The sequence below is a fragment of the Lacticaseibacillus chiayiensis genome (assembly GCF_004123795.1).
Classification (GTDB): Bacteria; Bacillota; Bacilli; order Lactobacillales; family Lactobacillaceae; genus Lacticaseibacillus; species Lacticaseibacillus chiayiensis.
The window spans coordinates 115,344-173,014 of the sequence record NZ_MSSM01000005.1 but is presented as its reverse complement, the minus strand read 5'-3'; the positions used below and the strand labels follow the sequence as shown (position 1 = coordinate 173,014).

At 46.8% G+C, this 57,671-nt stretch carries 52 protein-coding genes, 1 tRNA gene and 1 pseudogene (2 of these 54 cut by a window edge); 42 read left to right on the top strand and 12 right to left on the bottom strand.

Annotated elements, in window-relative coordinates; translation table 11 throughout:
• From purK to nrdG, 13 genes are all read left to right on the top strand, one after another.
• Nucleotides 1-180, top strand: partial view of a 5-(carboxyamino)imidazole ribonucleotide synthase gene (gene purK, locus BVJ53_RS03025; RefSeq protein WP_129301085.1) — the 3' portion only. Its footprint begins 936 nt before the window's first position; the window shows 180 of its 1,116 coding nt (coding positions 937-1,116); its start codon lies off the left edge, out of view; the stop codon is at nt 178-180.
• Nucleotides 174-902, top strand: coding sequence for a phosphoribosylaminoimidazolesuccinocarboxamide synthase (gene purC / locus BVJ53_RS03020; RefSeq protein ID WP_167470156.1), 729 nt, complete (start codon nt 174-176; stop codon nt 900-902). Before purK ends, purC begins: the two co-directional genes overlap by 7 nt.
• Nucleotides 895-1,155: a phosphoribosylformylglycinamidine synthase subunit PurS gene (purS, locus tag BVJ53_RS03015; RefSeq protein ID WP_025012690.1), complete on the top strand. Its 261-nt coding sequence runs from the start codon at nt 895-897 to the stop codon at nt 1,153-1,155. The genes purC and purS overlap by 8 nt, the downstream gene beginning before the upstream one ends.
• Nucleotides 1,152-1,838, top strand: coding sequence for a phosphoribosylformylglycinamidine synthase subunit PurQ (gene purQ / locus BVJ53_RS03010; RefSeq protein WP_129301084.1), 687 nt, complete (start codon nt 1,152-1,154; stop codon nt 1,836-1,838). The genes purS and purQ overlap by 4 nt, the downstream gene beginning before the upstream one ends.
• Entirely contained in the window at nt 1,825-4,041 is a 2,217-nt protein-coding gene (gene purL, locus BVJ53_RS03005; RefSeq protein ID WP_129301083.1) for a phosphoribosylformylglycinamidine synthase subunit PurL, read from the top strand. Before purQ ends, purL begins: the two co-directional genes overlap by 14 nt.
• Nucleotides 4,017-5,471, top strand: coding sequence for an amidophosphoribosyltransferase (gene purF, locus BVJ53_RS03000; RefSeq protein WP_129301082.1), 1,455 nt, complete (start codon nt 4,017-4,019; stop codon nt 5,469-5,471). The genes purL and purF overlap by 25 nt, the downstream gene beginning before the upstream one ends.
• Nucleotides 5,468-6,478 carry a phosphoribosylformylglycinamidine cyclo-ligase gene (gene purM, locus BVJ53_RS02995; protein ID WP_129301081.1) on the top strand — a complete coding sequence of 337 codons (1,011 nt, stop codon included), beginning with the start codon at nt 5,468-5,470 and terminating at the stop codon, nt 6,476-6,478. Before purF ends, purM begins: the two co-directional genes overlap by 4 nt.
• A complete protein-coding gene (purN, locus tag BVJ53_RS02990; protein WP_129301080.1) occupies nt 6,475-7,044 on the top strand; it encodes a phosphoribosylglycinamide formyltransferase in 570 nt (189 codons plus the stop codon). Before purM ends, purN begins: the two co-directional genes overlap by 4 nt.
• On the top strand, nt 7,045-8,568 hold the full coding sequence (purH, locus tag BVJ53_RS02985; RefSeq protein ID WP_129301079.1) for a bifunctional phosphoribosylaminoimidazolecarboxamide formyltransferase/IMP cyclohydrolase: 1,524 nt from the start codon (nt 7,045-7,047) through the stop codon (nt 8,566-8,568).
• A gap of 264 nt (nt 8,569-8,832) precedes the next feature.
• On the top strand, nt 8,833-10,077 hold the full coding sequence (purD, locus tag BVJ53_RS02980) for a phosphoribosylamine--glycine ligase (RefSeq protein ID WP_129301078.1): 1,245 nt from the start codon (nt 8,833-8,835) through the stop codon (nt 10,075-10,077).
• Nucleotides 10,078-10,287: 210 nt separating this feature from the next.
• On the top strand, nt 10,288-10,731 hold the full coding sequence (locus BVJ53_RS02975) for a CopY/TcrY family copper transport repressor (RefSeq protein WP_129301077.1): 444 nt from the start codon (nt 10,288-10,290) through the stop codon (nt 10,729-10,731).
• On the top strand, nt 10,721-12,922 hold the full coding sequence (locus tag BVJ53_RS02970; RefSeq protein WP_129301076.1) for a heavy metal translocating P-type ATPase: 2,202 nt from the start codon (nt 10,721-10,723) through the stop codon (nt 12,920-12,922). The genes BVJ53_RS02975 and BVJ53_RS02970 overlap by 11 nt, the downstream gene beginning before the upstream one ends.
• A gap of 212 nt (nt 12,923-13,134) precedes the next feature.
• Complete coding sequence (gene nrdG / locus BVJ53_RS02965) at nt 13,135-13,713, top strand: anaerobic ribonucleoside-triphosphate reductase activating protein (RefSeq protein ID WP_129301075.1); 579 nt, start codon at nt 13,135-13,137, stop codon at nt 13,711-13,713.
• Nucleotides 13,714-13,842: 129 nt separating this feature from the next.
• On the opposite strand, the gene BVJ53_RS02960 is transcribed toward nrdG, so the two are convergent.
• Both BVJ53_RS02960 and BVJ53_RS02955 read right to left on the bottom strand, forming a co-directional pair.
• The gene (locus BVJ53_RS02960; RefSeq protein ID WP_129301074.1) at nt 13,843-14,922 is read right to left on the bottom strand and encodes a sensor histidine kinase; all 1,080 of its coding nucleotides are present in this window, start codon (nt 14,920-14,922) and stop codon (nt 13,843-13,845) included.
• A gap of 9 nt (nt 14,923-14,931) precedes the next feature.
• On the bottom strand, nt 14,932-15,606 hold the full coding sequence (locus BVJ53_RS02955; RefSeq protein ID WP_129301073.1) for a response regulator transcription factor: 675 nt from the start codon (nt 15,604-15,606) through the stop codon (nt 14,932-14,934).
• Between the two features lie 166 nt (nt 15,607-15,772).
• On the opposite strand from BVJ53_RS02955, the gene BVJ53_RS02950 reads away from it, so the two are divergent.
• Both BVJ53_RS02950 and BVJ53_RS02945 read left to right on the top strand, forming a co-directional pair.
• Nucleotides 15,773-16,543: an ABC transporter ATP-binding protein gene (locus tag BVJ53_RS02950; RefSeq protein WP_129301072.1), complete on the top strand. Its 771-nt coding sequence runs from the start codon at nt 15,773-15,775 to the stop codon at nt 16,541-16,543.
• Nucleotides 16,527-18,602, top strand: coding sequence for an ABC transporter permease (locus BVJ53_RS02945; protein ID WP_129301071.1), 2,076 nt, complete (start codon nt 16,527-16,529; stop codon nt 18,600-18,602). The genes BVJ53_RS02950 and BVJ53_RS02945 overlap by 17 nt, the downstream gene beginning before the upstream one ends.
• A gap of 166 nt (nt 18,603-18,768) precedes the next feature.
• Here the strand turns inward: BVJ53_RS02945 and BVJ53_RS02940 are convergent, their stop codons facing one another.
• Nucleotides 18,769-19,275 carry a monooxygenase gene (locus BVJ53_RS02940; protein WP_129301070.1) on the bottom strand — a complete coding sequence of 169 codons (507 nt, stop codon included), beginning with the start codon at nt 19,273-19,275 and terminating at the stop codon, nt 18,769-18,771.
• A gap of 68 nt (nt 19,276-19,343) precedes the next feature.
• Between BVJ53_RS02940 and BVJ53_RS02935 the strand changes: the two genes are divergently transcribed.
• From BVJ53_RS02935 to BVJ53_RS02920, 3 genes are all read left to right on the top strand, one after another.
• A complete protein-coding gene (locus BVJ53_RS02935) occupies nt 19,344-20,081 on the top strand; it encodes an MBL fold metallo-hydrolase (protein WP_129301069.1) in 738 nt (245 codons plus the stop codon).
• Nucleotides 20,082-20,332: 251 nt separating this feature from the next.
• A complete protein-coding gene (gene spxA / locus BVJ53_RS02930) occupies nt 20,333-20,731 on the top strand; it encodes a transcriptional regulator SpxA (protein WP_129301068.1) in 399 nt (132 codons plus the stop codon).
• A gap of 692 nt (nt 20,732-21,423) precedes the next feature.
• Nucleotides 21,424-22,107, top strand: coding sequence for an adaptor protein MecA (locus BVJ53_RS02920; protein ID WP_129301067.1), 684 nt, complete (start codon nt 21,424-21,426; stop codon nt 22,105-22,107).
• 126 nt (nt 22,108-22,233) lie between these two features.
• Here the strand turns inward: BVJ53_RS02920 and BVJ53_RS02915 are convergent, their stop codons facing one another.
• From BVJ53_RS02915 to BVJ53_RS02900, 4 genes are all read right to left on the bottom strand, one after another.
• On the bottom strand, nt 22,234-24,054 hold the full coding sequence (locus BVJ53_RS02915; protein WP_191983424.1) for a glycerophosphoryl diester phosphodiesterase membrane domain-containing protein: 1,821 nt from the start codon (nt 24,052-24,054) through the stop codon (nt 22,234-22,236).
• Nucleotides 24,048-24,989, bottom strand: coding sequence for a dihydroorotate oxidase (locus BVJ53_RS02910; protein WP_129301065.1), 942 nt, complete (start codon nt 24,987-24,989; stop codon nt 24,048-24,050). Before BVJ53_RS02910 ends, BVJ53_RS02915 begins: the two co-directional genes overlap by 7 nt.
• A gap of 129 nt (nt 24,990-25,118) precedes the next feature.
• Nucleotides 25,119-25,301 carry a hypothetical protein gene (locus tag BVJ53_RS02905; RefSeq protein WP_129301064.1) on the bottom strand — a complete coding sequence of 61 codons (183 nt, stop codon included), beginning with the start codon at nt 25,299-25,301 and terminating at the stop codon, nt 25,119-25,121.
• Between the two features lie 12 nt (nt 25,302-25,313).
• Nucleotides 25,314-25,700, bottom strand: a complete 387-nt coding sequence (locus BVJ53_RS02900) for a hypothetical protein (RefSeq protein ID WP_129301063.1) — start codon at nt 25,698-25,700, stop codon at nt 25,314-25,316.
• A gap of 167 nt (nt 25,701-25,867) precedes the next feature.
• Between BVJ53_RS02900 and BVJ53_RS02895 the strand changes: the two genes are divergently transcribed.
• The 3 genes from BVJ53_RS02895 (at nt 25,868) to argR (ending at nt 28,346) form a co-directional block, all read left to right on the top strand.
• A tRNA-Gly gene (locus BVJ53_RS02895) sits at nt 25,868-25,938 on the top strand.
• 220 nt (nt 25,939-26,158) lie between these two features.
• Nucleotides 26,159-27,841: an arginine--tRNA ligase gene (gene argS, locus BVJ53_RS02890; RefSeq protein ID WP_129301062.1), complete on the top strand. Its 1,683-nt coding sequence runs from the start codon at nt 26,159-26,161 to the stop codon at nt 27,839-27,841.
• A 49-nt stretch (nt 27,842-27,890) separates the two neighbouring features.
• The gene (argR, locus tag BVJ53_RS02885; RefSeq protein ID WP_129301061.1) at nt 27,891-28,346 is read left to right on the top strand and encodes an arginine repressor; all 456 of its coding nucleotides are present in this window, start codon (nt 27,891-27,893) and stop codon (nt 28,344-28,346) included.
• A 101-nt stretch (nt 28,347-28,447) separates the two neighbouring features.
• Here the strand turns inward: argR and BVJ53_RS02880 are convergent, their stop codons facing one another.
• A complete protein-coding gene (locus tag BVJ53_RS02880) occupies nt 28,448-29,278 on the bottom strand; it encodes an RluA family pseudouridine synthase (RefSeq protein ID WP_129301060.1) in 831 nt (276 codons plus the stop codon).
• 111 nt (nt 29,279-29,389) lie between these two features.
• Between BVJ53_RS02880 and BVJ53_RS02875 the strand changes: the two genes are divergently transcribed.
• The 3 genes from BVJ53_RS02875 to BVJ53_RS02865 all read left to right on the top strand — a co-directional run bounded on the left by BVJ53_RS02875 (nt 29,390) and on the right by BVJ53_RS02865 (nt 32,962).
• Nucleotides 29,390-31,432, top strand: coding sequence for a PBP1A family penicillin-binding protein (locus BVJ53_RS02875; protein WP_129301059.1), 2,043 nt, complete (start codon nt 29,390-29,392; stop codon nt 31,430-31,432).
• A gap of 22 nt (nt 31,433-31,454) precedes the next feature.
• On the top strand, nt 31,455-31,802 hold the full coding sequence (locus tag BVJ53_RS02870) for a YlbF family regulator (RefSeq protein WP_129301058.1): 348 nt from the start codon (nt 31,455-31,457) through the stop codon (nt 31,800-31,802).
• 191 nt (nt 31,803-31,993) lie between these two features.
• Nucleotides 31,994-32,962, top strand: coding sequence for a 3'-5' exoribonuclease YhaM family protein (locus BVJ53_RS02865; protein ID WP_129301057.1), 969 nt, complete (start codon nt 31,994-31,996; stop codon nt 32,960-32,962).
• 98 nt (nt 32,963-33,060) lie between these two features.
• Here BVJ53_RS02865 and BVJ53_RS02860 read toward each other — a convergent pair whose 3' ends face one another.
• The 3 genes from BVJ53_RS02860 to BVJ53_RS02850 form a co-directional block, all read right to left on the bottom strand.
• A complete protein-coding gene (locus tag BVJ53_RS02860) occupies nt 33,061-33,966 on the bottom strand; it encodes a peptidylprolyl isomerase (RefSeq protein ID WP_129301056.1) in 906 nt (301 codons plus the stop codon).
• Between the two features lie 146 nt (nt 33,967-34,112).
• On the bottom strand, nt 34,113-34,472 hold the full coding sequence (locus BVJ53_RS02855; RefSeq protein ID WP_129301055.1) for a YtxH domain-containing protein: 360 nt from the start codon (nt 34,470-34,472) through the stop codon (nt 34,113-34,115).
• A complete protein-coding gene (locus BVJ53_RS02850) occupies nt 34,469-34,903 on the bottom strand; it encodes an HIT family protein (protein WP_129301054.1) in 435 nt (144 codons plus the stop codon). The genes BVJ53_RS02855 and BVJ53_RS02850 overlap by 4 nt, the downstream gene beginning before the upstream one ends.
• 97 nt (nt 34,904-35,000) lie before the next feature.
• Between BVJ53_RS02850 and BVJ53_RS02845 the strand changes: the two genes are divergently transcribed.
• The 4 genes from BVJ53_RS02845 (at nt 35,001) to trmB (ending at nt 38,685) form a co-directional block, all read left to right on the top strand.
• The gene (locus BVJ53_RS02845) at nt 35,001-35,732 is read left to right on the top strand and encodes an ABC transporter ATP-binding protein (protein WP_129301053.1); all 732 of its coding nucleotides are present in this window, start codon (nt 35,001-35,003) and stop codon (nt 35,730-35,732) included.
• Nucleotides 35,729-36,943 carry an ABC transporter permease gene (locus tag BVJ53_RS02840; RefSeq protein WP_129301052.1) on the top strand — a complete coding sequence of 405 codons (1,215 nt, stop codon included), beginning with the start codon at nt 35,729-35,731 and terminating at the stop codon, nt 36,941-36,943. Before BVJ53_RS02845 ends, BVJ53_RS02840 begins: the two co-directional genes overlap by 4 nt.
• A gap of 207 nt (nt 36,944-37,150) precedes the next feature.
• Nucleotides 37,151-37,924: a phosphotransferase family protein gene (locus tag BVJ53_RS02835; RefSeq protein WP_129301051.1), complete on the top strand. Its 774-nt coding sequence runs from the start codon at nt 37,151-37,153 to the stop codon at nt 37,922-37,924.
• Between the two features lie 122 nt (nt 37,925-38,046).
• Nucleotides 38,047-38,685 (top strand): tRNA (guanosine(46)-N7)-methyltransferase TrmB, encoded by a 639-nt coding sequence (gene trmB / locus BVJ53_RS02830; RefSeq protein WP_129301050.1) that lies wholly within the window; start codon nt 38,047-38,049, stop codon nt 38,683-38,685.
• On the opposite strand, the gene BVJ53_RS02825 is transcribed toward trmB, so the two are convergent.
• On the bottom strand, nt 38,639-39,019 hold the full coding sequence (locus tag BVJ53_RS02825; protein ID WP_238150129.1) for a hypothetical protein: 381 nt from the start codon (nt 39,017-39,019) through the stop codon (nt 38,639-38,641). The genes trmB and BVJ53_RS02825 overlap by 47 nt on opposite strands.
• Before the next feature lie 158 nt (nt 39,020-39,177).
• Between BVJ53_RS02825 and BVJ53_RS02820 the strand changes: the two genes are divergently transcribed.
• The 14 genes and pseudogenes from BVJ53_RS02820 to nrdR all read left to right on the top strand — a co-directional run.
• Nucleotides 39,178-39,495 carry a thioredoxin family protein gene (locus tag BVJ53_RS02820; RefSeq protein WP_129301049.1) on the top strand — a complete coding sequence of 106 codons (318 nt, stop codon included), beginning with the start codon at nt 39,178-39,180 and terminating at the stop codon, nt 39,493-39,495.
• A 14-nt stretch (nt 39,496-39,509) separates the two neighbouring features.
• A complete protein-coding gene (gene ytpR / locus BVJ53_RS02815) occupies nt 39,510-40,151 on the top strand; it encodes a YtpR family tRNA-binding protein (protein WP_129301048.1) in 642 nt (213 codons plus the stop codon).
• An 827-nt stretch (nt 40,152-40,978) separates the two neighbouring features.
• Nucleotides 40,979-42,673 (top strand): annotated as a pseudogene (locus BVJ53_RS02810) (DNA translocase FtsK); the annotation flags it as partial.
• Nucleotides 42,670-43,995, top strand: a complete 1,326-nt coding sequence (gene murC, locus BVJ53_RS02805; RefSeq protein ID WP_129301046.1) for a UDP-N-acetylmuramate--L-alanine ligase — start codon at nt 42,670-42,672, stop codon at nt 43,993-43,995. The pseudogene BVJ53_RS02810 and the gene murC, both read left to right, overlap by 4 nt.
• 270 nt (nt 43,996-44,265) lie before the next feature.
• Nucleotides 44,266-45,783, top strand: coding sequence for a helix-turn-helix domain-containing protein (locus BVJ53_RS02800; RefSeq protein WP_129301045.1), 1,518 nt, complete (start codon nt 44,266-44,268; stop codon nt 45,781-45,783).
• A gap of 348 nt (nt 45,784-46,131) precedes the next feature.
• Nucleotides 46,132-49,698, top strand: coding sequence for a cell surface protein (locus BVJ53_RS02795; protein WP_238150128.1), 3,567 nt, complete (start codon nt 46,132-46,134; stop codon nt 49,696-49,698).
• A 34-nt stretch (nt 49,699-49,732) separates the two neighbouring features.
• On the top strand, nt 49,733-50,524 hold the full coding sequence (locus BVJ53_RS02790) for a WxL domain-containing protein (protein ID WP_129301044.1): 792 nt from the start codon (nt 49,733-49,735) through the stop codon (nt 50,522-50,524).
• A gap of 5 nt (nt 50,525-50,529) precedes the next feature.
• Nucleotides 50,530-50,919 (top strand): hypothetical protein, encoded by a 390-nt coding sequence (locus BVJ53_RS02785; protein ID WP_129301043.1) that lies wholly within the window; start codon nt 50,530-50,532, stop codon nt 50,917-50,919.
• A gap of 120 nt (nt 50,920-51,039) precedes the next feature.
• Nucleotides 51,040-52,032 carry a DUF916 and DUF3324 domain-containing protein gene (locus BVJ53_RS02780; RefSeq protein ID WP_238150127.1) on the top strand — a complete coding sequence of 331 codons (993 nt, stop codon included), beginning with the start codon at nt 51,040-51,042 and terminating at the stop codon, nt 52,030-52,032.
• 403 nt (nt 52,033-52,435) lie between these two features.
• Complete coding sequence (locus tag BVJ53_RS02775) at nt 52,436-53,146, top strand: Bax inhibitor-1/YccA family protein (protein WP_129301041.1); 711 nt, start codon at nt 52,436-52,438, stop codon at nt 53,144-53,146.
• 173 nt (nt 53,147-53,319) lie between these two features.
• Nucleotides 53,320-55,965: a DNA polymerase I gene (gene polA / locus BVJ53_RS02770; protein WP_129301040.1), complete on the top strand. Its 2,646-nt coding sequence runs from the start codon at nt 53,320-53,322 to the stop codon at nt 55,963-55,965.
• Between the two features lie 11 nt (nt 55,966-55,976).
• Entirely contained in the window at nt 55,977-56,825 is an 849-nt protein-coding gene (gene mutM / locus BVJ53_RS02765; protein WP_129301039.1) for a bifunctional DNA-formamidopyrimidine glycosylase/DNA-(apurinic or apyrimidinic site) lyase, read from the top strand.
• The gene (coaE, locus tag BVJ53_RS02760; RefSeq protein ID WP_129301038.1) at nt 56,822-57,424 is read left to right on the top strand and encodes a dephospho-CoA kinase; all 603 of its coding nucleotides are present in this window, start codon (nt 56,822-56,824) and stop codon (nt 57,422-57,424) included. The genes mutM and coaE overlap by 4 nt, the downstream gene beginning before the upstream one ends.
• Before the next feature lie 54 nt (nt 57,425-57,478).
• On the top strand, nt 57,479-57,671 hold the start of the coding sequence (nrdR, locus tag BVJ53_RS02755) for a transcriptional regulator NrdR (protein ID WP_129301037.1). 275 nt of this gene lie beyond the right edge of the window; only the first 193 of its 468 coding nucleotides appear in the window; the start codon lies at nt 57,479-57,481; its stop codon lies beyond the right edge, outside the window.

Sequence of the window (57,671 nt, the reverse complement as noted above, 5' to 3'; positions counted from 1 at the left end):
CGCAATTTGCTTGGTGACGATTTAACCCAGGCCAAAGCCAAGTGGCCACAGCATCCGGAATGGCACATGCATGATTATGGCAAAGCCGAAATTCGCCCGGGCCGCAAGATGGGACATTTGACCGTGACCGATGATCGCAATGTTTTGGACATACTCAAACAAATGGAGGCAGCATGGTGAAGAAGACAACGTTACTGTATACCGGCAAAGCCAAGCAGGTTTTTGCAACCGAAGATCCGGATGTTTTATGGATGGCATACACCAATCAGGCCACGGCGTTGAACGGTGAAAAGAAGGCGCAGATTGACCATAAAGGCGAACTGAATCGCGCCATTTCGACCTTGCTGTTTAAGGAATTGTCCGCCGCCGGTATTCCAACCCATTACATTGATTCGCCAGATGCTACTACCATGATTGTCAAAAAGGCGACGATGCTGCCGCTGGAAGTCGTGGTGCGCAATTATGCATCCGGGCATTTTGTGACAAAGTTCAACGTTAAGCCGATGATGAAGCTCGATCCACCGATTCATGAATACTATTACAAGTCCGATGAACTCGGCGATCCATTCATGAACGAGGCACAGATTTTTGCCTTGCACGAAGCAACGCCTGAACAATTACGCGAAGTTCGCGCCTTAACTGACCGGATTAACGCTTATTTAACGAAACGCTTCAATGAAGTCGGCATCACCTTGGTTGATTTCAAGCTTGAGTACGGGACATTAAAAGACGGCACATTAGTCTTAGCAGATGAACTGTCACCGGATAATTTCCGCTTGGTTGACCAGCAAACAGGCGCATCGCTTGATAAAGACGTCTTTCGTCAAAATCGAGGCCCGTTAACGCCGGTTTACCAAGAAGTACTTAATCGACTACAAGGAAAAGGAGCTGCCCATGTTTAAAGCCAAAGTTTACGTGACCTACAAGCCATCTGTACTGGATCCCAAAGCCGAAGTCATCAAGACCGCCTTGAGCCGGATGGATTACCACAATGTTGATGATGTCTTATATGGCAAATATTTCGAATTGAAGCTTAGTGGCACCGAAGCAGCAGTAAGAAAGCAAGTCGATACGATTTGTGATCAGTTGCTCGCCAACGTCAATATGGAAACTTATCGCTTTGACTTAGAGCCAATCACGGAGGATGAGGCATGAAAGCGGCCGTTATTTCTTTTCCCGGATCCAATTGTGATTTGGATTTGCAGTGGGCAGTGCAACAAATTGCCGGTGCCGACTGTGAACTGATCAAGCAGGAGCAAACCGATTTAAGCAGTTACGATGTCGTGATGGTTCCCGGCGGTTTTTCTTACGGTGATTACTTGCGCAGCGGTGCCATCGCTCGCTTTTCACCTGTCATGACGGCGCTAAAAGATTTTGCGGACGCTGGCGGTTATGTATTGGGTATCTGCAACGGCTTTCAGATTTTAACCGAAGCCGGTTTGTTGCCTGGTGCTTTGCAGTGGAATCGCGATCTGAACTTTATCTGCGAGCCGGTGACGTTAACCGTTGATCGTGCAGATACCGCATTTTCCAACCAATACCGGGTTGGTGAACAGTTGACGTTGCCAATCGCCCATGGTGAAGGCAACTATTATGCCGATCCCGAAACGTTGGCTGAACTCGAAGCCAATGACCAAGTGGTGTTCCGGTATACTGATAATCCAAATGGCAGTGTCCATGACATCGCCGGCGTAACCAATGCGGCTGGCAACGTTCTGGGCATGATGCCGCATCCGGAGCGCGCGGTTGAGGCCTTACTTGGTGGCACTGATGGATTAGGCCTCTTTCAGTCGCTCATCCAACAAACGAAAGGAGCCGACATTCGTGGTACACGTTGAAATGAGTCCAACGGCCATTGCCAAAAAAAAGTCCTATCTTGACTTGGGATTGACCGAAGCCGAGTATGATCGTTTTGCCGCGTTAATCGGCCACCAGCCTAATGACACTGAAATCGGGCTGGCGAGCGGGATGTGGAGTGAACACTGTGCTTATAAATACAGTAAGCCGATCCTGCGCCAGTTTTGGACCAAGAATGAACGCGTTTTGATGGGCCCAGGTGAAGGTGCCGGCGTCATCGATATCGGTGAAGGCAAAGCAGTCGTGTTTAAAGCCGAAAGCCACAATCACCCGTCGGCAGTCGAACCTTATGAAGGGGCTGCAACCGGTGTCGGCGGGATCATCCGCGACATTTTTTCCATTGGTGCTAAGCCAGTAGCTATGTTGGACTCATTAGCGTTCGGCGATCTCAGCCAACCGCACACCCAGCATCTGGTTGACCGAATTGTTGCAGGGATTGGCGGTTATGGTAACGCAATCGGTATTCCGACGGTGGGCGGCGAAACCAATTTTGATGGCAGCTACACACGCAATCCACTGGTGAATGCGATGTGTGTAGGCATCATGGACAAGGATCAAATTCAAAAAGGTAAAGCAGCCGGCGTCGGCAACGCATTGATTTATGTCGGTGCCAAAACCGGGCGGGATGGCATTAATGGTGCCAGCTTTGCTTCCAGTGAGTTTTCGGATGAGGAGGCGGCGGATCGCTCAGCTGTTCAGGTCGGCGATCCGTTTATGGAAAAACTATTGATGGACGCCTGCCTCGAGATTACCCAACAACATCAGCAGGCACTTGTCGGCATTCAGGACATGGGAGCGGCCGGTTTGGTTTCATCCAGCGTTGAAATGGCCGGTAAAGCCAATAGCGGGATGGCTTTGGATCTTGATTTGATTCCGCAGCGTGAAGCCAACATGACCCCCTTTGAGATCATGTTATCCGAGTCTCAGGAACGCATGCTGCTTTGCGTTCGCGCTGGCTTTGAACAGGAAGTTTTGGATGTTTTCGCTGCTTATGATCTTGACGCAGCCATTGTTGGCCATGTGATTGAAGGGCATCAGTACAAGCTTTATCATCACGGAAAATTGGTTTGCGATGTGCCGGTCAGCTCTTTAACCGATGATGCACCGGTTTATAAACAGGAAGCTAAAATGCCAGAACGACTGGCCAATCCCGCATCTGATTTTGATCCGATTGTGACGGATCCGGTGACCACTTGGAAAGCAATGATGGCAATGCCGACCATCGCCGATAAATCATCCTTGTATCGGCGCTATGACGCGCAGGTGCAAACCAATACGGTCGTTCTGCCAGGCAGCGATGCAGCGGTGATTCGTGTGCGTGGAACGCATCGGGCATTGGCGATGACGACCGACAGCAAGGGCCGGTATCTCTATCTCGATCCAAAAGTCGGTGCCGCAATCAGTGTGGCTGAGGCAGCACGGAATCTGGTTGCCAGCGGTGCAGAGCCACTGGGAATTACCGATTGCCTCAACTTTGGCGATCCTACCAAGCCTGAAGCGTTTTACGAGCTTGCCGAAGCAGCTAAAGGCATTATTCAGGCAACCAAGGCGTTTAATGCACCGGTGATTTCCGGAAATGTGTCGCTTTATAACGAAACGAATGGGCACGCGATTTATCCGACACCAATGATCGGAATGGTGGGGCTGATTGAAGATCTCAGCACTATCACGACGGCTGCGTTTAAGCACGCCAATGATCTGATTTATCTGGTCGGTGAAACGCATGGCGACTTTAACGGCAGTGAGTTGCAAAAGTTACAGACTGGTCATGTTGCCGGCCGATTATTCGATTTTGATTTAGAAGCAGAGCAGGTCAATCAGGCGTTTGTTTTAAAAGCAATTCGTCAGCACCTGGTCACTGCCGCTCACGATTTAAGTGATGGTGGACTGCTGGTTGCACTCGCAGAAATGGGTTTTACCAATGGTCTGGGTGCCAAGATTAAGGTGACGTTGCCAACCAGCTGGGGCTTTTCCGAAACCCAAGGCCGCTTCCTGATGACAGTGGCACCAGAAAACCGAGCAGCATTTGAAGCCTTGAACGGACCGGCCAAACTGATTGGCCATGTCCAGGCAAAACCACAATTTGACGTTACCACTGTCAGCCATCAATTTTCGGTGGTCTTGAGCCAGCTGCAAACTGCATTTGAGGAGGCACTCCCATGGTACATGAACCAAAAGGCTTAAATGAAGAATGCGGTGTCTTTGGTATTTGGGGCAATCCCAACGCTGCCAGTATTACCCATCTGGGCCTGCATACGTTGCAACACCGAGGGCAGGAAGGCGCCGGCATCGTTGGTCTCACCAAAGAAGGCATGCGGCGTCATTATGGTTTGGGGTTGCTGAGTGAAGTGTTTACCAACACAGACCAGTTACGGCCATTGATGGGTCGTGCTGCTCTAGGGCATGTTCGGTATTCAACGGCGGGTGGTCGCGTCCTTGAAAATATCCAACCTTTGCTTTTTCGGTTTTCTGATGAAGCGATTGCTTTGGCACATAACGGCAATTTGACGAACGCCATTAGTTTACGGCGTGAACTGGAAGATCAAGGTGCAATTTTTCAATCGACTTCAGATACCGAAGTGCTTATGCATCTGATTCGCCGGCAGGTTGGTCAACCGTGGCTGGTGCAGCTGAAAACGGCATTGAATGAAGTTCACGGTGGTTTTGCGTTTGTTTTGTTGACCGAGCATGGCTTGTATGCCGCGGTTGATCCTCATGGCTTTCGGCCGATGGTGGTTGGCGTGATGCCGGATGGCGGTTACATTGTCTGCAGCGAAACAGCTGCTTTGGATGCAGTCGGCGCTGATTTTGTTCGGGATGTGCAACCTGGAGAACTGATTATCATTGATGATGATGGGTTGCATTTGGATCACTTCACAACCAAGACAACGTTGGCAGTTTGCTCAATGGAATATATCTACTTTGCCCGGCCGGATTCCGATATTCACGGAATTAACGTTCATCAGGCGCGAGTTCGCATGGGTGAGCGTTTGGCGAAGGAACAACCAGCAGACGCCGATATTGTTGTCGGGGTGCCTAATTCATCACTGTCAGCGGCGATCGGTTATGCCAAGGCCAGTGGAATTCCTTATGAAATGGGGCTGGTCAAGAGCCAGTATGTGGCGCGGACGTTCATTCAGCCGACACAGGCCTTACGTGAAAAAAGCGTCAAAATGAAGTTGAGCGTCATTAAACCGGTCGTTGCCGGCAAACGGATCGTTTTGGTGGATGACTCGATTGTGCGGGGGACTACTTCCAAGCAAATCGTTAAATTACTAAAAGAAGCCGGGGCTGCGGAGGTTCATCTGCGCATCGCCAGTCCACCACTGCGGTTTCCGTGCTTTTACGGCATTGATTTTCAAACGACCAGTGAATTGTTTGCGGCGAATCATCCGGTTCCGGAAATGCGTGATTTGTTAAATGTTGAATCACTTGGATTTCTTTCGACTCAGGGGCTGGAAGATAGTATTGGGTTGCCGACGACGGCTCCAAATGGCGGGTTATGTGTCGCCTATTTCACCGGAAAATATCCGACGCCGCTTGACGATTATGAGTCAGCCCTGAATAAAGAAGTTGCGTCACTTAAAGTCAATGTTGCGGAGGTTAGCGCATGACAGATTATAAAGATGCCGGCGTTGATATTAAGGCCGGTGACGAAGCGGTGCAGCGAATTGCCGCGTTAGCTAAGGAAACAATGAATGAAAATGTGGTAGCTAGTGTTGGCGGCTTCGCGGCAGCATATCGGTTACCTTCTGTTCCACAGCCAACCTTGATTAGTGCTACAGATGGGGTCGGAACCAAGTTGCTGTTGGCCTTGCAGTGCGATGCGCATGAAACGGTTGGTATTGATCTGGTGGCGATGGTGGCCAATGATTTGCTAGCGACAGGAGCACAGCCGCTATTTTTCCTTGATTATATGGCGGTGGATCATTTGGATGTCGCTCGGGCGGAATCCGTAGTTCGCGGGATTACATTTGGTTGCCAACAGGCAGAGATGGCGCTCATCGGTGGTGAGACTGCTGAGATGCCGGACATGTATCCGCAACATCATTACGATTTGGCTGGTTTTGCAGTTGGAGTAGTTTCGGCACCAAAAAGATTACCGCAGGATGTCGCTGCAGGCGATGTGTTGATTGGCTTGCCAAGTTCCGGTGTCCATAGCAATGGCTATTCACTGGTCCGAAAATTGTTGGCTGAAACCGATTTGGGCAGTCAGACACTTGAAGACGGTTCTGAAATGATGCAAGCACTCATGCGTCCGACCCGAATCTACGTTAAACAGGTGTTGCCTTTGATGCAGCAAGGCTTGATCCATGCGGCAGCACACATTACCGGCGGTGGGATTACCGAGAACCTGCCACGGGTGATCCCGGATGGCTTAAGTGCCCACGTCGATCCACAAGCATGGCGACGGCCGGAACTTTTTGATCGTTTGCAACAAGCCGGTCATTTGAGCGAAACCACGATGCGGATGACGTTTAATCTTGGCATCGGTATGATTTTGGCGGTTGCTGAGGAATCGGTTTCCGATGTACAGACGGCATTGCCAAGCAGTAAAGTTATCGGCAAAGTTGTCACCGATCCGTCGGAAAAGATTCACTGGCAGGTGGCAGGCGAATGAAAGCATTAGCTGTTTTTGCATCAGGGAACGGAACTAACTTTGAAGCGTTGTTTGAGGCTTCACAGGCCCAGGATAGCGATTTTCGCATTGTGGTGGTGGTTTGTGATCGGGCACATGCCCCGGTGATTCGTAAGGCAGCCCATTATCAGATTCCAACTATTGTCGTGAACTTCAAGGACTATGCCGATAAGGCGGCGGCCGAAGCCCACATTTTGGAGGCACTTCCCCCAGTGGATGCGTTGATTCTGGCTGGCTACATGCGCATTATCGGCCCGACCTTGTTAGACGCATTTCCGCGGCGCATTATCAATTTGCATCCGGCACTGCTGCCAAGTTTTCCCGGGCGGCAAGGCATTAAGGATGCATTTGATTACGGCGTTAAAGTAACCGGCGTGACCGTCCATTATGTCGATGCGGGGATTGACACCGGCGAAATCATTGCCCAGGATCCTGTCCGTGTCCTGCCCGGAATGACGTTAGCGGAACTGGAAGCTGCCATTCATCGTCAGGAGCATCACACTTTTCCGGAAACTGTCAAGAAACTCATTCAAGAAGGAGCGATTTAAGTGAAACGAGCATTGTTAAGCGTCTCTGATAAAACCGGTTTGGTACCTTTTGCTAAGGGTTTGATTGAACGCGGATTTGAACTGATTTCAACTGGCGGCACCCATCGCGAACTGGCCGAAGCAGGCGTAGCCGTGACCAGTGTTGAAGATGTGACCGGTTTTCCGGAGATGCTTGATGGCCGGGTTAAGACGCTGCATCCCAAAATTCATGCCGGTATCTTGGCACGCCGCGATGATCCTAAGCATATGCAGGCGCTGGCAGATCATCATATCCAACCGATTGATGTTGTTTGTGTGAATCTGTATCCGTTTGCCGAAACGATTAAACGCCCCAATGTGACGCGTGCCGAAGCGATTGAACAGATTGACATTGGTGGACCTTCTGCTTTACGGGCTGCGGCTAAAAACGGCGACAGTGTCTGGGCGGTGGTTGATCCAGCTGATTATTCAGCGGTTCTGACCGGTCTTGATCAAGATGATGCGGCGTTGCGTCGAAAACTGGCTGCCAAGGTTTTTGCGGTAACGGCGGCTTATGACGCTCAAATTGTTCATTACTTAGATCCCGAACCATTTCCAGAGCAATTCACCCCGACTTACCACAAGCGCCAAGACTTGCGCTACGGGGAAAATAGCCATCAGCAAGCGGCATTTTACGTCGAACCCAATCCTGATCCAACCAGTTTGGCGGCTGCTAAGCAACTGCATGGCAAAGAGCTTTCTTACAATAATATTAAAGATGCTGACGCGGCGTTGGCGATGTTGCGTGAATTTAAACAGCCGGCTGTCGTGGCAGTTAAACATATGAATCCTTGTGGCATTGGCTTAGGCGAAACGATCGAAGCTGCTTGGGATAAGGCGTATGCAGCAGATTCGATGTCAATCTTTGGTGGCATTATCGCGCTGAATCGCCGAGTAGACTTAGCAACGGCCGAAAAAATGCACAAGCTCTTTCTTGAAATTATTATGGCTCCGGCATTTGATGATGATGCTTACGAAATTTTGGCCAAAAAGAAAAATGTGCGACTGTTGACGATTAATACGGCCGATATGCCAGAAGAACTAGGCACCGAAACGGTTTCGATTTTTGGCGGCTTACTGGTACAGACGCGCGACAATAAGACCGAAACACCTGCGGACATGACCGTCGTGACCAAGGTGCAACCGACTGCTGACCAGTTAAAAGCTTTAGCCTTTGCTCAAACCGTGGTTAAACACGTGAAGAGTAATGCGATTGTGGTCGCCCAAGCAGACCAGACGTTAGGCATTGGCGCCGGTCAAATGAACCGAATCGGGTCAGTCGAACTAGCATTGACCCAGGCACAACAAAACGATAACTTTGCCGGCGCTGTCATGGCCAGCGACGCTTTCTTCCCAATGGACGACTGCGTTGATTACGCCGCAAAACATGACATTAAAGCCATCATCCAACCAGGCGGCAGCATCCGCGACAAAGACTCCATCGCCAAAGCCAACGAATACGGCATCGCCATGGTCACAACGGGTGTGCGGCACTTTAGGCATTAGAGCGTGAACTGGCGCGGTTAGAAGTCTGCGTATAAGTGGCCTTAGGCGTGATGGCCCGAACTTGGCCATTACGCCTAAGGTCCTTATACGCAGACTTCTGCGCCAGTGAACGCGTTTTGGCGCCAGAAAGCTACAGTGTTACTAGTCTTTTGGCCTTTAACCATTGAGACTAAGGCCTTTAAACGCAGACTTCTTACCAGTCAACATGCATTTACGCCACCCTCACCACTCACACATATGCGCCCATACGCGCAAGGAGGTTTTATGAAAAAGGTTCTTGTCATCGGCGGCGGTGCCAGAGAAAGTGCCCTTGCTCTAAAATTTAACCAGTCGCCACAAGTTGATCATGTCTATGTGGCACCCGGTAATCCGGCCATGACGCTTTTAGGCGTTGAGCCAATCGGCATTAGCGAAGCCGAAGTGCCAGCATTAATTCTATTTGCCCGGGATCATCAGATCGACTTGACGTTTGTCGGTCCTGAAGTACCACTGGCAGAAGGAATTGTTGATGCTTTTCAAGAAGCTAATCAGCCGATCTTTGGCGTGACAAAAAAACTTGCGCAACTCGAATCGAGTAAGACGTTTGCCAAAGATTTTATGCACCGCCACCATCTCCCGACTGCTGCCAGCAAAACCGTGCATAGCGCACTAGAAGCTCATGCCGAGGCAACATTGATGGGATTACCGATCGTTCTTAAAAAAGACGGGCTTGCCGGTGGAAAAGGGGTCATCATTGCTCAAGACGCTACTGCCTTGGACGATGCGATTGACCAACTATACGAACGTCATCCGAGTGCCACCGTCCTACTTGAACAATACCTTGATGGCGAAGAAGCATCGGTGATGGCGCTTTTCAACGGTCAAAACCGCGTGATTTTACCATTATCACAGGATCATAAACGCCGATTTGCGGCCGATCGTGGTCCTAACACAGGTGGTATGGGCGCCATTAGCCCGCTGCCGCAATTTACTGCCAACCAAGTGCAGTCAGCTCAGTCCTTAGTGGATAAGACGTTGGCAGGGATGCAAGAGGACGGCCTTAGTGGGCAAGGTGTGATGTATATCGGTCTGATTTTTACTTCTGATGGTCCTAAAATTCTGGAATACAATATGCGTTTTGGGGATCCGGAAACGCAGGTGCTTTTGCCTCAGATCGAAAACGATTTTTATCAGATGGTAACGGATTTATCGAACGGTCAACAACCGGATTTAACGGTAAACGGTCGAGCTTACGCGTGCTTTGTTGCGGTGAATCCGGACTATCCCGAATCAGCGCATAAATCGGTGCCGGTGATTGTGCCAAATGATTGGTCTATCGGTACATGGTTGCCAGCAAGCGTCAACCAGATAGAAAATGGCTGGATTAGCAATTCAGGCAGAATTTTTTCCGTTGTAAGTGGAGCCCCGACACTGTCCGAAGCGGTTTCTAAAGCAAAAGCGGCGCTGGAAAGCATCCAAGGGGTTCTGGATTACCGCACTGACATAGGTTTCCATGCGCTCAAAGCCTGAAGAAAAGAGCTAGCAACAAAACCTGATTTTGGTGACTAGCATTGACAAAATAGGCACTGTGACAGCTTCTTGTCGCGGTGCCTATTTGCATATCCTTTTCAGTGTGCGAAGGCGATTTTAAATGAAATTAAAAAAATGATATTGACAACCATCGTTTACAGTTGTAAATTATAACTGTTGAGAGATTACAAGTGTAAACGGAGGCCAATTATGGAAACACCAACAGTCGATATTTCCCAGTCAGAATGGGAGGTCATGCGTATTATCTGGACACTCGGGCCTTTAAAAAGCAGTACACTTGCTGCTATTTTGACAGATAAAATGGGCTGGAAGGTCGCAACTACCAAAACCTTTTTAGGTCGCTTGGTAAAAAAAGGCGCACTTGTACCGGAAAAACAAGGTCGTGAATTTTTGTACCATGCTACAGTCGGCGAACAGGCATCTATGGATGCAGCAGTGACCGAGTTATTTAGCCATTTATGTCAGATGAAAATAGGCAAGACCTTGGATCACTTGATAACTCACGTGACTTTATCAAAACACGATATCAATGACCTGCAGCAAACATTGACAGCCAAGTTGCCAGATGCACCGGCAAAGGTTAGCTGCAATTGCTTGCCAGAAAGATGTAAGGAGGAAGTCCATGAAGGATAGTAAGATGGAACATGCAAACGAAACGACTGGTCAACCCAGTGAGATGCATCATGAGCGCATGCAGCATGATGACATGGCAAATATGTCAATGCAGCATGATCAGATGGGGCACCAAGCTGGTATGGAAACCATGGCCATGGATCAGGGAGCGATGAATCATGGCAACATGCATATGGACCATGGTGACATGAGCCATATGGATATGGATCACGGTGGTGGCCACATGATGCATATGGGGAATCTTAAACAAAAATTCTGGGTTAGCCTGATTGTGATGATTCCGGTGCTGCTGCTTTCCCAGTTTATGGGGATGAATATTCACTTAGGGGCTTTGCAACTGCCGATTGTATTTCCAGGATCCGACTGGCTGGTTTTGATTTTGTCGTCATTTTTGTTCTTCTATGGTGGTTGGCCATTTTTGACCGGAGCCAAATCCGAATTGCAACAGCGGCAGCCAGCGATGATGACGCTGATTGCAATGGGTATCACCGTTGCGTACGGTTATTCACTTTACGCGTTTGTGATGAATCATTTTATCGCGCCAAATGGCATGGTCATGGATTTCTTCTGGGAACTGGCAACACTGATCGTGATCATGCTGTTAGGACACTGGATTGAAATGAATGCGGTTATGGCAGCGGGCAATGCCGTTGAGAAACTCGCGGCATTGTTGCCAAGCCAAGCGCATGTTGTGCATGGCGATCACGTGATGGATATGCCGTTAGCAGAAGTTCAGGTCGGAACGCGTTTGCGGGTGCTGGCAGGTGAACAGATGCCAGCTGATGGTCAGATTGTTAGTGGCACTAGTAGCGTGAACGAGTCGCTGGTTACCGGTGAAGCTAAAGCTATTCATAAAGCTGAAGGCGATCGAGTCATTGGCGGATCGGTCAATGGCGATGGCGTCATTGAAATCAAGGTTACTGGTACAGGTGAAAGTGGCTACCTGTCGCAAGTGATGAAGCTGGTTCAAAGTGCGCAAGCCAATAAGAGCAAAGCGGAAAGTATGGCCGATAAGGTTGCTGGCTGGCTTTTCTACGCGGCGTTGGCAGTCGGTATCCTGGCATTCTTCATTTGGCTACCAGACGGCGCGGCGACTGCCTTTGAGCGCATGGTCACCGTTTTCATCATTGCCTGCCCGCATGCACTGGGACTGGCAATTCCATTGGTTATCGCGCGCAGTACCAGTATCGGTGCAACCAATGGCTTGTTGATTCGTAATCGCCAGTCACTTGAAACTGCTAAACATGCTAAGTTTATCTTAATGGACAAAACCGGTACCTTGACGGAAGGCAAATTCACCGTTGCCAAAACCGTCGCATTTGCCAATCAGGATGAAGCACAGGTCTTAGCATTGATGGCTGCACTTGAGAGTCATTCAGAGCATCCACTGGCAACCGGAATTAAAGCCGCAGCCAAGGATCAGCAATTGAAGGTCCCTGTCGCGGAAAATGTTCAGGTACTAAAGGGTATCGGCTTGCAAGGTGAAATTGATGGACAGGCTTATACCATTGTCAATGCGCGTTACCTGAAAGATCATCAGTTAAGTTATGATCAGGCCCAGGCTGATCAGTTGGCGGCTGCCGGGAACTCATTGGCCTTCTTGTTACAGAAGGATCAAGTGTTAGGAATGGTAGCTGAAGGCGACCAGTTGAAGCCATCAAGCAAGCAATTTGTAGTGGCCTTGAAACGTCAAGGCATCACGCCGGTTATGTTGACTGGTGACAATCATGAAACAGCTAAAAAGGTTGCTGACCAGCTGGGATTAACCGATTTTCAGGCAGAACTCAAACCTGAAGATAAAGTTGCCCAAGTCAAGGCTTATCAGCAACGCGGCGTTGTGATGATGGTCGGCGATGGTGTCAACGATGCGCCTAGTCTGGCTCAGGCAGATATCGGGGTAGCAATCGGTGCTGGTACGGATGTTGCCATTGATACAGCCGACGTGGTCTTGGTTCACAGCGATCCGGCCGACATTCTGAACTTCTTATCGCTGGCAAAGGCGACAAACCGCAAAATGGTACAGAACCTTTGGTGGGGAGCTGGCTACAACATTTTAGCTATTCCATTGGCAGCAGGTATCTTAGCGCCGATTGGTTTCATTCTCAGTCCGGCAGTTGGCGCGGCGATCATGTCGTTATCGACGATCGTGGTTGCGTTAAATGCCATGACCCTGCATTTGAAGCGCGCCTAGATTATAGTTGGCAAAATAAATATCGGCTCATCATCTACATCTTGATGGTGAGCCGATATTTTGTGTACAACCAATACTATATCTTGTAGTTGAAAGATGGTACGATTAAAAAGACTTATCAGTGTGAATGTTGCATTTATCAACAGGCATCCAGTTAAATGCCAGTTCGTAAGGTGATGACAGAATCAATTTAGAAAGAGGCAGATATTGTTATGACGACCAACCGCTTACCGCAGAATCCTAAACCTAAGGAATGGCTCGCTAGCGACCTTTCCCAGCAACGTATTGCGGATTACAAACCATTTAACTTTGTGGATGGCGAAGGAGTACGTTGTAGTTTATACGTATCTGGCTGTCGGTTTGCCTGCCCCGGCTGTTACAATCGGGTTGCCCAGAATTTCCGATATGGGAAACCTTATACCCACGAGCTAGAAGACCAGATTATTGAAGATCTGGGTCAGTCATATGTGCAAGGGCTGACGTTATTAGGCGGCGAGCCGTTTTTGAACACACAGGTATGCATCCGCTTATGCCGCCGCATTCGGCAAGAGTTTGGCCATGACAAAGACATCTGGAGTTGGAGCGGTTACACATACGAGGAACTGATGCAGGATTCCGAAGATAAGTTAACGTTACTAGGGCTCATTGACATCCTGGTTGATGGCCGGTTCTTGTTGGCCCAAAAAGATTTAACCTTACAATTTCGCGGCAGCGCCAATCAACGCATTATTGACGTACCGGCAACCCAAGCGGCTGGCGAGATCAAACTTTGGAAGAACTTGATTCGGTAATATAAAAAAGAGAACAAGTGACTTTCCGCAGTAACTGAATATCGGAAGTCGCTCGTTCTTTTTTGATAGCTTTTGCTGACTAAAAGACAGCATTTGCAGGCACGATAAATCGCGATTATCCGTATGTCCTTAGCTGTTAGCAGATTGCTCGCGGTTGGTTTTGGGATGATGGACCGTTTGACCGGGATCGCTGTAATAGCTGACGTATGGGAAATGAATGGTAACAGTGGTACCTTGGTTTATCACAGATGTTAGCGTCAAATGGTGGCCAAGTTTTTCGGAAAGCTTTTCCGCCAAGAAGAGACCCAAGCCAGTTGATTTGTGATTCGATATCCGCCCATTGCTTCCGGTAAATCCCTTTTCAAATACGCGGTGTTGTTCATCTTTAGGAATGCCAATGCCAGTGTCGGTAATCATGAGCTGGGTTTCTTTACCGGTGTTGCGGATCGTGGCACTGATGCGGCCGCCTTCCGGTGTGTACTTCACAGCGTTCGAAATCAGTTGCGCCAAAATAAACCGCAGCCATTTGTTATCGGTTAATACGGTTTGATCTTCCCCATTGAGCTTAAATGACAGGCGCTTGCTGATAAACCCGTTTCGTTGACTGGCGACGACATCATTCACAAGCGACTTTAGCGGCGTGTTGTGTAGGAGATAATCTTTGGAAAAACTGTCGAGCCGCGAATAATACAAAACCTGTTCGACATAAAATTCGATTTGGTCTAACTGCAAATTGAGATTATCCAGTTTGTCATCGGGCACCTGACCTTCAAAACTTTCGGCTAAAAGCGAAACCGCTGCTAACGGTACTTTGATTTCGTGAACCCAGGAATCAATGAAGTCTTTTTGGTCTTGCTGTTGGGCCAGTAAGGCGGTAATCTGTTGGCGATGTAGCGTCAGCATTTGGTTGTACGTATCGGCAACGACTTCTTCCATGCCTGATTCACCGCCTGGCAGTGGCCAGTCCAGCGCCGCATCCTTCGCTTCTTGGCGGGCATGAAGTTGTGTGGTAAAGCGTCGAACTCGGCTAAAGTGGGCCACAAAAAAAGCACTCGCAACAAGTGTTACCAATAAAACCGCGTACCAGAGTGTTGATATTTTAACTCGGTGTTGGGGATCCAGCCAGATAATGATGGCCGCTAAGCCAACACACAAAACGTAACCGCCAATAGGCCATAGGTGGTCTTTGACGTAATCGCGAAAACGCATGGCAGCCTCCTAAGGAACGATATAACCTTGACCGACTTTAGTTTGAATATAATCTTTTAAGCCGGCTTCTTCGATTTTTTTGCGTAAGCGATTGATGTTAACCGTCAGCGTATTATCATCCACAAAACGTTCATCTTGCCAGAGATCCTTCAAGAGACGGGATCGACTGACGATTTGCCCATGTTGCCGCATGAGAATCTGTAGTAGCTTGTACTCATTTTTTGAAAGATTAATTTCATTATTATTAACCTGCGCCATACCATTTTTTAAGTTCAACATAAGGCCGTTATGTTCCAAAACATCCGTTCCTTGATCGGCGTAATTATAGGTTCTGCGCAATAATGCGTTGATTTTGGCGATCAAGACTTCCATCGCGAACGGCTTATTTAAGAAGTCATCGGCACCCATGTTCATGGCCATGACCATGTCCATATTAGTGTTGCGGCTTGAGATAAAGATAACTGGCACCTTAGAGACTTCGCGAATCTTTTGCACCCAGTAATAACCGTCAAACACCGGCAAATTGATGTCCAGTAAAACCAAGTGAGGCTTTTCTTGCAGAAAATCATCGAAGACAGCGTTAAAATCGGTCACAACGACTGGTTCGAACTGCCATTTTTTTAGGTTGTCAGCGATCAGGCCACTGATGGTCTGATCATCTTCTACAATCATAATTTTAAACACGTGATCAACTCCATTCCTGCACTTATCGTATAAGTTTTAGCTACGGAGCACAAGCCGCAAGAACGGTTGGTTAATAAGAAAATAACGCTGATATGGGCAGGTTGTAGTGAAAACGATGAACAGCAGTCGACACTGGTTTTTGGTAAAATGATGACGGAGGTAAGCCATGGCAATTTTAGAAGTTTCTAATTTAAGTAAAATTTTCGGACAGCGACATGATCGGGTTCGCGCTTTAAATGACCTCAGCTTTCAGGTTGCAGCTGGCGAATTCATCGGCATCATGGGGCCAAGTGGTGCCGGCAAGTCGACCTTACTGAATATTTTGGCAACAATTGAGACCCCCAGCACGGGTAAAGTCAAAATTGCCGGATATGATCTGGAAGCCTTGAATGAAAGCCAACAAGCCGCATTCCGCCGTGATCATCTGGGCTTTGTCTTTCAAGATTTTAATTTGTTAGACGATATGACGGTCGCACAAAATATCCTTTTACCATTGACGCTGCAACGTCAGGTTCAACCGGATCGGGCTGAGCGCCTGCGTACGGTGTCACAGCATCTCAATCTAGGTCCGTTATTAAAAGCATTTCCTGGCGAGTTAAGCATGGGGCAGCGGCAGCGAGTCGCGGCTGCGCGGGCGGTGATTACGCAACCGAGTCTGTTACTGGCTGATGAACCGACCGGAAGTCTTGATTCATTGGCAGCGACAGATTTCTTAAGGTATCTCCAGCAATTAAATCAGCAAGAGAAAACCACGATTTTGATGGTCACCCATGATCCGTTCACGGCTAGTTTTGCCAGTCGGATTATTTTCATTAAAGACGGGGCTTTTTTTGCTGAAGTCACCCGCGGCAAATCCCGTGAGCAGTTCTTTGATCGTATTATTGATATGGAAGCGACGGTGAGCGGAGGAGGCCATGCACGTGTGGCAACAGATTAAGACCAACCTTGTGCAACATCGGCACGAAGACGGCTTGCAGATTATGATTGCTGCGTTAATCAACGCCATTATGTATGCGATTGGCACGGTGGCGAACAATCGGTTAATTTTGAGCGATGCCAGCAAGCGCCTAGGCAGTCTAGATATCGTACCAAGTCTGTTGATGATTGTCATGGTCCTGTTGGCTTTGTTTTCGATTAGTTTCCTGTTGTATTTAAATAGCCTGTTAATTGCCCGCCGTGACCAGGAGATCGGCTTGTACCGACTTTTGGGACTATCTGGGGCTAAACTTGGCTTGAACGTGTTTCTTGAAAGCTTGATTGTCGGTGTTATCGGGTTTGTGGCTGGGGTCTTGCTGGGGCTTATTCTGTCGCCATTATTAGGCATGGTGTTGATTCGCCTGATGGCTTTGCATACGCCGATCGGTTTTATGGTTTCGCCGTCAGCATTGTTGGATGTTTTGACATTGATGGGCGTTGTCTATCTGTTAATCGGTGCGGTTAACGCCATTTATGTCCAAAATCCACTTCGCCAATTCATTCGGCAACAAGATGTACCAGTTGCGCCTAAGCCCCAAACCTTGTGGCGTTTTTGGCTTGGCATTGGTGGTTTCACGTTACTGGTTGGTAGTTTATTAACCATGTTGCGCCTGCTGCCGATTAGCGGCAGTTTGATGCGCTTGCTGCCATGGATTCCGAGTCGAATCGTGCTGCCGATTTTATTGTTCGTAGTCGTGGTGGCTTTGTTACTGGGGCTATTTTTGGTCTTTGCCGATTTTCTTCCGGGATTGGTGGCGTGGTTTCAGCGCCATCATGAAATGCAGAATCGCAACGCAAGCGGGATTTCCCGTCATCTGATTATCAAACGGTTGCACGGCAATGCCCATTCACTGTGGCTAACGACTCTGCTTTGTGCAGTGACGATAACCATGCTTGGTAGTTCAGTTATGTTATTTCAGTACAAACAAGAACTGGTGTTACGCGAAATTCCGACGACTGTCGTGGCATCCGGCATCGGCGTTGATAACGTGACGGACGTTTTAAAAAAAGCTAGGGTTAAGCCGACCCATGCGATCACTATTTCGTCTAAACTTTTATATGCCGAGATTCGGCTAAGGGATCAAGTTGGCCAGGTTCGCAAGCAGCCTGGTGTTTACAATGTCGTTGCAATACGTGATTATCGTCGAGCAGCACGACTTCAAAGGAGTTTAACCCCAGTTCGATTACGGCAACGAGAAGCTCAACTAATGTTACCAACCAGAACCGGGTTTCAACCAGTTGGCGCGCGGCGTAATCCGAATCGAGCAATTATGTTACCAGGCAGTGATACGTCACTTCGGCTTACCCGGACGACCAATCTTTTCCCAACTGGGAGTAATAACTATTTTGACCGGGGATTGCTGGTTAGTGATCAGACATTTGACATGTTAGAAGGCACCCCGGACCGGCTATATATGGCTAAGCTGCCTAAAACCAAAGCCGCGCGCCGGGCACTAACACAACTGCAGCATTTGGACAATAGCCAGAATCTGCAAGAGTACGTCAATATTGGTGCCAACGAACGGGCAGGTGACGATTTGAAGGTCACTAATCGGGTAAGCGCCAAAATGAACTTTTGGCGTAATCCGATCGGGCTGCAAGCATCGCAGCAGAATTTTGTCAGTACGTTATATGGCTTTTTACTATTTTTGATCTTATTGTTAAGCGGGGTTTTTGTGGTCGCGACAGGCAGTATCTTATTGCTTAAACAAGTCATCGCTGTGCGTCAGGAGAAGCGGCATTTTCAGATTCTCAAGCATTTGGGGATGGATCCGCAACAGATTCGGCACACGATTTACCGTCAGGCAGCAGTGATCTTTGCTGTCCCACTTGTATTTGGCATTATTATGGCACTGTGTGTGATTAGTGTGATGAATAGTTATCTTGATAATCCGCCATCACGTTACCTTAGTCTGATGATTGCCATTTACGCCGGGATTGACTGGTTGTTTTACCAAGCGACTGTACATGTCATGATTCGCATGGTTGACGGACCGGTTAGCCGGTGGGTTAACGATTGATGAAAATGCGTCACAAAAACACCAGAATGGCCAGTGACGATTAGCGATAACGTTGGTTAATTATCTGGAGATCGGTTCTGCCGAATTCTGATGCTTAGATGTTAGCCAAAACTTACCAGTTCACGGATTAGCATGTAAAAAATTCCACTTACTTGGTCGGCTCGTTTTAATCCTTTTGATGGGCGTCAATGATGGTATAACCCGCTTCATGAAAGCCATTAGCCGAAGCGGCGCGGCGAATGAATTCCTTGACTGACGAGAGCGCTGGGGTATTCTTGAACTCGTAGTAGTCATTGCCGGATTGCCAGACAGAAACCACCAAATAATTATCCGGGTGTTTGACTTCTTGCGCTAAGAGAATATGCTTTTCGCCGAGTAAGATATCATGGTTATCGATGAGTTGTTTGATTTTTGATAGAAATACTTTGACATCGTTCGTATCCAAATTAAAATACATGAACTGCACATAGCCGTTTTGTTCGGCTGACCCCAAGCTCATGATGACGTCATAACGCAATGGCGCACTGAACGTTGCTCGGCCGCTTGGATCATAAATCATGTAGTCCAAACCAGTTTGTGCCGGTTTTAACAATTTTAGTTGCGGATCGTGGCGCTCATCGAGCAGTTTAACAAGGAACGACTTGCTACCGAAGACTGTTTGTATTGTGGACATACCGACCACCTCCACACTTATTATAAACTTCTTGGCAGGTTTTCAGTTTGAAAGGGAGGAAAAAATCAATGAAATTGACAGTTTTAGGTTATCTTGGCGGTTATCCGGACGCCGGCCACGCGACGAGTACTTATTTGGTTGAAAGTGGCGACTATCACTTACTGATGGATTTAGGCAGCGGTGGCCTACTTGCTTTGGAGCGAGTATTTGATCCAATTCAATTAGATGCCGTCTTGCTAACACATTATCATCATGATCACACTGCGGATGTCGGTGTGTTGCAGTACTATTATCAGCTGCGTAAAGGTACCAAAAAAGTGGCACCACTACCAATTTATGGTCACACTAAAGATCCGTTAAATTTTGGCAGTCTGACATTTGGTCCGTATACCCAAGGACTTGGTTACTCGGGTGATAGTACGTTGCATCTCGGGCCGCTAACATTAACATTTCTTGAAACCCAGCATCCGGTTCCGGCATTTGCCGTGCGGATTGTTGAAGCGGGCACCAATAAAGTGCTGGTCAACACAAGTGATACGCGTTATTTTCCTGGGTTGATACCGTTTGCAAAAAATGCAGATCTCTTGATGGCAGATACCAATTTTCTGGCCGATCAGCCATCACCGCGCTGGCATTTAACCGCTCCCGAAGCCGGCCAGTTAGCAAAAGATGCCGAAGTGAAGCAACTCTTATTAACACATTTGCCACAACAACTCGATCTTAGCACCTTGAAACAGCAGGCCCAAAAGCAAGCGGTGGGCATACCAATTTTGATGGCGGCAGATGACTTGACAATTAATGTCTGATAGTATTGATAACTGTTTTCTTAAAATGAGAGAGGAATGTTAAAAAATAAGTTATTATAACTTGAGCTATTTTTCACAAGAAAACTTATAAAAACGCTGATTAGACAACATCTAGTGCGTTTTTTAAAAATTAGGTTTCAAATTTTAAAAAATTATTTTTCTAAATATGATTGCGCTGCTTTGATCCAATCTCGTATACTATACCTGTAGTTGTAAAGGATTCCTCGTCAAAGAAAAAGGAGCGAGCGCTCATGGTTATTTTATACACGTCCCCAAGTTGTACATCTTGTCGGAAGGCGCGCGCCTGGTTAAAGGAAAATAAGATTCCTTTTAAAGAACGTAATATTTTTTCTGATCCATTGAACGTGGATGAAATCAAGCGGTTATTGATGATGACCGAAGAGGGTACCGAAGAAATTATTTCAACACGTTCGAAGATCTTCCAGGAGCTAGGAGTAAACATCGATGAATTGTCGACTGGTACGCTGATTAAACTGGTAGCGAAATATCCGGGTTTATTGCGGCGACCGATCATGATGGACGACAAGCGTCTTCAGGTTGGTTATAACGAAGACGAGATCCGGCGCTTTTTGCCGCGGTCTGTGCGTACCTTGGAACTTCAACAGGCGCAATTATTGGCAGGATTTTAATTTAGTAAGTCGTGTTCTCATACCCGCGTGACTGTTGTACTTAAACAAGTTAACAGCCAAATGATCATTAATCATATAGCAAAATTGTCTCGACACGTTGCAAAAGTGTTGGGACATTTTTTTGGTTCAGTTGGGAGCGCAAATTTCAGGAGAGGGCGTGGTTTTGAAGGCGTGTTTACTTGGGCAATCCGGCTCCGAAACGCGTTCACTGGCGCAGAAGTCTACGTATAAGTGGCCTTAGACGCAATCGCCAAGTTCGGGCCATCACGCTTAAGGCCACTTATACTCCGACTTCTAAGCGCGCCAGTTCACGCTCTGGCTTAAACGCGTTCACTGGCGCAGAAGTCTGCGTCTAAGGACCTTAGACGCAATGGCCAAGTTCGGGCCATCACGCCTAAGGCCACTTATACTCCGACTTCTAAGCGCGCCAGTTCACGCTCTGGCTTAAACGCGTTCACTGGCGCAGAAGTCTGCGTCTAAGGACCTTAGACGCAATGGCCAAGTTCAGGCCATCACGCCTAAGGCCACTTATACTCCGACTTCTAAGCGCGCCAGTTCACGCTCTTGACTTGATCATAGCGTTTGCGTGCGTTAGAATGCCTTGACGCAGTAAATCTGCTATAATGTAGTAAGTGGTCATGTGATGAACCACAGAAGTCAGGGTTCCGTGACTAAAGTGAGGTGCAGCAATCATGGAAATGGAACGGATTAATGCAAATACGATCCGGGTCATGTTAGGTAACGATGATCTAGCGCAGCGGGGAATTACGGTTTTGGATCTGCTTGGCAATCACAAACAGATTGAGAGCTTCTTTTACAGCATCCTCGATGAAGTCGATAAAGACCATACGTTTGCCACAAACGAGGCCGTGACGTTTCAGGTCATGCCAAGTCAATCCGGGCTCGAATTGTTGATCAGTAAGAATGGTCAAAAGAATGATGATAGCGACACCGGTTCTGATGATGACAGTACGGATACCCAAGTACCGGATTATATTCGTCAGCAATTGCAGGGCTTAGACGCTAACGATCAACACGATCAACAGGCAGTCGACGAAGGTGGTTATATTGATGCTAAGAAAGCTCCGCAAACCGAACTCGTTTTGAAATTAAAGGACTTTGAAGATTTTATTAGTCTCGCGGATACGCTACGTTTAGAAGGCGGCAAAAGCGACCTTTACCGGTATAAGCAAAATTATTACCTCGTATTAACGTTCTATCCCAATGAGATTTCTTCTAACGAAGCACATGACGAGATGGCAGTTGCTCTGGAATTTGGCGATCGCTCGCCATTGTCTTCTGCAGTTTTGTCAGAGTATGGCAAGCGGTTGATGGAAACCAGCGCGTTGGAAACGGCGCGATACTACTTTAAATAAAATAAGTTACACAATTGAATCTTGTCAATCATCGAAAAAGAAGGCTCGCTCCATTTTCAAACTGAAAATGGGGCAGGCCTTCTTTTTATCTATGTTTGGCAGCAAACCCACAAGAAAATCAATGGCTTAAAATGGTGCATTATCCTCGATCGAATAACCATTCAGGTAATTCAGGAGCTGCTCTGCGTAACTAGGATGGTCATTGATTTCACGTAATTTGGCCTTTAACGTCCCTAATTGATCGGTAATGATGCCATCTGCATCCATAAAGGCCATTTTCTGCATATCGTCTGAGTCGTTAACGGTCCACGCATAAACCGCTTGGTGATGGGCGTGGGCTTGATCCGTGACGGTGGTTGAAAGTGTCGTTGCTTCCAAAGTATAGCCGCTTGCCGTCGTTTCTGGAAAAACCAGCGTATACGGTAAAATAAAGAATGTCTTGAGTGCCGGGACTCGTTCGCGTAACGTTTTGACCACGTGATAATCCAATGAATGAACTTGATCGCGATTGGCTAATAATCGTTTAGCATAACGCTGAATAAACCGATCCATCATTTGCAGGCTGTCATGCGGCGTGGTTTTAATCTCCACCAACAGCTTTTGATGAACCTGTTCGGCCGCAGTTAAATACTGGTCGAAACTCGCGACTTTTGCAGCATGGCCGTTTTCGCGCGCGGTCAGTTGTGTGATTTCAGCCAAGGTTAATTGATGAGGCGTGGCATCTTTGCCCGTTAAGACTTTCAGGTTTTCATCATGCATGACAACAAACTGATGGTCTTTGGTTTCGTGAAGATCTATTTCGACATAATCCGGTTTTTCCTTTGCTGTTGCCAGCAGTGCCGGAATCGTATTTTGGACACCGTTTCCATCATCAACTCCGCGGTGGGAGATCGTGAGTGGTTGCGTTGTTAGTGCTCCGGTGAGGTACTCATGGTAAAACAGACTCGTACCGCTGATAACCATCATGATTAATGTCAACGCGCCAATTCTGAAAAACAATGTGCGCGGCCGTTTTGGAGTTTGGAAACTGTGATCCTGATTGGCAATCAAGTGAAAGGCTTCCGCTTGTGAAGTCGCCAGCTGATAAAGCATCACAGTGAAAAATACCATGAGCAAAAATAGAATAGCTTGTAAAAGACCGAGGTTGATGGTAGCGCCGATCAGCGACCATTGCTGCCATTGCTGGTCTAAATAGGTTTGAAACGCATATAGGGCAGCTACTAGTAAGATTGAAAGGATCAGCGTCGGGATGATGATGAGCAAAACCGCCCACAGTGTTCGCCATGCCTGACCACGTGTTGCCCGCCAACTGCGCATCACTGCTGCATGCGGTTGGTCGTCACCGAGAATCAAGGCAGGTAATAACGGCAATAGGCGGATAGCCAGCCAAGTGCCCAATAAATAAAGTACGACGATCAAAACGGTTAAATACCAACGATTAAAAATATAATCGATGATGAAATCAGGAATTGTCAGCTTTGCCAATAAACTGGTATTAAAGACAATACTCGAGAAAGGAAAAACCAACCCGAAATAAGCTATCAGTGTCACAATCGTTGTTAGCGTCAGCCGCCGAGTTTTATGAACAGTGGCACTGGCTATTTGCCAAAAGCTTAAACGCGTCTGACGATGAATATTCTGAATACCCAATAACAAAAAAGCAAATTGCCAGTAAACAAAAAGTAGCAATAACAAGCCAATTAGCAGTAACAGGAATGCCGTTCCTGGCTTGGCTGTGACAATCTGGCCCAAATTCGTCCGCGTGATGTAAGGTACTTTTCCTAAGCGCAAGACTTGGCGCGCACCGAAAGTCAGCAGCGGGATGATCGCGAGGCCGACCACTAAATTCGTCACACCAATGAGTAAAAAATAGGCTCCCCAGTGATGCGCAAAGTCTTTGGTGTTGTGCTTAAAATAAGTCCATACTCTGATTTTCTCGTTCATGATAAGACTTTTAATTGACCCCTGAAGTCACTAATGGCATTGTAGCCCTTAGTTTGCATGACGGCACGTAACTCGCGGGTAAGCCGTGTAAAGGCAACTGTGCCTTCTTCTTGGAGAAGGGTACCGACTTGGACAAGACTTGCACCGGCCAGGATCAAATCATAAGCGTCCCTGCCGTTGGTCACGCCGCCGGTTCCGATTAGTTGAATCTTAGGGTCGAGACGCTGAGCAAATGCGCGGACGTTGGCAAGTGCGATTGGTTTGGCGTAAGCACCGCCGATTCCGCCAAAGCCACCTTTAGGCTTAATCAACGCCGTGTCGGTTTCTGGATCAATCATTAAGCCATTGCCGAGGCTGTTAATCGAGTTGACAAATTTAAGCGGGAACTGATTGAGGATCGTTGCCATTTGGTCGAATTGAGCAAGGTCGAAATAAGGAGGCAGCTTAACGCCAGCCGGTTTGGTAAAGAAGTCAAAAAGATTAGTCAAAACTTCCTGCGTCCGGTCAAAGTCGTAACCGGTCTGTGGCTTGCCGGGAACATTTGGGCAGCTTAAATTGAACTCAACCAAACCGTTAAAATCTGAATTTTCGATGGTGTGGGCCATCGCTAGATTTTCTTCCATAGAAAGTCCGGCAACTGAAAGAAAAATCGGCTTCTCAGGATGGGCTTTTTGAAAATCCAACGCATAGTCCAAATAATACTCGAGGCCTTCGTTAGGTAGTCCCATAGAGTTAATCGATCCTAGTTCTAAGGGGGCATATCGCGGGCTGGGATTGCCAAGCCGCTTTGTCTGTGTCGCGCTCTTAGTCACCAAAGTTCCAGCATCGCTTTGCGCCAGTTCATCGAGTTCGTCTTTGGTATAGCAGCGTACGCCACTTGCATTCATAAACACGTTGTTAAACTGAAACTTATCAATACTTGTATGCAGATCAGTCATAAGCCCACTCCTTCAATGTTTGCTGTTCCTATTTAAGCATAGAAAAGCGTGAGAAACCAGTCGCCAGCTCGCCAGTCAAGCAAAAACGCCCTGACGCCGCGAAAAAGACAGCATCCAGAGCGTTAATCATTAAGTGAAAGCGTTCAAAATCAAAGCAACTAAAGCAATCGCCGCACTCACCAACGTCAAACGACGAGCGCGTTCTGGAGGACGACGCCTAAGCATCAGCACCAACCAACTCAATAAACCGACAACAGCCGCCAGAACACCGATGACAAAGATTGCCAACAAGATCATTTGAAAAGTTTGCATCTTATCAGCGGCCTACAGAGCAACATTGTCGTTTGGGGTCACCAGACCCGCAAGCTTGGCGGCTTTTTGACGAATATCGTCTGGCGGCGTTTGCGGTAAGGTAAAGTGTGTCTCCATTTTGTGGGGACCAAAGTCTGGCGTGACACTCACTAACGAGTAGAAAACGTTACTTGAAACAGTATCTGGAATATCTGATAGTGTGTAGGCGCGGATCTCGGCTTCTTTTTTTGGCAGATGGCTTAAGAAATCAGCCAAGACCCGATATGAATAATAAACGGTTTCTTCATACGTTGTCCCGACTGCCTCAGCATTAGGGATATTAGGGAAACTAATGCGATAACCAGTTTTGGTTTTCTCGTTGCGCGCCACAAAATAATAGTGGCGTCCCGTTTTTGCCATCTTGACCACTCCTCTTCTTTCCCATTATTATAACACGGTGAGAAAGATTAACAACCAAATTACCGGCACTCATTTTTAAAATGTTTTCTCATTAAAATCATAGAAAAAAAGCTCAGTTGCGGCTTTGCAAATTCGCAGCGCCGTGATACACTTATATGCGTTGATTTGCGGTCGTAGTTTAGTGGTAAAACTCCAGCTTCCCAAGCTGGTGTCGCGAGTTCGATTCTCGTCGACCGCTGTATAGATCCGAAGAGAAAGAGGATGTCAGGTCAATCGGCGTTTTAACAGTGAGATCGGCTAGTGCAAACGATCACGTCAGACCAGACGGCGCGCTTTCGAGGATCAGTGCTTTGAGTGGACGTATGTCAAGTAGAGTGGTACCGCGGGTGAAGGCTCGTCTCTTCGATAAGGGAGAGATGGGCCTTTTTTTCGTGGCATCATCAAATGAGGAGGAGCTTATGGATTTTAAAAAACTTGTTGTGAGTGCCCTAAAACCGGCTTTGGAAGGCGAGTTGGATGACGCAACGATTGACTTACTCGTCGAAACACCGAAATCATCCGAATTAGGAGACTACGCGTTTCCAACTTTTTCATTAGCAAAAATTCTTCACCGTTCACCTAAAATGATTGCAGCTGATTTGGTCTCCCAAATTGATGCAACTCCGTTTGAACAGGTCAAAGCGGTTGGTGGATATGTCAATTTTTATCTGGACAAAATCAGCTTTGCCCACGAAGTTCTGCAGGAAATTGCCACAGAAGGTCAACATTATGGAGACGTCAAGTTAGGTCAGGGCAATGTACCGATCGACATGAGTAGTCCAAACATTGCGAAACCAATGTCGATGGGCCATCTTCGTTCAACGGTTATCGGCAATGCCCTTGCCAATATTTTAGGCAAGGTTGGCTATACCCCGATCAAAATCAATCATCTTGGAGACTGGGGCACACAATTCGGTAAGTTGATTGTGGCTTACAATAAATGGGGCTCAGAGGCAGCGGTTAAAGCTGATCCTATCAAAAATCTGCTTAATTACTATGTTAAATTTCACGAAATGGCAGAAGTGGATCCATCATTAGAAGACGAAGCACGTGCTTGGTTCAAGCGTCTAGAAGACGGTGATGAGGAGGCCGTGAAACTATGGCGATGGTTCCGTAGGGTTTCTCTAGCCGAGTTCAATCGGATCTACAAGATTCTTGGAGTGGATTTTGATTCGTACAACGGGGAAGCATTTTATAACGACAAGATGGCTAGTGTCGTCAAAACACTTGAAAGCAAGCATTTGCTCAAAACCAGTCAAGGCGCCGAGATTGTTGATTTAAGTAAATACAACCTCAATCCAGCGTTGATCAAGAAATCAGACGGGGCGACACTTTATATGACTCGTGATTTAGCGGCGGCTATTTTCCGCAAAAATCATTATCATTTTGTTCAGAGTCTGTATGTCGTTGGTAATGAGCAACGCGAGCATTTTCAGCAATTAAAAGCAGTCTTGCTGGAGATGGGTTATGAGTGGGCCAACGATATCCACCACATTCCGTTCGGGTTAATTACAGCAAACGGGAAGAAATTGTCAACTCGGCGCGGCAATATTATTTTACTGGAGAAGGTTTTACAAGATGCGGTCGGGCTCGCTAAGAAGCAAATTGCAGAAAAGCATCCAGAGTTACCGAACGCCGACGTTGTGGCACAAGAAGTGGGTGTCGGGGCCGTTATTTTTCATGATTTGAAAAATGAACGCCTAGACAATTTTGACTTCAATTTAGAAGAAGTCGTGCGATTTGAAGGCGAAACCGGGCCTTATGTTCAGTATACCAATGCCAGAGCGCATAGCATTTTGCGAAAGGCAAAAATTGCACCAGCGCCAGAAGTGGCGTTAAACGATCCGGCGGCGTGGGACATTTTGCGTGCTTTGGGCGACTATCCGAGCATCGTTGTTCGGGCTGCAAATGAATACGAGCCTTCCGTGATTGCCAAGTATGCGTTGCGTTTGGCCAAAGCTTTCAATAAATATTATGCGAACTTTAAGGTGTTGGTTGAAGACAGTGAATTACCGGCGCGATTGGCTATGGTTGCAGCGACCACGCAAGTTTTGGAGAATGCTTTACATTTGCTCGGTGTTGCAGCGCCGAAAGAAATGTAGTTTGTCAAATCATCGCAACTAACGACAGCAGTTTGGTGGAGGTAGTGGGATGAACAAAAATGAACGACAGGCAGCGTTGGCACGAATTATTAATCAAAAGCCTATTGCCACACAGGAAGAGCTTTTAGCAGCCCTAAAAGCGGCAGGTATCGATGCTACCCAGGCCACCATTTCGCGTGACATTCGCGAAATGAAAATTGTCAAGGCACAAGACGCAACTGGTACGCTGCGTTATACCATTTTTCGCGGTTCGGCAGAGTCACAGCTCGAACGTTTAGGACGTTCGATCCGTGAAGTTGGCTTATCCATTACCCGCGTTCAGTTTATGAACGTTATCAAGACATTGCCTAGCAATGGCAATTTGCTAGCTGCCATCATTGATGATATCAATTTTGATCAGGTTGTCGGTACCATTGCCGGCCATGACACCATTGTGGTTATTAGTCCCAATGAAAAACAGGCAAAGTGGTTTGAAGACGCTTACCGGCATGCCTTTGATCGCTGATCTTGCCGTTGTTCGGCGAATGGAAAGCGTGATTGTAAGAGACGCCATAACGGTTAGATGAGTCTGTTAACCGGTATGGCGTCTTTTTATTCTGCTAATGATTAAAAGGGTGTTGGGCTGATGACTGTGATTTCCTTATCGCTGAGCGGTTTTGTTAAACGAACCTGATACGCATGCAGCCGCATACGTGGTTCACTGCTAAGGTCTGTATATAAAGGATCACCAATGATTGGATAGCCAATACTGGCGAGGTGAACGCGGATTTGATGCGTACGGCCGGTTTCCAACTGAAGAAGAACAGTTGCAGTTGTTGATGTTTCTGCGATTCGCCGATAATGGGTGACAGCCGGAAAACCGTCTGGGCGAATCATTCGTTTTCGTTTGTCTTCTGGATCACGGCCAATCGCCGCGCGAATGCACCCCTTTTGCGCGATGCCGCGTTGAACCACAGCCAGATAGTCTCGATGCATGCTTCTGGTTGCCAGTTGCCGATTGATGATCGCTTGTGCTAACGGATTTTTAGCGATCACCAAAAGCCCGCTAGTTGCCATATCTAGGCGATGGGTAATCAATGCTGGTGAAGGAGCCAAGTAAGCTGCAGCTTGATTCATCAAAGTCCCGGTTTCGCCAGGTTGATTCGGGTGGGTTTTTATGCCTGCAGGTTTATCCACAATGAGTAAATCATCGTCTTCATAGCAAATCTTGAGGTGAGGCGTTTCAGGCACATAAGCAAGCTGCAGCGGTTCGTCATAGGTCATGGTGATACGGTCACCAGTGATGATGGACTCGTTAAAATGGCGATAGTGGCCGTTCACCTGAATCGAACGGGCAATACGCATTTGATGCTGACGTTTGCGAGGAATCAACCAGGATTGAAGTTGTTCACGCAGGCTGGCGTGGGTTTGGGCAATAGCAGTGGTTTGAAATAACAAAAGCTTTCCTCGATTCTTTCGACCATAAAGTTTGCTTAAAAACCTTCAGTTGGATCTTGGACATATTCTCGCTATGCTACAATGAATAAGATTCACAATAGGAGGGCGGACATGGAGTTCTTAGCACGTGTCTGGCAGGGCGTCCGGTGGTTTTTTCGCCGATTTCAGGTGATTCGTTGGCTGATTTTAATCGGATTAACGGTTATTTTGATCTTCTCTGCCTGGTTTACTTATAAAGCCAAAACCGCTGATGTGCAAAATATTAAGAGCACTTTGCAAACTAAAACGGTCATTTATGATGATAACAATGAAGAGGCCGGTACGTTGTATGGTCAAAAAGGTACCTACGTTGAACTGAGTGACATTAGCAAACAGGTACAAAATGCCGTGATCTCAACAGAAGACCGAACTTTTTATACTAATGGCGGTTTTTCAATTAAGGGGATTCTGCGGTCTGCATTCAATTATGTCATTCATCACGGCCAAATCATGGGCGGTGGTAGCACAATTACTCAGCAGCTGGCAAAGAATACGCTACTGACGCAGAAGCAAACGATTATGCGTAAGGCCCAGGAACTCTTTATGGCGATTCAGCTGACAAAAGTTTACTCCAAACAGGATATTCTTACCATGTATCTAAACAATGCTTACTTCGGCAACGGTGTTTGGGGTGTCCAGGACGCGGCTAAGCGGTATTTTGGTAAGAACGCTAGCCAATTGCATGCCAGTGAAGGCGCAATTTTGGCTGGCATGTTGCGCAATCCCAGTTACTATAATCCGGCTGATCATAAGGACAATGCCATTTCCAGGCGTAATGTTGTGCTACAACTTATGGTTGACAACAAAAAGTTGACACAGGCGCAGGCCAACGCGGCAAAAGATCAGCCAGTCCAAGTCGTGGATGCCTTTTCGACTGATAATGCTCAGAAATATCCGTCTTATTTTGATTCGGTTATTGAAGAAGCGCGCAGTGAAGGCATTAGTGTTGATGATATCCTTAACAAAGGATACAAAATTTACACCAATTTAGATCAAACCTACCAGCAGAACCTACAAACCAGTTTTGAGCAGAATTGGGCGTTTCCGCCAAATGCCGCTGACGGCAAGCAGGTACAGGGAGCTTCAATTGTTCTTGATCCCAAGACTGGCGGCGTACGAGCAGTCGTAGGTAATCGCGGAGAACATACCTTTTTAGGATTTAATTATGCCACACAGTTACGCAATTCTCCTGGCTCGACGATCAAGCCGCTGATTGTTTACACCCCAGCGCTGGAAAATGGCTACCATTACGATTCGCTTTTGAAAGACGAAAAGCTTAGTTACGGTAAAAATCATTACACGCCAACCAATGCGACAGGCATTTATTTGGGTACCGTGCCGATGTACAAAGCATTAGCTGATTCGATTAACGCGCCTGCTGTTTGGCTGCTTAATAAAATCGGGGTGCAAAAAGGCGTCTCCAGTCTTGACAGATTTGGCATTCATCTGAAACCGGGAGATCAGAATTTGGCTGCCGCCCTCGGTGGATTGAAAAATGGTGTCTCGCCGTTGATGTTGGCTAGGGCATACGCGGCATTTGCAAATGGCGGCAAGCTGCCGACGACACATTTTATTCGTAAAATTGTTGATGCTACTGGCCAGACCGTGGTCGATAACTCGCACCCAACGACTCGGCAGATTATTTCAAAAAAAGTAGCTCAAGAAATGACCAGCATGATGATCGGCACGTTTAACGAAGGCACCGGCTCGACTGCCAAACCATCGGGCTACACAATTGCCGGGAAAACCGGCAGTACCGAAGTGCCAAGCAGTTGGGGCTATGGTACTAAGGATCAGTGGGTTGTTGGCTATACACCTGACACTGTTAATGCAACATGGATCGGTTATCCGGCAACCGACAGTCAACATTTTCTGAAAGGTACCAGCACGTCTGGCGTGGCACCGTTGTTCAAGCTTGAGATGTCTAAATTGATGCCTAATACCCCGCAAACACCCTTTGATACCAAGGATGCCGCACAAATGGCAAGCTTACAGACACCGGAAAAAGATGACGATATATGGCAAGGAATTCAAGATGGTATCGATAAAGGTATAGACAGTGCCAAGCAAACTGTGGGAAAATGGTATGATAATATTAAGGGCTGGTTCAAATAGGCTCGAAAAGGTGAGGTAAAGTATGGCAAACATTTACGACACCGCTAATCAGATGGCGGAAGATATCAAGAACACTCAGGAATTTCAGGAGCTCAAGAAGGCTTTTGACCTGTTGAAGCTGGACAGCGTTGCTTACGGTTTGTTCCAGCAGTTTCAGCAAAAACAATACGAGATGCAGCAAAAGTCAATGAAGGGACAGGATTTTACCGATGAAGAAGTGAAATCGCTGCAGACACTGGGTGATAAGATGCGCGACATCCAACCGATCCAAAATCTGATGGCCAAGGAACAAGGGCTGTCACAGATGATGGACGAACTGAATAAGATCATTTCCCAGCCAATTGTTGATGTTTATCAAAGCAAACCTTGATTCATTAACTGGGTCGGTGAAGGGGCTGAATTCGTTTAGTAACCTGCACTAGAAAAAAGGTTCCGGAGAACATTCTCTGGGGCTTTTTTATTTTGGCGGCATATGCCGATCGCCTGAGACCTTTCTTGTACTTTGGTACTGACACCGGTATGATTTAGTTAGCTTGTATAGTAAAGGAAAAGGTGACAACCGTGGCAAAACGGCTTTTTGATTACCATAATGAAGAAGATGTGCGGCTTCCCGTGCTGATTAAATCGGCTGAAGTTCGAGTAGCCAAGAATGGCAAAAAATTTATTGCGATGATTTTCCAGGATAACTCTGGCCATATTTCTGGAAAGTTTTGGGATGCGACCGCTAACGATATAGCCCAGTTTAAAGCAGGTGAGGTTGTTCAACTATCCGGGAAACGTGAACTATACCAAGGTAATCCGCAAATCAAGATTTACTCAATGCGCCTTGCAACGCAGGAAGAAGGCAACGACCCGAGAACTTTCGTCGAGCGGGCACCGGAAGCACCTAATGCCATGGAAGAGGAACTGAATAGCTTTATTTTTGAGATCACCAACGCCAACTGGAATCGAATCGTCCGCAAACTGATTAACGATCATAAAAAGGCATTCTTTAGTTATCCGGCAGCTAAGTCGAATCATCACGCGTTTGCTGGCGGCTTGGCGTTTCATACGTTGAGTATTTTGCGATTAGCCAAAAATGTCACTGCCCAGTATTCGAGTCTAAATAAAAGTCTGTTATATGCTGGCGCTATTTTGCATGACTTAGGCAAAACCATCGAATTGAGTGGACCAATTTCGACGGATTATACGGTTTCCGGGAATTTAATCGGACACATTGTTTTAATTGACGAACAAATCGTGCTGGCTGCTCATCAGCTTAAAATTGACATCAATGCGGAAGACATGTTGTTGCTGCGGCATGTGGTTTTGGCCCATCACGGATTGCTTGAGTATGGCTCACCGGTTCGTCCGCAGTTACTGGAGGCGCAGGTGCTGCATGAGCTGGATGAAATGGATGCCTCCATCAATATGATGACGACCGCCTACCAACACGTTGATCCGGGTGCATTTACTGAACGGCTTTTTGGCATGGATAACCGGCGTTTTTATCGACCGACGAACGGTCAGACGTTCCCAGACCCGCATTGATCTCAATAACAAAATGTCTTTTCAAAAAGCAAAAGGTACACAAAAAGGCTCGCGCCATGTCAGCGCGAGCCTTTTTGTGTACTTTTTAAGACAGGCTTTTAATTGGAAGTGCTTGAACTGCTTGAGCCGCTGTTCAGGTAGGTTGATAGGACATCCTTAAGGTCATTGTCCTTGATGGAAACATTAGCCTTCTTCAGGACTTTAGCAATGACATCGTTCATCACAGTCGGGTCACTCTGCCATGAAGTGTAAATCTGGTTTTCCAGATCCTTCTTGTGCTCCTTCAGAGTGCCTTTCTTGCCGATGGAGATGGCACGAATGACATGGTAACCATATTGCGTCTTAACCGGTGTCGTCGTGATATCACCAGCTTTTTTGAGCTTAAAGGCCGCTGCCTTGAAGGTTGAATCCAAGCTGGTATCCGTGTTGTCAAAGGCAGCCAATTTTCCGCCTTTATTCTTGGTACCTGTGTCGATAGAATTCTTCTTAGCTAAAGCTTCGAAGTTCTTTTCGGTTGGATCCTTTTGGTAGTCCGAAATGATCTGCTTAGCTTCATCTTCGGTTTTAACCAAGATATGTTGCACTTGAATCTTGGGTTGATACTTCTTCCACTGAGCCTCGATCTGTTTGGTTGTCGGCTTCTTCATTGCCCTTAAAGCAACTTCTGAATATAACGTTGTCCGAATCTGATCCTTGAAGCTTGATTCGGTGTAGCCATTTTGTTCAAGCGTGGAATCAAATGAAGAACCATATTGCTTCTTCAGCTTGTTGAACTGGCTGTTGACCTTCTTATCGGATACTTTGTTCGGGTACTGTTGTTCCAACGCCTTTAAAACGATCATATTACGTAAGGTCGCTTGACCGGTTGCGGTCTTCTTCATGGCGTTATAATACTCATCTTTAGTGATCTTGGCACCTTTCATATTTGCAACAGTACCGCTTGAACAGCCTGCTAAGGTCACTGCTACAAACAAACCGACGACGCCGAGAATCCATTTTTTCATGCAATCACACATCCTAATCTAAAAAGTTTCGGTTAACACTGCCGTCTACTATACCATAACTTATCGTCAAACGCCGATCTTCACACAACTTTCAATAATCCGTCACGGCTTGGCGACAAATGTCTATGGCATTTTCAATGTTTTGGTTAAGGTTTATCTGTAGACGTCGGTGGTTTGGTGCCGAGTTCGTTGACCGCCTCGTTGATCTTGTCGACATGTTCCTGAATCGCTGCGGTGCGTGGCGCCGTTTCGAATTCGAACGTTTCAACGCTGTTAGTAATATCCTTCATGGCCGGCTTGAGCGTTTGATCAACTTCGACAGACAGGTTTGTTAAGGTTTGACTGAGGCGGTTAATACTGTGACGAACCTGAGTGACGCCCGTGGCAATGCCATTGAAATATGCAGCGATTTCGCGTTGCCGTTGTGGGCCGGATTTTTTGGCCGTCAATAATCCGTAAAGGGTGCCGACAACTGCGCCTAACAATAAACCATGGCGAAATTTCATGCTTGTGCCTCCAACTGGTTCCGAATTTTGGCAGCGACTGCCTCGAGCTTGGCATTGTCATATTGAGCGCTGTGATCACCGAAATGCATACCGAAATCGTCTTGATCGCCGTAACGCGGAATCAAGTGGATATGTGAATGAAAGACGCTTTGATAAGCAACTTTGCCGTTATTGTTCAGAATGTTCATGCCTTTGATGGCCGGATTGCTTGCCTTAATCGCTCGGGCAATTTTAGGAACCCGCTCAAAGACTGCGGCGGCCAAATCGGTATCATAGGCAAAAATATCGGGAACGTGTTTCTTAGGTACAATTAGCGTATGGCCCGGCGTGACTTGCGTGATATCCAAAAATGCCTTCACAACATCGTCTTCATAAACCGGAACGTTGGGAATCTCATTGCGAACAATTTTACAAAAAATGCAATCAATCATGTCCTTGCCTCATTTCTGCTTACGCTTTTGTTAATAGAAACCTTGATTTCATGCTATCATATCCCTAACTGAAATTATACAGATTGGGACTGGTAAGATGACTTTAACAATTGATGGACTCACTGGCGGTTACGGCAATTTAACGATTCTCAAAGATGTCAGCTTCACGGTACCTTCAGGCAAAATTGTCGGCTTGATTGGCCTTAATGGGGCAGGTAAGTCGACAACTATTAAACATATTATCGGTTTATTGACGCCCCAAACCGGCACGATTGACTTAGATGGCAAAACGCTCAAAACCGATCCAACCGGTTTTCGTGCTGGCCTGGCTTATGTACCGGAAACGCCGGTACTTTATCCCGAGTTGACGCTGCGCGAGCATCTTGACATGACGATCATGGCTTACGACCTCGATAAAGACGCGGCCTGGCGCGAAGCCGATGCGATGTTGAAGCGGTTCCGACTGGATAACAAACTGGACTGGTTCCCGGCTAAATTTTCAAAAGGGATGCAGCAAAAAGTGATGATTGTGGCCGCTTTTATGACGCATGCCCAGTTGTTTATCATCGACGAACCGTTTACCGGCCTTGATCCATTGGCCATTCATGATCTTTTGGACATTGTTACGGCTAAAAAGCAGCAAGGTGCATCGGTTCTCATGTCAACGCATATTTTGGCAACCGCCCAGCAGTATGCTGACGAGTTTGTGTTGATCAAATCTGGAAAAGTACGGGCAACCGGCGACATGGCCTCCCTGAAGCAACAATTTGGTTTGCAGGACGGCAGTCTGGATGATATTTACATGAAGATGACGGAGGAAAAAGCATGATCAAGTTATGGCGAACACGCCTCCGCCAACATGTGCAAGAACAGCAAAAATATTTGCGGTTGGTGTTTAATGATCATTTCGTTTTGATTTTGCTGATTTTGTTTGGCGGGGCGTTGTATGCATATAGTCAAGTTGTCAAAACGTTGCAACCGTCTGGATGGCTTGCATTAGGGATGGCACTGATTTTTGCCGGTTTTCTTAGCTTTGGTCAATTAGCCACGCTTGCGGAAGCGCCGGATCAAATCTTTCTATTGCCAAAAGCCGAAGCTTTTAAAGTTTACTTGTTAAGGGCGCGTCGTTATAGCATGATCCTGCCTGGCACCCTTTTGACATTTACAGGTTTAGCAATGTGGCCTTTGTTCGCCCAGCTCGGCCAGGATCCGGCCAGTGCAACGATAGCCTTGCTCCTAGCGCTTTGGCTGTTCAAGGACCTTGATTTATGGTTGCAGTTTTTACAGCGGTATCATTTGCCGATTCGCTGGCATCATCAGCGGCTCTTACTGTTGATCATTGCGTTCATTGCCTTGTTTGGTGGGTTTTATGTTCATCCTGCCATGACACTTTTAGTGGCGTTTATCTTGAATCTTGTTTTTAGGTGGCAATTAAAATCAGTGCTCGAACACGGACGCTTGAATTTTTCCGCCTTAGTCAGCCTGGAAGATGCACGCATGGGACGCGTGTATCGGTTTTACAATCTCTTTACCGATGTGCCTGGCTTGGCCAACAGCGTTCACCGGCGCCGGTATCTGGATGGCTTGTTGAAACTTGTCAAGCCACAACAGACAACGACTTGGCTATTCTTGTATTTACGCGGCTTTTTACGCGGCGGTGAATATCTTGGTTTGTATTTGCGTTTACTCGTCATCGGTGCCGTGATTGTGGCCGTTTTGTCGCCATGGTGGCTGGTACTGGGCTTTGCTATCTTGTTTCTTTACATGGTCGGGTTCCAACTGTTACCGTTTTATTATCAGTATGATGATATTGTTTTTGTCCATTTGTATCCCGTGGGACCTGAGCAGAAACCAGCTGCATTTGAGCGGCTGTTAACGGTTTTACTGTTGATTGAAGTGCTGGCATTTACGCTTGTGACACTTATTCGGTTGCAATGGGTGGCAGCAGGGTCAATTTTCATCGGCGGCGGACTTTTTGTCTGGGCGTTTACTCGCTGGTACGCGCGCATGCGTTTAAAACAGCATCGCGTCATGGTTTAATCCTGATTGGTTGACAGCTCCGAGTTAGCCATAACGTTCAGTGGAAAATGAAAAGCCTGCGTATTTCGTCGTGAAAGCTTTGATTGGCAATCGGTCTTGACGGGCAAATCGCAACTTAGTAATATGAAACGTGGACGCACGAGCGCCTGGGAGTGTCTTTTTGATGACTAGAACCATTCCTGCGGCCAGATATAAGGAGTAGTGCCTATGGAGTTTGAATTAGATGCCGGGTGGTCCCTGCAGCCTGCAGGCGGTGCCACCGGAAGTGCGTTTCTTGGGGTTTATGCGAATCAAAAGTATTTCCTTAAACGTAACGCTTCGCCATTTCTTGCGGCACTTTCAGTTGAACACATTACCCCGCGGTTGCTATGGACACGCCGCGTCAGTACCGGCGATGTGCTAACCGCACAAGAATGGCTAGACGGCGAAACGTTGACCCGCGGGCAAATGATGCAGCCGGTCGTTGCTAGAATGTTAGCCAAGGTGCATCATTCGAGTTTGTTAAAACGCATGCTTCGGCAAGTTGGCGGACAGGTATTGGATCCTGATCGATTAAGACAAGACCTGTTACATGATTTTCCGGAAAATCTTGCAGCGCAACCTCAGGTACAGCGGGCGTTGATGGATTTAGAGCGTTGGGTACCGCGAGTGACCGTGCAAAGTGTCTGCCACGGTGATTTGAATCACAAAAACTGGCTTCGTGCAAACGGTCGGCTTTACTTGGTTGACTGGGAGCAGGTCGCGTTAGGTGATCCGGCATACGACCTCGCCGACGTTATGGCGCATTATGGTAACCGCGACACTTGGCCGGCGTTCCTGGCAGCTTATGAGGCAACCGTTGATGAGCAGTTGCAACATCGCCTTTATTGGTACGGCGATCTGCATTTATTAAGCGATATGAAGACTGCCGCACTGCATAAACGGTCAGACGAAGTGGCTCAAGTCTTGCGCCAGTTCGAAACATTACAATCAGCACATTAATAAAATGGCGTAAGATGCAGTAAAGCAAAAGACCTTTGGCAATCAGTCTTGTCACAGGTCTTTTGCTTATGTGAGCGTAAACCAATACTGTAGACAACACTCAAAGATAAGGAAAGATACCAATGCGATTACGTAACAAAACTTGGGCCAAGCCATTAATTGCCGCACACCCTGAATTGATCCTCGTGCGGCCTGAAAACATGGCCAGTCAATGGCAGACGCGATTTGATAAGGAACAACCACTATATCTTGAAGTCGGCTCCGGCAAGGGTCAATTCATTGTTGCTATGGCCCAAGCACATCCAGAACATAATTTCATCGCCTTAGAACTACAAGAAGCTGCGATTGCGATGATTTTGAAGAAACAAGTGGCTTTAAAATTGCCAAACCTACAACTCGTTTTAGGGGACGGCGCTGATTTAACTGATTATTTTGACGATAGCGAAATTAGCGGCTTGTTTCTTAATTTTTCCGATCCGTGGCCAAAAACTCGACACGAAAAAAGGCGGCTGACGTATCGTAATTTTTTAAGCCAGTACCAGGCGATTATGAAGCCAAACGCGTTATTGCAGTTTAAAACCGACAATCAGGGTTTCTTTGAATACTCGTTAGTCAGCTTGAATAATTTTGGGATGACGTTTGAACTGGTCTCATTGGACGTGCACCATGACAAACGCGTTACCGATAATGTGCCGACTGAATACGAGGAGAAATTCAGCGCAGACGGTGGTCGAATTTACGAATTGGTTGCGCATTTTTAGCGGTTGACCTGACATGCCGACTGAGTCGCCATAACGTGCCATCTGGTTGAACGGCAAATTCAAATTGCTGACGTGTTTGGTTATTGTGAATGGTTAAGCCGCCTGTATAGACCCGGACGTGCTGATCGGCTGCCGTTTTGATGGTTGTCGGATACATGTTGATCCAACTACTTTCGATTGTTCCAAGGCTGACAAATCCGGCTTTCATGACAGCTAAGAGCCGGTTTGGGATGGTATGGTAATAGAGCCGGTGGTAGATAAGTGCCGATGTACCTGCTATGATGACTGGCGTTAACCAAACAGGACGAAATGTTTTCAAGTTTGACATACGCATCGTAACCCCTCTTTGTGTCGACATGACGTTGTGTATAACGCTCATCTTGTGACTAAACCCTTAACTTAAGTATAATGTAAATTGTAAATGGTAACATTGCGCATGCGCTGTTTTCCTGTTATAGTTACTTGTAAATAGTAAGCGAGAGGATGTTGGCTATGAAAGAACTTGGATCAAACACAGCAATTATGGACGAGGTTAAGCGACCAGGCAAGAAAATGTTGTTCTTTTCTGCGGATTGGTGCCCGGATTGCCGTTTCATCAAACCGGCGATGCCAGAAATCGAAAAGGACTTTTCTGATTATGAATTCATTGGCGTTGATCGGGACAAGAATTTGGAAGTTGCCCAGGACATGGGCGTCTTTGGCATTCCGAGCTTTATTGCTTTCAAAGACGGCAAGGAAATCGGTCGGTTTGTCAATAAAGATCGTAAAACGAAACAGCAAGTCGAGGACTTTATCAACGGCTTGCATTAATTTTGGAGGTTCACATGCTTATTACCAGTTATAATCACCCGGCATTCGGTGACACGTTGATTGCGATCACGGGACCGGATACAGAGGATCAGACGACGCAACAAAAGGGTGACATTGTCGCTATTTTAAATGATCAGGGCCAAGTTATCGGCTATAACTTTCTCAAAGTGAGCCAGTGGTTGGGCACCATTAACGCTAAAGGTCAGGTTAAGTTAACCGAGGATCAGGTGTCTCAACTAAATGCGGCTATTCAGCAAGCCGGGTTGCCTGGGAAGCTTGAAGTCGACGACAAGCCAAAGTTTGTGATTGGCAAAATTGTTGATTTCAAGGCTCATCCCGATGCCGATCATTTGCACGTGGCACAGGTTGATATTGGTGATAAGCAGGTGCAGATCGTATGCGGTGCCCCTAATGCAGCGTTAGGTCAGACGGTTGTTGTAGCATTGCCTGGTGCCATGATGCCAGATGGTAAAATTATTTGGCCGGATTCTTTGCGTGGAGTTGCTTCTTACGGCATGATCAGTAGCGCGCGCGAATTAGCGATCCCAGGTGCTCCACAACGCCGTGGTATTTTGGTGATGCCGGATCATTTAGCTGCCGGCACGCCATTTAATGCTAAAGAAGCAGCTGCGGTGGTTGCTGATCAAGCAAAATGAATTTAGACACGTGTATTAAATTAGCTCGAGAGCGAAACCGGCTCTCGAGTCTTTTTTTGCGTAAAAGATTATTTTTAATGATCTGGGATTCGAGGAAGCGGTCCTTATGCTAAAATAGAGACACTGTCAAAACACGATAAAAAGGGGATTCGATTATGGCACATTATGATGGGCCGGCATTTTTACATCAAAATCAACTGCCAACTCCCGAATCCGGGTTAACGAATTCAAAATGGACAGAATCACAAGACGAGGCTTATCACTTGCCGCCGCAGCTGTCGCATGAGCCTAAGAGGACTGTGACTCCGCGAAAGGTAGCGGAAGCACAGGCGGATTTGCGAGCAATAAGCCATCCGTACGACTTGCATGATCACTCGCACCTTGAAAGCCTGACAATGCCTGAAAGCACAGTCAGAGCGCTGCCAAAAGAACGGATTGACTATCAGCAAATTGCAACAGCTTTACGTCCGGATGAACAAAGTATTTATCTTTTTGCAGGACATGGTATTGCACTGAGCACCCCAACAGATGGGGCATCACTCACGATCACGGTGTCACCGTTATCACAAGCAGATGAAGAAGCGGCGTTTGACGCAATTTCGCCTGCTTCCCGAGAGCCTGCTTCAGAGCAAATGGTATCGACTACCGATGAAGTTGACGAAAGCCACGATGCGCAGGCTGATAACATTTCTTCAGCACCGGATGTTGCACGGGTCCCTGCTGATTCGAAGCCTCACCAGTCGCCAAGTGCTGAAAAAACCACACAACTATCGTCAGAAGCAGCTTCAGCACTGCTAAAATCTTCGATTGGCCATCCTGTGTCCGAAGCAAAGCCACATGGATCAAATAGTCGCAAAGCTGCGCGGATTGAAGCGTTGCGCCGTAAACATGAGGCCAAGAAACTGCGAAAAGCGTTAGCGGCGCAAAAGGCAAAGTCGTTAGCCAATAAAAGTGACGGAAAAGCGTCAGTCATGGCAACAGCTCAAGAACCTCACGACTCAAATGTGTCAACCGCGCCGCATTCAGTAACAGCTGGTTTGCCGGCATCCATGACGACGCCAGAGAATGCGGTCAAGCCAGTACCTGCAATAGATGGTTCCAATGCGAACAATACGATTCCGCCACTACGATTACTCTCTCCGCCTGTTATTGCCGATCAGACAGCCCAGCATGACTGGGTGGTTCAGCAACGGCAGCGGCTAGACCAAACACTTCACGCTTTTAACGTCGATGCGCGTGTTGTCGCCCATACCATTGGGCCTACTGTGACGCAATTCCAGATTAGTTTGGCTAGCGGTGTCAAGGTCAGCAAAATCACCAATTTGAATGATGACCTTAAACTTGCCCTAGCCGCTAAAGATATTCGCATCGAAGCGCCGATTCCAGGTAAAAATACGGTCGGTATCGAAATTCCCAATTTGAAACCGCGACCGGTTATGTTGCGGGAGGTGCTCGATACACCGGCCTTTCAGCAGGCAAAATCACCGCTGACCATTGCGCTCGGGGTTAATCTTTTTGGCCAGCCGGTTGTCACAAACCTAGCTAAGATGCCGCATGGTTTGATTGCCGGTGCGACTGGATCCGGTAAATCGGTTTTTATCAATAGTTTGCTGGTCTCATTGCTTTATAAAGCTACACCTCAGCAGGTACGGTTGTTGTTGATTGACCCCAAGGCTGTTGAATTAGCCGGGTATAACGGCTTACCGCATTTGGTTTCGCCGGTTATTTCCGATCCAAAAGCAGCCAGCGCGGCGTTGAAATGGGTTGTGACGACGATGAATGACCGCTATAAGAAACTAGCGGCTGCTGGCGTACGCAACTTGGAACAGTTTAACGCGAAAGCCAAACGTCATCAGGAATACAATCAAGTTCTTCCTTATCTGGTGATCATTATTGATGAGCTTGCAGATTTGATGTTAGCGGCGGGGAGCGAGATTCAAGACGATATTGCCCGGATCACTGCCAAAGCACGTGCAGCCGGCATTCACCTTCTGGTTGCTACACAGCGTCCCAGTGTTGATGTGATTACTGGCACAATTAAGAATAACATTCCCACGCGTATCGCTTTCATGACCGCTAGTCAAGTCGATTCCCGGACGATTATCGATACAGCTGGAGCCGAGCGCCTATTGGGTCGTGGCGATATGCTTTACTTAGGTAATGGTGCCAGTCAACCGATTCGGCTACAAGGGACCTTTGTGGATCGAGAAATCGATGATATTGTGGATTATGTGAAGGCGCAACAAGGACCACGGTATCTATTTGATCCAGCTGGACTCGTCAAGTCGGCGGAAGCAAGTAATGCCCATGAAGATGAGCTTATGCCCGATGTTTTGGACTATCTTGCCGGTGAGCGTCACATTTCGACGTCAAAACTGCAGCGGGTCTTTTCAATTGGTTACAACCGCGCAGCCAATCTGATTGATACATTGGAAGCCAAACACCTAGTATCGGCAGCTAAAGGCGCAAAGCCGCGTGAAGTTTACTACACACAAGCAAAGAAAGAGGAACAATCGTCATGACAAAGGCAACCTATTATTTTATCGGTATCAAAGGCTCAGGAATGAGTGCATTGGCATTGGTGTTACATGATTTGGGCTACAAGGTGTTGGGCAGTGATATTACCCAATACACGTTTACGCAAAAAGGATTAGTGGCAGCCGGAATCACCATGCTTCCATTTGATCCTGCCAATCTCAAGCCGGGCTATACTGTCATCGCCGGCAATAGTTTTACTGACGATCATCCGGAAATCAAGCAGGCCAAGGCGATGAGACTGACTATTTATCGCTATCATGAGTTCCTCGGCCAATTGATTAAGGGTTATACCAGTATCGGGGTTGCCGGTGCTCATGGCAAAACCAGCACAACCGGTTTACTTGCCCACACGTTAAGCGGCGTTGCCAAAACCAGTTATTTGATTGGTGATGGTACCGGCAAAGGGGTGCGCGATTCAAAGTTCTTTGTTTTTGAAGCGGACGAATATCGGCGTCATTTTCTTGCCTATCATCCAGACTACATGATTATGACCAACATCGATTTTGATCACCCTGACTATTATCATGGTTTCGAAGACGTTTACGATGCCTTTGAAACTGAGGCTAATCAGGTTCAAAAAGCGATTGTTGCCTGGGGTGACGATCCTTGGCTGCGCAAATTAAAGGCTAAGGTACCAGTTTATTATTACGGCACCAGTAATCGGGACGATTTTCAGGCGCGGAACGTGGATCGCGATACCAAAGGCAGCAGTTTTGATGCTTATTTTCACGATCAGCTGATTGGCCATTTCTTTGTGCCACTGTTTGGCGAACACAGTGTTCTCAATGCGTTGGCCGTTGTTGCCGTCGCACATATGGAGAAACTTGATGCCGGGTTGATTGCCCGTGAGCTGGGGAACTTCGGCGGGGTCAAGCGGCGTTTTGCAGAAAAGAATCTCAAGGATATGATCATTGTGGATGATTATGCCCATCACCCTAATGAAATCAAAGCCACGCTGGATGCGGCTCGCCAAAAGTATCCTGATAAAGCGATCATTGCGGTTTTCCAACCTCATACTTATAGTCGAACCAAAGCCTATGAACCACAATATGTCCAAGTCTTGAGCCAAGCTGATCAGACATTCCTGACACCGATTTTCAGTTCTGCTCGCGAAAAAAATGGCAACATTCGATCAGAGGATGTCGTGGCGCAAATCAAAGGCGCTGCGGTTATCCATCAGGAAGACATGCGGCCGCTGCTGAAGTTCCATCATGCGGTTGTCGTTTTCATGGGTGCCGGCGACATTCAAAAGTACGAAAAGACTTATGAATCATTGCTTGAACAGGAATCATCCTCAAAAAATTAAAATGACGAAATGAATTAAACAATTTTTGGTAACATATCCCGATATAAACCATTGCACTTTAAACTAAGGCAACGGTTTATATCGGGATTTTTATTTATGTATGATCAATAATGAGAGAACATTTATTGTGAATGTTATATTTCACGACCAATAATCAAAATTGATACAGAAAGTTTATGCTGACTTGATAGCGCCATCATGATAATATTATTAAACAATGATGAATGATTGCTTAAGACATTTCAATCATGAGATAGCGAGGCGAAAAGTATGAACCTGTTTGATTTCATTGAAAATAACGAGGCCAGAGATGTCAGACTATTACAGTTACTTTTAGCAGCCAGTACGCCGGGTTGTTCCTATCAGCAGTTACTTGAAAGTTTGCAGGTGACGCCAAGCACACTCGCTGCCACCGTGGCTTCCTTACAGCAACGGCTGCAAACTTTCAATGAAGCAGCTCAAATCAGGCAATGCAATGAAGGAAAGGGACGTCGGATTTTTTTGGAAACGAAAAAGCCGATTCTATTTGACGGGCTGTATCGTCAGCTTTTGCGGCAGTCAAAAGAATATCGTATTTTGGCAACGCTTCTTGAAAAAGGTAAGTGCCGAGTAGGTGATTTAACAACCGAACTTTACATGAGTAAGGCGGCGATCTTTCGTAAAATCAAGCAATTGAATCATGCGATGAAGCCATACGCTTTGAAAATTAAGAATAGTACTTTGATTGGCTCTGAAGTTGAGATTCGGTATTTGTACTATCAACTGGTTTTGAACAGCTATGATGCAAAACAACTGGCCGCTTTGGCAGAAACTTTTTCGGTTCGCCGATACATCAAGCGATTCGAGAAGCAATCGCAGTTTAAGTTCTCACATGATGGCGAAATCAAGTTATCGGTGTGGCTTGGCATTGCACTTAAACGGCATTTTACCAGTGACAAACGCTTTACCGACGTCTCTGAAAACATTCTTCAGCAATTGAAAAGTGATCGACTCTATCAGTTGATAAGAAACTGGTTATTTGAAATTGCCAAAAAGCATGCGTTGGTTTTGGACGAGTTTGAAGTCTATAACATTTATATTTTTATGTGTTCCATGGAAATTCTTGATTTATCAAAAATGGAATCGAGCCAAGTTCAAAAATACTTGGCCACGGCACTACCGATCATTCATCAAAGAAATCAGGAATTCTTAACGGCCTTGCATCAAATATTTCCAGCCTTTGATGCGCATGTTTCTGTTGCGTCGCAAATACGTATTCATTATTCGTTGAACCAATTACACCACAGGGTTCAGTTCTTTAACGAGAAGTTAATGCTTTTGGACAGTTTCGATAAGCCAGATGTCTTTGGGGAAGCGCTCCCTGTGGATGTCCATAATTTACAAGCACTTGCACACCGCTTGACGACTATCGCGGTTAAAGATCGATTCGCGTTTGACGAGGTCGCCAAGAGACGCTTCGCAGCGAGATATTATCTAAATCTTTTAATAGCCATCCATGAACAAATTGCCCAACCGGTCAGGATCGGTATTTTAATCCCGGGCGACTGGTTAGCCAGCGGAGGCTTGGTTAACCGAATGCGAATGGCCTTGGGCGGCGTTTGTCAAATTGCTATTGAGGCGGCAGAAACTTCAAAGACATATGACTTGTTAGTAACGACTTCTGAACTGACGCCAGCGCGCATGGCAGCCGATCATCTATATCGTATTAGCAAAATTGAAACGGTTTATGACATGGATCAAATCAAGAAGTTGGTAACCTCGATCCACCATGAAAAACAACCATTTTAGAGAGACTGGGATCCTAGCTCCGAAACGTTTTAAATTAGTGAATTATGACATTCTAAAGTTGCTAATATGGGTTCCGACACCTAAATAGTTTAGAGAGTTGCAGAAAGATAGCGCCTTTAAAACAGCATCTAATCCAATATTAATTATAAATAATTAATTTAAATTATAAAATTAAAAAGCATACAAAATTGGAAATTAGAACCAATAGTATTCACAATATCAAAAAATGTGAAATTTATGAGATTGTTCACCTCTATAAAATTGGTTTTTGTAACATTGAGTGTTACACAATTTGATAATTTGAAAGGAGTGATAAAGGTGCCGTCAAAGCACATGAGGTGGTGTTTCGTGCTATTAGCGCTATTTACGGTCGTATGCGTTGGTTGGTTTTTCTTGGTAGGAGATTCGAACCATCCGCAACTGCGGTTTAAAGGTCAAATTGCAGCCGCTGTGAAAACCGGGAAACAGCAAGGGACTGAAAGGACGCAACATAGCAAACTGAAGCAATCGGCGATGGTGCCTTTAAGTCAGACAGTCAATCAGCCTTTTTCGGCCAAATTGAAGCAAACAGGGGCGAGGATCGAAGGCCAGGATGCGGTTTTTAAACTTGGCGAATATTTTAGTACCCAGACAAGATCACGGTGGATGAAAGGCGCTTACGAAGCTGATGGTACCAGAGTCCCTTATGCGAACAGTGCCATTTGGCCGACGATTCCTGATAAGGTAAGAAATGCTACCCGGCAAATGGGGCTAAACGAGCCGGATAAACGTGTTGATACCTTGTATGATCAACAAAAAATTGACTTAGCGTTCTACTCGCGCTCAGGCAAGGTGGAAGGCAAAGGATCGGCAACTGCCAAGTATGGTGATGCCATTATTGTCGATGGTGACGAGACATCCACGAATCGTAATGCTATGGGTGTTCTATCGCTGGTTGACAGTGATCCGGATGGTGTCCTAAAAGTGATTGCCACGTCTGGAGGCAGCGGAGACAACGAAAAAATCAATTCGAAATTCGGGAACCGATTTTATGGTCGCTTTGAGTATATTTCAATGCGAGATCATAAATTTTTGAATTTGGGATATTATATCGACGGCTCTGTCGGTGCGACCGGTAATACCCGGAAGCAGGATTTCCTAAACCAATGGGGATTGAATCGGATACAGCCAGTGCACCTTGGCGACATTATCAAGGTTGTGAATGTTGAAGGAAAAATCAGATACGCCAAAGATTCGCAGATCCATACGCTTTCGGAAGCAGAATATCCCAATATCAAGAAGGCAGTTTTCTTTCAAATTACCAGGCAAGGATTCAAACCAATCAAAGTGAATCAGCTTGAAACCCGAGAGGTCGATGTGCCGCAAAACGCCACTGATGCCGAACTAAATGTCACATTCCCTAAAGCGCTTGGAATTAAATACAATATTGTTGCCAAACAATTCAGAACACGGCCGGACGTCAGCAAACCCGGAAAAACCAAAGCATTTGTCCGGACTTTTGAAGTGTTAGAAGAAGATCGGATTGCCGACTTTGACTATGAAGTGGATTTAAATGTGATTCCGGCTGGCGACATTAAAACACGGGATGGCCAGTTTTTACTAGGTGAGCAGTGGCGAACCAGAAATTTAAGACGCATGTTTGTCAGCGCTAACCAACTCGATGGGACACCGGTTCCCTGGGTGGATGATCAGATAGAAATATTGTTGCCACAGGGAGTAAAAGATAAGCTGAATACCGATAATTGGCGATTTGATGGGTTATTTCAAAACTTGCCGATGCCGTTTCAGTTCAACTCGAATACCGGCCATATTCAGTCAACCCAGACGGCAACCGCCACATATGGCAATGCGATTATCATGCGTGGTCAAGGCGATACACCCGGCCAATCTCGGGACGCAGGCGGCGCATTTGTTTTATTAGATGATGACGGTCTTAAAGTGATCGCAACATCCGGTGCCGTTATTGACAACCATGCGTTAAATGACCGGTTTAAGGGAACATCCTATGCAGCTATTGCGCATGTCGATATGACACAGGCAACCACCAAGAATCTATCCCAAGAAGCTTTAAAGTGGTTTGACGGTGGTGCTAAAAAACAGGACTTTCTCAACGCATGGGGTCAAAAGCGGGAACGCTCCGTTGCCCCAGGCGATGTCATCGTGGTGGCCAACAAAGAAGGGAAAATCAGCTATACCCAGGACTCCAAAGAAAAACAAATAACCCCGCTCAATCAGCCTACGCAAGTATACTTTGAAATCACGGATAAAGGCTATCGGCCGCTGCAGGTGAATCAGTTAAGGCCACAAAGCGTCAACATCCCCGTTCATGCCACGCAAGCGGAGATGGATCTTCGGTTGACGGAGTTCTTTAAATTACCGGGCAAAATGAAAGTCAAACACTTTGAAACTAACCCTGACGTGGCTAAAATTGGCAAAACATCCGCAAAAGTGGTCGTTTCCGAGCAACTTTTGAGTGGTAAGGAAGTCGAAGCCACCTATGACGTACCAGTGCAAGTCGTCAAGCGGGCAACCTTTGCTACACAACCGATAGCCTTTAATTTGGGCGAAACCGTCACCACCGAAAGGCTCGGGGGGATGTTGGTTTCTGCCAAAGAATATAACGATCAAAACATCATTTGGGGCGATCAAAAGCTAACGACTAACCGTCCGCAAGCCATCAACCAACTGTTGAATCCTAGGAATAAGCGGTTAACCAAAATCGGTAAACCTATCGAAATAACGATGCGTTTTGACGCCAGTACCGGCAGTCTATTATCAACTAACACCATGAAGGTCGGTTATGGGAATGCTATTGTCTTGAACGGTTATGAAATGATAGCGCGCAACGGTGGCGGTGTCATGGCGCTGGTTAAGGAGCAGAATCAGTGGCAAATCGTGGCAACAGATGGCCTTAGCGATGATGATCGGGCGGTCCATAGTGTCTTTTCAGGTCGCCAATACCTAAATGTGGCGCTTTACACAAGTCGTGACGCCATGTTAACTGTTCATGACCAAAAACAACTTGCTACCGAAATGACGGCAAAAGGCGACACCCGTAAGCAACAATTACTTGATCAGTGGGGTAAGGATCGGGTAGCTGCAACGAAACCCGGGGATGTGCTCGCTGTGCAACATACTGAAAATAAAGTGAGTTTATTTCGGGACGGTGTTGCCCAGAAAATAAATAAACGCTCAAACCCAAAAGAGTGGTTGTTTGAAGTCACCACAAAAGGGTACCGGTTGCTGGATCTAAATCAAATGGTTTTCTCACCGTTAACATTTGAAAACCACACACCGGTTTCTAAGGTCGAAAAAGTGATTAAAAACGACGTCGCAAAGCAACAATCTCAGTTGACGATCGAATCAATTGAGATACCGGACTTAAAAACGGTCGGGACAAAGAAGGTTCGGCTTAAAGTTAGCCAACTAAGCATCGCCGACCGCCAACACCGGATCGCCTATGTTTACGAAATTCCTATTGTCGTCACCGAAGGCAGTCTCAGCTTTGTTCAAATGCCAAAAGTGGTTAATTTCGGCAATGTCAGAATTGACGGACAACGAATAGAAGTTCCTAGAGTGGGCGACCAGTCAACCATGACCATTAAAATTCGCGACGGTCGCAGCCGCAAGACAAGCTGGACGTTAGATGTTCAACAATCGGTACCGTTTACTGATAGCAAAAAAAGGATATTGCAACAACCGCTATTATTTTTTCGCGAAGATGGCCGCGAATATCCGCTATTGATTGGGAAGAACCAACGGATTAAAAAGGTTTCTAATGCGCAAATCGATCACAGCTTTACTTATGATCCACAAGCAGGACTATTGTTGCGGATTCCGGAAAACCTGTTTGATTTTGCGCCTGACACTTATGATTTTAAGTTGCAATGGACACTAGGTGATACGCCGGTTTAAGTTGTAACTCACTTATTTAGGAGGAAGATGACTCATGAGAAGGAACAATCATTTAAAACTTTTGACGCTCGCAGCATTGACACTTGGCATGGCAACAAAGACAAGTTCGACTATTGTCTCTGCTGACGATGCGCGCTCTGTAACAACCGATGGCAGTGTCAAGATTTTGCGATCTGACGCGCCGACCAGTGTTTTAAATCCACTTAACCCAAAAGAAAAGTCGTCTAATGTCGTTGGCGGCCAAGATAATACCAAAAATGCGGGCGGTGATGCCTTGACACTGGACTATGTCTCAAAATTTGATTTTGGTCAATTAAAACTCGATCCCGACGCTGCCATCACCGTGTATGCCAAAGCTGATCTTTGGACCGATCAAAATGGCCAAAAGGTGGCCGTGCCCAATCGCCTTCAGGTAACCGACAAACGCTTGGGAGCAGATGCTTGGAAAGTCAGCTTATCTGCATCTGATCTTCAGTCAGAAGAAAAAGACAGCCAGGGGAAAGTCGTTAACACAGTCAAAATCAAGGATGCTTTCATTACGTTGCTTGAAAGTCGTGTGATCGACAGCCGAGCACAGGATGTGAGTGCACGGTTTGGTCTGAAAAAAGCTGTGAATATTTATATGGGCGACGGGCAAGCAATGGATATTTTGGCAGTTAACGACAAAGAAGTTGCCAAAGGAACGTTTATTAACCTTTTTAATTCGGCTAAAGCAGGTGAAGGGGTTTCGTTGACGGTACCGGCTGAAAGCTACAAGACAAAAGGTTTGAAATCAGGCGCGTTTACCAGCAAATTAACATGGACGCTAACCAGTGCGCCGATTTAGTCAGGATGGTAAGGACAAGTATCGGCGGTGGACTCGCAATTTTAGCCTTCATGATCTGCGCGACCCCCTTAAAGGATGCTGACGCAAGCACCTTAGAAACCGAGGCACGACTTGAAGTGAGGATTGATTCGCGGACTCAGGTTGTGGAAAACGGTCCGACAGATCCGACAGCGCCACTGCCTGACTTTAAACCGCTTCGTTTTGTCGATGCTGAAGTGTCCGAATTTGAGGCATCTCAGACGACCGCTGATTTGCGAAAAACAGGGCGCTTGCCAAAACTAAATGAATGGGTCCGAAACAAATCAGTTATTTTTGGTGTCGCTGTTCTTTTAATGGCAGTTGGTTTCTATTGGCGGAAGAAATGGACCATTCGCTTAACTCTGAAGAAAGGATAAACTTAGTGCAAAGGTCGGCATATGGCTAATCCCGTGGTAATTTTGGATCACCATGGCAGGTGACATTTTGGGCTAGTTGCAATAAGAAAAATGACTAAAAAAAATCGGTCCCTATGGTGCTTGGCTTTTGGACTTATCGCTGTTTTGATCGGCTTCAGCCCACAACAGACTTTGGCTGCCGATGATGCGGGATTCACGGTTAAGACAGTTTTGCCGGCTAATCAACGGGACTCAAGCCAAACCTATTTTGACTTAAGGGTCTCACCAAACCAAGAACAGGATCTAGAGGTCGTCATTCAGAATCGAAACACTACGGCCTTGACTGTTTTGATTGCGGCTCATTCAGCGTTTACCAATGATAATGGAGTCGTCGAGTACGGGAAGTCACCCAAACCGGCTGACCCGTCTTTGTCAGTGAACCTAAAAGATGTCGTGAGCGTGCCCGCCGAGGTAACGATCCCCGCGCTCAATCAGCGAGTCGTTAAAATTCATTTGAAAATGCCCTCGAAGCCGTTTTTGGGAACCGTGCTTGGTGGGTTACAGTTTAAAGCCAAGCCGGATGATAAGTGGACGGAAAAGGGTGCTGTCACTAATCGCTATGTTTATGCCGTGGGTTTGATGCTTACAGAGTCTGATCAACCTGTCGGACCGGATTTGAAATTGCAGAAAGTTGTGACAGCAAATGATCACAGGCGGCCAGCCATTCTTGCACAGGTTCAAAACTTTGAAGCAGCCATTTTGCGAAACCTTCAGGTACAAGGTTATCTGTATCGGGCTAGTGGTGGTAAAGTCATTCATCAGGCTGAGCAGGATCGCATTAACATGGCACCGAATTCCAATTTCAATTTTAAGATGGGCCTTGAAAAAACACCTTTGAAACCGGGAAAGTACCGACTTGAGTTAATGGCCAAAGGAAGTGGACGGACGTGGAAGTTGAAGCAGGTTTTTACAGTTTCTAAACAAGCTGCGAACCAAATCAGAACGTTGGCGAAACCCGAGCCGCCAAAGCAGGCGTTGCCGTGGTATTTATTTCTCGGTGGTGGCATTGTGATCGGAATTGTGAGCTACGCCGGTTTAAAAAAAATCCTTGCCCAGCGCCAACACCCGCGGTAATTTTGCTCGTATGATCTCGGACAATAACTTTCATGCCCTGTCGAACGCCGTCATTTCTGGCTGATCAGAACTTGAGTGGAGTGGCGTCGTCTGCTTTCATTTGGCCTACAATTACTCGGTTTCTCAAGCATCTTAAAACTTCCGACAAACGAGCTATATTGAAACAAGAGACAGGCACAATTTTCGAGCATATTGAAATTGATGCCTGTTTTTATATTGTGGCTGAGAATGATAACTTGGGCACTTTTGCTGTTCTTCAATCGTTTGACACTGATTTTTCGACTGTTAAAGCCGGCTAATGAACTAGAATTAACGATTTGACAAGATCGGTCGTTGGTCGGACTGACAAATGCTACAATAGCAGTTATAATGGATTTAGATAGTTGAAAGGAATGAACGCAATATGCAAGAACGCCGTGTTGTGAACGAGGCCGGCTTGACACAGTTCTTCTCCCGCATCTACACCTTGATGGGGAGCGGGCTGGTTGTGACGGCGCTCGTCAGTTATTTATTGGGAGTCACTTTTAAAACCGCTTACGTGAACTTTGTTAGTGGCCACCAAATTGTTTTTTGGATTATGCTTGCCCTGCCATTGATTTTGTCCTTTTTTGTCACAGGACGACGGGCACAGGCAAGTTCGGGTTACGCAACGTTGATGTTTTATCTGATGTCCGCAAGCTTTGGTTTTACTTTTGCGAGCGTGGCGATGGTTGCACGGACTTCAAATCTTGCAGTTGCACTGGCAACAACAGCGGTAGTCTTCCTCGTCATGTCGATGGTTGGCCATTTTGGCAAGCGTGATTTGAGCAAGGCTGGCAACATTGCAATGGTGGCGTTGGTCGGCGTGATCCTAATGTCGTTAGTTAATATGTTTATGGGTTCGACAGGTCTGCAAATGTTGATTTCCTATGCAATCTTGATTATCTTCATCGTCTTGACCGCTTGGGATACACAGCGTTTAAAGAACCTTTACCTGACAACCGGCAGTGACGGTCAGGCGGCAATTTCAGAAAATTCCCTGGCTGTTGTCGGAGCGTTGATGCTCTATCTCGACTTCCTGAACCTATTCACCGCTATTCTGCAGATTCTGGGCGTTGGCAACAATAATAATTAAATGCATTCAAAAGCTGGCTGATCGCCGGCTTTTTTTTCTGCACAAAACTAATGCTAACGGTGAAACCCGAATGTGAACCACCCGCCAAAAAAGCTTAGAATTTGGTACAATGATTGTGACGATTAACTCATGACATCTTCAGAGGTGGTCTGAGAAGAAAAGGAAGCTCATATATGACGAGTCAGACTAAGTTATTACTGATTGACGGCAACTCGATTGCGTTTCGCGCTTTTTTTGCCTTATACAATCAGCTCGATCGGTTCACCAATCAGGATGGGCTACACACCAATGCCATTTACGCCTTCAACAACATGCTCGAAATTGTGTTGAAATCGGTTCAGCCAGATGCGGCTCTGGTAGCCTTTGATGCCGGTAAGACAACGTTCCGAACTGCGAAATATGCTGATTATAAAAGTGGCCGGGCCAAGACGCCAAGCGAGTTACTGGAACAGCTGCCGTATATTAAAGAATTGCTTGACGACATGGGCATTCAGCATTATGAATTAAAAGATTATGAAGCTGATGACATCATCGGAACCATGGCGAAGCGTGCAGACGACGCTGGCTGGCAAACGACGATCGTGACGGGCGACCGGGATTTGACCCAGTTGACCACTGACCAGACCACGGTGCAAGTGACCGTCAAAGGCGTCAATGAGCTTGAGGCGTATACGCCGGAACATGTCAAAGAAAAGCTGGGTATTACACCCACGCAGATAATCGACCTGAAAGGCTTGATGGGTGACACCTCTGACAATTATCCGGGGGTTACCAAAGTCGGCGAAAAAACCGCATTGAAATTGTTGAAGCAGTATGGCAGCATTGACAACCTTTATGCCAACATTGACGAGATGAAAACGTCAAAACTGAAAGAAAACCTTATTAATGACAAGGACAAGGCCTATCTTAGTAAGCAACTTGCCACGATTGATCGGGACGCCCCTGTTACGGTCGACTTGGCTGACGTGGCTTATTCCGGGCCTGATTTAGCCAAGTTGCGAGATTTTTATGCCAAGATGAACATGAACTCGTTATTGAAAAAGATCGGCGGAGATGTGACTAAGCCCACGCAGCCGGTTCATTTTTCGGTACTGGATGACAAGTCCGTCTTGGCTCTAACGAAAATCACGGAACCACTTACTTTTGAAATCGAAATGTTGACCGACAATTATCATATCGCCGATCAGATCGGCTTCTTCATTGGCACGAAAGATGAAACATATGTCAGCACGGATGTCTCTTTGCTGACCATTCCGGAAGTGGCTAAGTGGCTTGGCGATTCGAAGCGCGACTTAACAGTATTTGATGGTAAGCGCAATATCGTGGCCGCTCATCGTTTAGGGTTAAAGCTACCAGACATCGCGTTTGACGTTTTATTGGCCTCTTATTTGATCAATCCAGATGAAAATAGCAATGATTTAGGCAAAATTGCAGAAGACCACGACTATCATGACCTGCCACGGGACGAAGATGTTTATGGTAAAGGAGCCAAGCGCCAAGTACCGGAAGATAAAAAGCTGTTCGCCCAGTTTGCCCGCAAGTCAATGGCGCTCTTTGCCCTACGTCCTGACTTAACCGAAGATTTGGCCAAGCAGGAACAGACCGATCTTTTCACGGATATGGAAATGCCTTTAGCGCGGGTGTTGGCAGAAATGGAGATTCAGGGCATTACGCTTGATGCGCAAACCTTGAAAGACATGGGTGCCGAATTTTCACAAAGTATTAAGGTGTTGGAAGAAAAGATTTACGGCGAGGCTGGCGTTAAGTTCAATTTGAATTCGCCGAAGCAACTGGGCGAAATCTTATTTGAAAAGCTGAATTTGCCGGTCATCAAAAAGACCAAGACAGGCTATTCCACTAGTGTTGATGTCCTAAACGAGCTGAAATCAGCTAGCCCGATCGTCCAGGACATTCTGGATTATCGCGGCTGGTCGAAGTTGAATTCGACGTATGTTGTGGGCTTACTGAAGGCGCAAATGCCGGATCACAAGATTCATACCCGTTACCTGCAGACATTAACCCAGACAGGCCGCTTAAGTTCCGTTGATCCGAACATGCAAAACATTCCGGCTCGCGACGAAGGTAAAATCATTCGGAAGGCATTTGTGCCGTCCCATCCGGATTGGCAGATTTTTAGTTCGGACTACTCACAAATCGAACTGCGTGTCTTGTCCCATATTTCCGGTGACGAGAATATGCAGCAAGCTTTCAAAAATGGTGTCGATATTCATGCCAACACCGCTATGAAGATTTTTGGCCTAGATTCCCCGGACCAAGTCACCCCGGACATGCGCCGACAAGCCAAGGCGACTAATTTTGGGATTGTCTATGGTATTAGCGATTACGGGTTAGCACAGAATATCGGAATTTCCCGTAAGCAAGCCAAAGCCTTCATCGATGGGTATTTCGAGCAGTACCCAAAGGTTCACGATTACATGACGAATATGGTTAAAAAGGCGCGTGAAGACGGTTATGTTGAGACACTATTTCATCGTCGCCGCTATTTGCCGCAAATTCATTCGCGCAACTTTAATTTACGTAAATTTGCCGAACGCACCGCGATGAACACGCCGATTCAAGGCAGTGCAGCGGACATTATTAAAGTTGCGATGATTCGCATGCAACAAGCATTAGCCAACGCACACCTCCAAGCCAAAATGTTATTGCAGGTTCACGATGAACTCATTTTTGAAGCGCCCACTGCAGAAATGGAGCAGCTTAGCAAGCTTGTGCCGAAGATCATGGACTCTGCTGTACAGTTGGCGGTTCCGTTAAAAGTCGATAGCCATTACGGTCCGACTTGGTTTGATGCGAAATAAGGAGAACGGGAATGCCAGAGTTACCTGAAGTTGAAACGGTTCGCCGTTCGTTATTGCCACTTATCAAAAATAAACAGATCACTGCAATTAGCACAAATTGGGAGAAAATTCTGATTAATGGCTTGTCGACTTTTCAAAAAGAGGTCGTAGGTGCTGCTGTCACCACAATTGATCGGCGAGGAAAATACCTGTTGATTCGACTGAGTAACGGTGAAACGATTATCAGTCATTTACGCATGGAAGGTCGCTATTACGTTGTGGCCGACGCCCATACACCATTTGACAAGCACGATCATGTGACATTTACATTCCAGGATGGGGGTCAACTGCGCTATCGGGATTTACGCAAGTTTGGCCGTATGCGGTTGATTCATACTGGCAAGGAGGATTCGGTGCCCGCGTTGGCAAAAATGGGACCGGAACCAACGCCAGCCACGTTTGAGGAGAAGACGTTTGCACAGAAGCTGAAACGACACCATAAAGCGATTAAATCGGTGTTGTTAGATCAAACCGTAGTTGCGGGCATCGGAAATATTTATGCCGATGAAGTTTTATGGCTAAGTCACTTGAACCCGTTACAACCGGCAGACACACTGACCAAAAAAGAAATTCATAGCTTACACGACAATATTATCAAGGAGTTAGATGCAGCCATTGCTGCTGGTGGCACCAGTGCTCATACCTACGTTGATGCAGAAGGTAACCGCGGTTCTTTTCAAGATGCCTTACATGTTTACGATCGGGAAGGAACCCCTTGTGATCGGTGCGGCACGCTCATTGTTAAAATCAAAGTCGGCCAACGCGGCACCCATTATTGTCCGCACTGCCAGCCTCTGCATCAAAGGAGGCGGCCGGCATGACTTATTTACTGGGCTTGACAGGCGGTATTGCATCGGGCAAATCAACCGTGAGCCGGGTTTTTAAAGCGGCTGGCTATCCAGTCGTGGATGCAGATGTGATTGCGCGTCGGATTGTCGAACCCGGTCGCCCTGCACTTGCCCGTATTGTCCAGGCCTTTGGACCGCAAGTGCTGCGCGAAGACGGTAGGCTTAACCGCGCCAAGCTTGGTGAAATTGTCTTTTCCCAACCGCGGCGTTTGGAGGCACTGAATCAGATTAATCGGCCGTACCTGCGCGCGGCGATTAATCAAGCGTTAGCACAGGCAAAGGCTGGTGGTGCTGCGATTGTGGTTGGGGACATTCCGCTCTTATATGAAGCCGATTACGCTGATGCCTTCGATGGTGTTGCTGTTGTGACCGTTGACCCTGATGTTCAATTGGCCCGCCTAATGATCCGCGATGGTTTGACAGAAGCGGAAGCCAAAGAACGCATCGCATCACAGATACCCTTAGCGAAAAAAGCGGCCATGGCTGATTTTGTTATCGATAATAATGGCCAAGCGGAAGCAACTATCGCCCAAGCGAAAGCCTTGATTCGGCAACTGCAGCACCTATCATAAGCGGCGTGCACGTGCTATAATAAGCTATCAAACTTTGATTAAGAAGGTGGAGTCGTGCAATGTCCCCATTGCCATCATAATAGTTCGCGGGTCGTTGATTCGCGTCCCACAGACGGCGGTCGGGCGATCCGACGCCGGCGTGAATGCGAGAATTGCGGGTTTCGCTTCACAACTTTTGAACGCGTCGAACAAACCCCGTTATTGGTAATTAAGAAAAACGGTACCAGAGAAGAGTTCAATCGTGAGA

What these genes read in the sequence shown, in the direction of transcription:
- BVJ53_RS02855 (WP_129301055.1), bottom strand. Translation starts at nt 34,472, where the DNA reads ATGAAATTTCGCCATGGTTTATTGTTAGGCGCAGTTGTCGGCACCCTT.
- coaE (WP_129301038.1), top strand. Translation starts at nt 56,822, where the DNA reads ATGACTTATTTACTGGGCTTGACAGGCGGTATTGCATCGGGCAAATCA.
- BVJ53_RS02935 (WP_129301069.1), top strand. Translation starts at nt 19,344, where the DNA reads ATGAAATTGACAGTTTTAGGTTATCTTGGCGGTTATCCGGACGCCGGC.
- ytpR (WP_129301048.1), top strand. Translation starts at nt 39,510, where the DNA reads ATGCTTATTACCAGTTATAATCACCCGGCATTCGGTGACACGTTGATT.
- purN (WP_129301080.1), top strand. Translation starts at nt 6,475, where the DNA reads ATGAAAGCATTAGCTGTTTTTGCATCAGGGAACGGAACTAACTTTGAA.
- polA (WP_129301040.1), top strand. Translation starts at nt 53,320, where the DNA reads ATGACGAGTCAGACTAAGTTATTACTGATTGACGGCAACTCGATTGCG.
- BVJ53_RS02905 (WP_129301064.1), bottom strand. Translation starts at nt 25,301, where the DNA reads ATGCAAACTTTTCAAATGATCTTGTTGGCAATCTTTGTCATCGGTGTT.
- BVJ53_RS02835 (WP_129301051.1), top strand. Translation starts at nt 37,151, where the DNA reads ATGGAGTTTGAATTAGATGCCGGGTGGTCCCTGCAGCCTGCAGGCGGT.
- nrdG (WP_129301075.1), top strand. Translation starts at nt 13,135, where the DNA reads ATGACGACCAACCGCTTACCGCAGAATCCTAAACCTAAGGAATGGCTC.
- BVJ53_RS02850 (WP_129301054.1), bottom strand. Translation starts at nt 34,903, where the DNA reads ATGATTGATTGCATTTTTTGTAAAATTGTTCGCAATGAGATTCCCAAC.
- trmB (WP_129301050.1), top strand. Translation starts at nt 38,047, where the DNA reads ATGCGATTACGTAACAAAACTTGGGCCAAGCCATTAATTGCCGCACAC.
- BVJ53_RS02790 (WP_129301044.1), top strand. Translation starts at nt 49,733, where the DNA reads ATGAGAAGGAACAATCATTTAAAACTTTTGACGCTCGCAGCATTGACA.
- BVJ53_RS02800 (WP_129301045.1), top strand. Translation starts at nt 44,266, where the DNA reads ATGAACCTGTTTGATTTCATTGAAAATAACGAGGCCAGAGATGTCAGA.
- BVJ53_RS02775 (WP_129301041.1), top strand. Translation starts at nt 52,436, where the DNA reads ATGCAAGAACGCCGTGTTGTGAACGAGGCCGGCTTGACACAGTTCTTC.
- BVJ53_RS02900 (WP_129301063.1), bottom strand. Translation starts at nt 25,700, where the DNA reads ATGGCAAAAACGGGACGCCACTATTATTTTGTGGCGCGCAACGAGAAA.
- BVJ53_RS02860 (WP_129301056.1), bottom strand. Translation starts at nt 33,966, where the DNA reads ATGAAAAAATGGATTCTCGGCGTCGTCGGTTTGTTTGTAGCAGTGACC.
- argR (WP_129301061.1), top strand. Translation starts at nt 27,891, where the DNA reads ATGAACAAAAATGAACGACAGGCAGCGTTGGCACGAATTATTAATCAA.
- BVJ53_RS02960 (WP_129301074.1), bottom strand. Translation starts at nt 14,922, where the DNA reads ATGCGTTTTCGCGATTACGTCAAAGACCACCTATGGCCTATTGGCGGT.
- mutM (WP_129301039.1), top strand. Translation starts at nt 55,977, where the DNA reads ATGCCAGAGTTACCTGAAGTTGAAACGGTTCGCCGTTCGTTATTGCCA.
- BVJ53_RS02975 (WP_129301077.1), top strand. Translation starts at nt 10,288, where the DNA reads ATGGAAACACCAACAGTCGATATTTCCCAGTCAGAATGGGAGGTCATG.
- BVJ53_RS02910 (WP_129301065.1), bottom strand. Translation starts at nt 24,989, where the DNA reads ATGACTGATCTGCATACAAGTATTGATAAGTTTCAGTTTAACAACGTG.
- spxA (WP_129301068.1), top strand. Translation starts at nt 20,333, where the DNA reads ATGGTTATTTTATACACGTCCCCAAGTTGTACATCTTGTCGGAAGGCG.
- BVJ53_RS02845 (WP_129301053.1), top strand. Translation starts at nt 35,001, where the DNA reads ATGACTTTAACAATTGATGGACTCACTGGCGGTTACGGCAATTTAACG.
- purS (WP_025012690.1), top strand. Translation starts at nt 895, where the DNA reads ATGTTTAAAGCCAAAGTTTACGTGACCTACAAGCCATCTGTACTGGAT.
- purQ (WP_129301084.1), top strand. Translation starts at nt 1,152, where the DNA reads ATGAAAGCGGCCGTTATTTCTTTTCCCGGATCCAATTGTGATTTGGAT.
- purF (WP_129301082.1), top strand. Translation starts at nt 4,017, where the DNA reads ATGGTACATGAACCAAAAGGCTTAAATGAAGAATGCGGTGTCTTTGGT.
- BVJ53_RS02820 (WP_129301049.1), top strand. Translation starts at nt 39,178, where the DNA reads ATGAAAGAACTTGGATCAAACACAGCAATTATGGACGAGGTTAAGCGA.
- purM (WP_129301081.1), top strand. Translation starts at nt 5,468, where the DNA reads ATGACAGATTATAAAGATGCCGGCGTTGATATTAAGGCCGGTGACGAA.
- purC (WP_167470156.1), top strand. Translation starts at nt 174, where the DNA reads ATGGTGAAGAAGACAACGTTACTGTATACCGGCAAAGCCAAGCAGGTT.
- BVJ53_RS02970 (WP_129301076.1), top strand. Translation starts at nt 10,721, where the DNA reads ATGAAGGATAGTAAGATGGAACATGCAAACGAAACGACTGGTCAACCC.
- BVJ53_RS02825 (WP_238150129.1), bottom strand. Translation starts at nt 39,019, where the DNA reads ATGCGTATGTCAAACTTGAAAACATTTCGTCCTGTTTGGTTAACGCCA.
- argS (WP_129301062.1), top strand. Translation starts at nt 26,159, where the DNA reads ATGGATTTTAAAAAACTTGTTGTGAGTGCCCTAAAACCGGCTTTGGAA.
- BVJ53_RS02870 (WP_129301058.1), top strand. Translation starts at nt 31,455, where the DNA reads ATGGCAAACATTTACGACACCGCTAATCAGATGGCGGAAGATATCAAG.
- BVJ53_RS02920 (WP_129301067.1), top strand. Translation starts at nt 21,424, where the DNA reads ATGGAAATGGAACGGATTAATGCAAATACGATCCGGGTCATGTTAGGT.
- BVJ53_RS02875 (WP_129301059.1), top strand. Translation starts at nt 29,390, where the DNA reads ATGGAGTTCTTAGCACGTGTCTGGCAGGGCGTCCGGTGGTTTTTTCGC.
- BVJ53_RS02940 (WP_129301070.1), bottom strand. Translation starts at nt 19,275, where the DNA reads ATGTCCACAATACAAACAGTCTTCGGTAGCAAGTCGTTCCTTGTTAAA.
- BVJ53_RS02840 (WP_129301052.1), top strand. Translation starts at nt 35,729, where the DNA reads ATGATCAAGTTATGGCGAACACGCCTCCGCCAACATGTGCAAGAACAG.
- murC (WP_129301046.1), top strand. Translation starts at nt 42,670, where the DNA reads ATGACAAAGGCAACCTATTATTTTATCGGTATCAAAGGCTCAGGAATG.
- purD (WP_129301078.1), top strand. Translation starts at nt 8,833, where the DNA reads ATGAAAAAGGTTCTTGTCATCGGCGGCGGTGCCAGAGAAAGTGCCCTT.
- BVJ53_RS02950 (WP_129301072.1), top strand. Translation starts at nt 15,773, where the DNA reads ATGGCAATTTTAGAAGTTTCTAATTTAAGTAAAATTTTCGGACAGCGA.
- BVJ53_RS02785 (WP_129301043.1), top strand. Translation starts at nt 50,530, where the DNA reads ATGGTAAGGACAAGTATCGGCGGTGGACTCGCAATTTTAGCCTTCATG.